At 69.4% G+C, this 56,130-nt stretch carries 57 protein-coding genes and 1 tRNA gene (2 of these 58 only partly in view); 37 read left to right on the top strand and 21 right to left on the bottom strand.

Annotated elements, in window-relative coordinates; genetic code table 11:
• Window positions 1-91: the end of a uroporphyrinogen-III C-methyltransferase gene (cobA, locus tag GVY64_RS04440; RefSeq protein ID WP_159839028.1), read on the top strand. 1,184 nt of this gene lie to the left of the window's left edge; only the last 91 of its 1,275 coding nucleotides appear in the window; its start codon lies beyond the left edge, outside the window; it ends in the stop codon at window positions 89-91.
• A gap of 365 nt (window positions 92-456) precedes the next feature.
• A complete protein-coding gene (locus tag GVY64_RS04445; RefSeq protein ID WP_159839030.1) occupies window positions 457-1,917 on the top strand; it encodes an MFS transporter in 1,461 nt (486 codons plus the stop codon).
• Window positions 1,918-2,061: 144 nt separating this feature from the next.
• Here GVY64_RS04445 and GVY64_RS04450 read toward each other — a convergent pair whose 3' ends face one another.
• Both GVY64_RS04450 and GVY64_RS04455 read right to left on the bottom strand, forming a co-directional pair.
• A complete protein-coding gene (locus GVY64_RS04450; RefSeq protein WP_159839032.1) occupies window positions 2,062-2,475 on the bottom strand; it encodes a PPOX class F420-dependent oxidoreductase in 414 nt (137 codons plus the stop codon).
• A 112-nt stretch (window positions 2,476-2,587) separates the two neighbouring features.
• Window positions 2,588-4,078, bottom strand: coding sequence for a CoA-acylating methylmalonate-semialdehyde dehydrogenase (locus GVY64_RS04455; protein ID WP_159839034.1), 1,491 nt, complete (start codon window positions 4,076-4,078; stop codon window positions 2,588-2,590).
• A gap of 196 nt (window positions 4,079-4,274) precedes the next feature.
• On the opposite strand from GVY64_RS04455, the gene GVY64_RS04460 reads away from it, so the two are divergent.
• On the top strand, window positions 4,275-4,649 hold the full coding sequence (locus GVY64_RS04460) for an HD domain-containing protein (protein ID WP_201297902.1): 375 nt from the start codon (window positions 4,275-4,277) through the stop codon (window positions 4,647-4,649).
• Here GVY64_RS04460 and yaaA read toward each other — a convergent pair.
• Window positions 4,642-5,385, bottom strand: coding sequence for a peroxide stress protein YaaA (gene yaaA / locus GVY64_RS04465; protein ID WP_159839167.1), 744 nt, complete (start codon window positions 5,383-5,385; stop codon window positions 4,642-4,644). The genes GVY64_RS04460 and yaaA overlap by 8 nt on opposite strands.
• 58 nt (window positions 5,386-5,443) lie before the next feature.
• Here yaaA and GVY64_RS04470 point away from each other — a divergent pair, with 58 nt between their 5' ends.
• The gene (locus tag GVY64_RS04470) at window positions 5,444-7,201 is read left to right on the top strand and encodes a proline--tRNA ligase (RefSeq protein ID WP_159839036.1); all 1,758 of its coding nucleotides are present in this window, start codon (window positions 5,444-5,446) and stop codon (window positions 7,199-7,201) included.
• A 169-nt stretch (window positions 7,202-7,370) separates the two neighbouring features.
• On the top strand, window positions 7,371-9,122 hold the full coding sequence (locus GVY64_RS04475) for an acyl-CoA dehydrogenase family protein (RefSeq protein ID WP_159839038.1): 1,752 nt from the start codon (window positions 7,371-7,373) through the stop codon (window positions 9,120-9,122).
• Between the two features lie 96 nt (window positions 9,123-9,218).
• On the opposite strand, the gene GVY64_RS04480 is transcribed toward GVY64_RS04475, so the two are convergent.
• On the bottom strand, window positions 9,219-9,653 hold the full coding sequence (locus GVY64_RS04480; protein ID WP_159839040.1) for a ferritin-like domain-containing protein: 435 nt from the start codon (window positions 9,651-9,653) through the stop codon (window positions 9,219-9,221).
• Entirely contained in the window at window positions 9,650-10,246 is a 597-nt protein-coding gene (locus tag GVY64_RS04485) for a hypothetical protein (RefSeq protein ID WP_328820865.1), read from the bottom strand. The genes GVY64_RS04480 and GVY64_RS04485 overlap by 4 nt, the downstream gene beginning before the upstream one ends.
• Before the next feature lie 161 nt (window positions 10,247-10,407).
• Here GVY64_RS04485 and rimP point away from each other — a divergent pair, with 161 nt between their 5' ends.
• The 11 genes from rimP (at window position 10,408) to truB (ending at window position 22,066) form a co-directional block, all read left to right on the top strand.
• Entirely contained in the window at window positions 10,408-11,073 is a 666-nt protein-coding gene (gene rimP / locus GVY64_RS04490) for a ribosome maturation factor RimP (RefSeq protein WP_159839042.1), read from the top strand.
• Complete coding sequence (gene nusA, locus GVY64_RS04495) at window positions 11,070-12,101, top strand: transcription termination factor NusA (protein WP_159839044.1); 1,032 nt, start codon at window positions 11,070-11,072, stop codon at window positions 12,099-12,101. The genes rimP and nusA overlap by 4 nt, the downstream gene beginning before the upstream one ends.
• A 74-nt stretch (window positions 12,102-12,175) precedes the next feature.
• Window positions 12,176-12,556, top strand: a complete 381-nt coding sequence (locus GVY64_RS04500) for a YlxR family protein (RefSeq protein WP_159839046.1) — start codon at window positions 12,176-12,178, stop codon at window positions 12,554-12,556.
• A gap of 108 nt (window positions 12,557-12,664) precedes the next feature.
• Entirely contained in the window at window positions 12,665-15,688 is a 3,024-nt protein-coding gene (gene infB, locus GVY64_RS04505; RefSeq protein ID WP_159839048.1) for a translation initiation factor IF-2, read from the top strand.
• A gap of 75 nt (window positions 15,689-15,763) precedes the next feature.
• Complete coding sequence (locus GVY64_RS04510; RefSeq protein ID WP_159839050.1) at window positions 15,764-16,054, top strand: DUF503 domain-containing protein; 291 nt, start codon at window positions 15,764-15,766, stop codon at window positions 16,052-16,054.
• An 88-nt stretch (window positions 16,055-16,142) separates the two neighbouring features.
• Window positions 16,143-16,586: a 30S ribosome-binding factor RbfA gene (rbfA, locus tag GVY64_RS04515; RefSeq protein ID WP_159839052.1), complete on the top strand. Its 444-nt coding sequence runs from the start codon at window positions 16,143-16,145 to the stop codon at window positions 16,584-16,586.
• A gap of 13 nt (window positions 16,587-16,599) precedes the next feature.
• A complete protein-coding gene (locus tag GVY64_RS04520) occupies window positions 16,600-17,601 on the top strand; it encodes a DHH family phosphoesterase (RefSeq protein WP_159839054.1) in 1,002 nt (333 codons plus the stop codon).
• 448 nt (window positions 17,602-18,049) lie between these two features.
• On the top strand, window positions 18,050-19,342 hold the full coding sequence (locus GVY64_RS04525; RefSeq protein WP_236566624.1) for an MATE family efflux transporter: 1,293 nt from the start codon (window positions 18,050-18,052) through the stop codon (window positions 19,340-19,342).
• A 58-nt stretch (window positions 19,343-19,400) separates the two neighbouring features.
• The gene (locus GVY64_RS04530) at window positions 19,401-20,360 is read left to right on the top strand and encodes a metallophosphoesterase family protein (RefSeq protein WP_159839057.1); all 960 of its coding nucleotides are present in this window, start codon (window positions 19,401-19,403) and stop codon (window positions 20,358-20,360) included.
• Between the two features lie 138 nt (window positions 20,361-20,498).
• A complete protein-coding gene (gene npt / locus GVY64_RS04535) occupies window positions 20,499-21,167 on the top strand; it encodes a 4'-phosphopantetheinyl transferase Npt (protein WP_159839059.1) in 669 nt (222 codons plus the stop codon).
• Entirely contained in the window at window positions 21,167-22,066 is a 900-nt protein-coding gene (truB, locus tag GVY64_RS04540) for a tRNA pseudouridine(55) synthase TruB (protein ID WP_159839061.1), read from the top strand. Before npt ends, truB begins: the two co-directional genes overlap by 1 nt.
• A gap of 119 nt (window positions 22,067-22,185) precedes the next feature.
• On the opposite strand, the gene GVY64_RS04545 is transcribed toward truB, so the two are convergent.
• Entirely contained in the window at window positions 22,186-22,785 is a 600-nt protein-coding gene (locus GVY64_RS04545; RefSeq protein WP_159839063.1) for a TetR/AcrR family transcriptional regulator, read from the bottom strand.
• A 134-nt stretch (window positions 22,786-22,919) separates the two neighbouring features.
• On the opposite strand from GVY64_RS04545, the gene GVY64_RS04550 reads away from it, so the two are divergent.
• Complete coding sequence (locus GVY64_RS04550) at window positions 22,920-23,330, top strand: DUF4345 domain-containing protein (protein ID WP_159839065.1); 411 nt, start codon at window positions 22,920-22,922, stop codon at window positions 23,328-23,330.
• 136 nt (window positions 23,331-23,466) lie between these two features.
• Here the strand turns inward: GVY64_RS04550 and GVY64_RS04555 are convergent, their stop codons facing one another.
• Window positions 23,467-24,327, bottom strand: a complete 861-nt coding sequence (locus GVY64_RS04555; RefSeq protein WP_159839067.1) for a hypothetical protein — start codon at window positions 24,325-24,327, stop codon at window positions 23,467-23,469.
• Between the two features lie 58 nt (window positions 24,328-24,385).
• Window positions 24,386-24,988, bottom strand: coding sequence for a hypothetical protein (locus GVY64_RS04560; protein ID WP_159839069.1), 603 nt, complete (start codon window positions 24,986-24,988; stop codon window positions 24,386-24,388).
• Window positions 24,989-25,319: 331 nt separating this feature from the next.
• Between GVY64_RS04560 and GVY64_RS04565 the strand changes: the two genes are divergently transcribed.
• Window positions 25,320-25,742 carry an EF-hand domain-containing protein gene (locus GVY64_RS04565; RefSeq protein ID WP_159839071.1) on the top strand — a complete coding sequence of 141 codons (423 nt, stop codon included), beginning with the start codon at window positions 25,320-25,322 and terminating at the stop codon, window positions 25,740-25,742.
• 69 nt (window positions 25,743-25,811) lie between these two features.
• Here the strand turns inward: GVY64_RS04565 and GVY64_RS04570 are convergent, their stop codons facing one another.
• From GVY64_RS04570 to GVY64_RS04580, 3 genes are read right to left on the bottom strand one after another with little or no spacing between them, the layout of a single operon-like run.
• Window positions 25,812-26,483, bottom strand: a complete 672-nt coding sequence (locus GVY64_RS04570) for a GntR family transcriptional regulator (protein ID WP_159839073.1) — start codon at window positions 26,481-26,483, stop codon at window positions 25,812-25,814.
• Window positions 26,470-27,201: a maleate cis-trans isomerase family protein gene (locus GVY64_RS04575; protein ID WP_159839075.1), complete on the bottom strand. Its 732-nt coding sequence runs from the start codon at window positions 27,199-27,201 to the stop codon at window positions 26,470-26,472. The genes GVY64_RS04570 and GVY64_RS04575 overlap by 14 nt, the downstream gene beginning before the upstream one ends.
• Before the next feature lie 14 nt (window positions 27,202-27,215).
• Window positions 27,216-27,956 carry a maleate cis-trans isomerase family protein gene (locus GVY64_RS04580; RefSeq protein WP_159839077.1) on the bottom strand — a complete coding sequence of 247 codons (741 nt, stop codon included), beginning with the start codon at window positions 27,954-27,956 and terminating at the stop codon, window positions 27,216-27,218.
• 86 nt (window positions 27,957-28,042) lie between these two features.
• Between GVY64_RS04580 and GVY64_RS04585 the strand changes: the two genes are divergently transcribed.
• On the top strand, window positions 28,043-29,008 hold the full coding sequence (locus GVY64_RS04585) for a D-2-hydroxyacid dehydrogenase (RefSeq protein WP_159839079.1): 966 nt from the start codon (window positions 28,043-28,045) through the stop codon (window positions 29,006-29,008).
• A gap of 12 nt (window positions 29,009-29,020) precedes the next feature.
• Window positions 29,021-30,421 carry an amidase gene (locus GVY64_RS04590; RefSeq protein WP_159839081.1) on the top strand — a complete coding sequence of 467 codons (1,401 nt, stop codon included), beginning with the start codon at window positions 29,021-29,023 and terminating at the stop codon, window positions 30,419-30,421.
• A gap of 344 nt (window positions 30,422-30,765) precedes the next feature.
• Here GVY64_RS04590 and GVY64_RS04595 read toward each other — a convergent pair whose 3' ends face one another.
• Together GVY64_RS04595 and GVY64_RS04600 are read right to left on the bottom strand one after the other, a co-directional pair.
• Window positions 30,766-31,260: a DUF3830 family protein gene (locus GVY64_RS04595; RefSeq protein WP_159839083.1), complete on the bottom strand. Its 495-nt coding sequence runs from the start codon at window positions 31,258-31,260 to the stop codon at window positions 30,766-30,768.
• A gap of 61 nt (window positions 31,261-31,321) precedes the next feature.
• Window positions 31,322-32,563 carry an aspartate aminotransferase family protein gene (locus GVY64_RS04600; protein ID WP_159839085.1) on the bottom strand — a complete coding sequence of 414 codons (1,242 nt, stop codon included), beginning with the start codon at window positions 32,561-32,563 and terminating at the stop codon, window positions 31,322-31,324.
• Window positions 32,564-32,695: 132 nt separating this feature from the next.
• Here GVY64_RS04600 and GVY64_RS04605 point away from each other — a divergent pair, with 132 nt between their 5' ends.
• The gene (locus GVY64_RS04605; RefSeq protein ID WP_201297903.1) at window positions 32,696-34,168 is read left to right on the top strand and encodes an NAD-dependent succinate-semialdehyde dehydrogenase; all 1,473 of its coding nucleotides are present in this window, start codon (window positions 32,696-32,698) and stop codon (window positions 34,166-34,168) included.
• Between the two features lie 10 nt (window positions 34,169-34,178).
• Window positions 34,179-35,261 carry a tartrate dehydrogenase gene (locus GVY64_RS04610; RefSeq protein WP_159839087.1) on the top strand — a complete coding sequence of 361 codons (1,083 nt, stop codon included), beginning with the start codon at window positions 34,179-34,181 and terminating at the stop codon, window positions 35,259-35,261.
• 190 nt (window positions 35,262-35,451) lie between these two features.
• Here the strand turns inward: GVY64_RS04610 and GVY64_RS04615 are convergent, their stop codons facing one another.
• From GVY64_RS04615 to GVY64_RS04630, 4 genes are all read right to left on the bottom strand, one after another.
• Window positions 35,452-36,156, bottom strand: coding sequence for a metal-dependent transcriptional regulator (locus GVY64_RS04615; RefSeq protein WP_159839173.1), 705 nt, complete (start codon window positions 36,154-36,156; stop codon window positions 35,452-35,454).
• Between the two features lie 166 nt (window positions 36,157-36,322).
• The gene (locus tag GVY64_RS04620) at window positions 36,323-36,742 is read right to left on the bottom strand and encodes a hypothetical protein (protein ID WP_159839089.1); all 420 of its coding nucleotides are present in this window, start codon (window positions 36,740-36,742) and stop codon (window positions 36,323-36,325) included.
• Window positions 36,743-36,812: 70 nt separating this feature from the next.
• A complete protein-coding gene (locus GVY64_RS04625; RefSeq protein WP_236566616.1) occupies window positions 36,813-38,024 on the bottom strand; it encodes an aminotransferase-like domain-containing protein in 1,212 nt (403 codons plus the stop codon).
• A 1-nt stretch (window position 38,025) separates the two neighbouring features.
• Window positions 38,026-38,481, bottom strand: a complete 456-nt coding sequence (locus GVY64_RS04630; RefSeq protein ID WP_159839091.1) for a cupin domain-containing protein — start codon at window positions 38,479-38,481, stop codon at window positions 38,026-38,028.
• Window positions 38,482-38,949: 468 nt separating this feature from the next.
• Here GVY64_RS04630 and GVY64_RS04635 point away from each other — a divergent pair, with 468 nt between their 5' ends.
• Window positions 38,950-39,921: a bifunctional riboflavin kinase/FAD synthetase gene (locus GVY64_RS04635; protein ID WP_159839093.1), complete on the top strand. Its 972-nt coding sequence runs from the start codon at window positions 38,950-38,952 to the stop codon at window positions 39,919-39,921.
• A 3-nt stretch (window positions 39,922-39,924) separates the two neighbouring features.
• Here GVY64_RS04635 and GVY64_RS04640 read toward each other — a convergent pair whose 3' ends face one another.
• The gene (locus GVY64_RS04640; RefSeq protein WP_159839095.1) at window positions 39,925-40,743 is read right to left on the bottom strand and encodes an alpha/beta fold hydrolase; all 819 of its coding nucleotides are present in this window, start codon (window positions 40,741-40,743) and stop codon (window positions 39,925-39,927) included.
• Between the two features lie 259 nt (window positions 40,744-41,002).
• On the opposite strand from GVY64_RS04640, the gene rpsO reads away from it, so the two are divergent.
• The 4 genes from rpsO to GVY64_RS04660 all read left to right on the top strand — a co-directional run bounded on the left by rpsO (window position 41,003) and on the right by GVY64_RS04660 (window position 46,195).
• The gene (gene rpsO / locus GVY64_RS04645; protein ID WP_159839097.1) at window positions 41,003-41,272 is read left to right on the top strand and encodes a 30S ribosomal protein S15; all 270 of its coding nucleotides are present in this window, start codon (window positions 41,003-41,005) and stop codon (window positions 41,270-41,272) included.
• 700 nt (window positions 41,273-41,972) lie between these two features.
• The gene (locus GVY64_RS04650) at window positions 41,973-44,249 is read left to right on the top strand and encodes a polyribonucleotide nucleotidyltransferase (RefSeq protein ID WP_159839099.1); all 2,277 of its coding nucleotides are present in this window, start codon (window positions 41,973-41,975) and stop codon (window positions 44,247-44,249) included.
• A gap of 80 nt (window positions 44,250-44,329) precedes the next feature.
• Window positions 44,330-45,628: a M16 family metallopeptidase gene (locus GVY64_RS04655; protein WP_159839177.1), complete on the top strand. Its 1,299-nt coding sequence runs from the start codon at window positions 44,330-44,332 to the stop codon at window positions 45,626-45,628.
• A 144-nt stretch (window positions 45,629-45,772) separates the two neighbouring features.
• Window positions 45,773-46,195, top strand: coding sequence for a hypothetical protein (locus tag GVY64_RS04660; protein WP_159839101.1), 423 nt, complete (start codon window positions 45,773-45,775; stop codon window positions 46,193-46,195).
• 16 nt (window positions 46,196-46,211) lie between these two features.
• Here the strand turns inward: GVY64_RS04660 and GVY64_RS04665 are convergent, their stop codons facing one another.
• On the bottom strand, window positions 46,212-46,541 hold the full coding sequence (locus tag GVY64_RS04665; RefSeq protein WP_159839103.1) for an ArsR/SmtB family transcription factor: 330 nt from the start codon (window positions 46,539-46,541) through the stop codon (window positions 46,212-46,214).
• Between the two features lie 93 nt (window positions 46,542-46,634).
• On the opposite strand from GVY64_RS04665, the gene GVY64_RS04670 reads away from it, so the two are divergent.
• From GVY64_RS04670 to GVY64_RS04695, 6 genes are all read left to right on the top strand, one after another.
• Complete coding sequence (locus GVY64_RS04670) at window positions 46,635-47,849, top strand: MFS transporter (RefSeq protein ID WP_236566617.1); 1,215 nt, start codon at window positions 46,635-46,637, stop codon at window positions 47,847-47,849.
• Between the two features lie 71 nt (window positions 47,850-47,920).
• Window positions 47,921-47,996, top strand: a tRNA-Gly gene (locus tag GVY64_RS04675).
• 345 nt (window positions 47,997-48,341) lie between these two features.
• Window positions 48,342-48,761, top strand: a complete 420-nt coding sequence (locus tag GVY64_RS04680) for an Hsp20/alpha crystallin family protein (RefSeq protein ID WP_159839105.1) — start codon at window positions 48,342-48,344, stop codon at window positions 48,759-48,761.
• Window positions 48,762-48,804: 43 nt separating this feature from the next.
• Entirely contained in the window at window positions 48,805-49,059 is a 255-nt protein-coding gene (locus tag GVY64_RS04685) for a hypothetical protein (protein WP_159839107.1), read from the top strand.
• Window positions 49,060-49,224: 165 nt separating this feature from the next.
• Window positions 49,225-49,440: a hypothetical protein gene (locus GVY64_RS04690; protein ID WP_159839109.1), complete on the top strand. Its 216-nt coding sequence runs from the start codon at window positions 49,225-49,227 to the stop codon at window positions 49,438-49,440.
• Window positions 49,441-49,469: 29 nt separating this feature from the next.
• On the top strand, window positions 49,470-49,790 hold the full coding sequence (locus GVY64_RS04695; protein WP_159839111.1) for a cold shock domain-containing protein: 321 nt from the start codon (window positions 49,470-49,472) through the stop codon (window positions 49,788-49,790).
• A gap of 114 nt (window positions 49,791-49,904) precedes the next feature.
• Here the strand turns inward: GVY64_RS04695 and GVY64_RS04700 are convergent, their stop codons facing one another.
• The gene (locus GVY64_RS04700) at window positions 49,905-51,008 is read right to left on the bottom strand and encodes a glycosyltransferase family 9 protein (RefSeq protein ID WP_159839113.1); all 1,104 of its coding nucleotides are present in this window, start codon (window positions 51,006-51,008) and stop codon (window positions 49,905-49,907) included.
• Between the two features lie 647 nt (window positions 51,009-51,655).
• Here GVY64_RS04700 and GVY64_RS04705 point away from each other — a divergent pair.
• From GVY64_RS04705 to GVY64_RS04720, 4 genes are all read left to right on the top strand, one after another.
• Entirely contained in the window at window positions 51,656-52,216 is a 561-nt protein-coding gene (locus tag GVY64_RS04705) for an SIS domain-containing protein (RefSeq protein WP_159839181.1), read from the top strand.
• Window positions 52,216-53,217 (top strand): PfkB family carbohydrate kinase, encoded by a 1,002-nt coding sequence (locus GVY64_RS04710; RefSeq protein WP_159839115.1) that lies wholly within the window; start codon window positions 52,216-52,218, stop codon window positions 53,215-53,217. The genes GVY64_RS04705 and GVY64_RS04710 overlap by 1 nt, the downstream gene beginning before the upstream one ends.
• Window positions 53,218-53,676: 459 nt before the next feature.
• Window positions 53,677-54,330: a PAS and ANTAR domain-containing protein gene (locus tag GVY64_RS04715; protein ID WP_236566618.1), complete on the top strand. Its 654-nt coding sequence runs from the start codon at window positions 53,677-53,679 to the stop codon at window positions 54,328-54,330.
• An 819-nt stretch (window positions 54,331-55,149) separates the two neighbouring features.
• Window positions 55,150-55,971 (top strand): RNA polymerase sigma factor SigF, encoded by an 822-nt coding sequence (locus GVY64_RS04720; protein ID WP_159839117.1) that lies wholly within the window; start codon window positions 55,150-55,152, stop codon window positions 55,969-55,971.
• Between the two features lie 60 nt (window positions 55,972-56,031).
• Here the strand turns inward: GVY64_RS04720 and GVY64_RS04725 are convergent, their stop codons facing one another.
• Window positions 56,032-56,130: the end of a helix-turn-helix transcriptional regulator gene (locus tag GVY64_RS04725; protein WP_159839119.1), read on the bottom strand. 855 nt of this gene lie beyond the right edge of the window; the window shows 99 of its 954 coding nt (coding positions 856-954); the start codon falls outside the window, past its right edge — the gene reads right to left on this strand; the stop codon is at window positions 56,032-56,034.

Consider the following 56,130-nt stretch of genomic DNA (forward strand, 5'->3'; position numbering starts at 1 on the left):
CATCCGCCCGCCCGCGATCGTGGTGATCGGCCCGACCGCCGGTTTCTCCGCCGACGCGATCATCCCGCACGCCGACTCCGCGGCGGGCTAGCGTTCACAGCCGTAACGGGGATCAGAAGCCGCGAGACCGCTTCGCAGTGACCGACGCGGTGGCAACACCGCGCATGTCGTACCGGTGTCGGTGCCCGGCTCGATATAGGGGAGCAGGGGTGGGCACGGGTGATTCGGCCGAGATGTCGACCGGCCGGTTCGCTGGACTGCTCGTCGTCAGCCGGAAGGACCAGGGACTATGCCTGATCGCGCCGAGCCGGGACAGCCGGTGGTCCGCGCCGGCCGCGACCGGCCGGATCACCGGGACCGCTCCCCATCGCGCGTGCGGCCGGATCGGTGGGTGGACAAATACGGCAGCGGCATCAATTACAGTGACTCACTGTGCTTCGGAACCCCGCTGCGACGATGCAGTATCCAGTGACGCAGCGGGCCTTCGGGCTCGCGATCCTAGTGCTGAGCGGATTGCAGCTCATGGTCGTGCTCGACGGCACGGTCGTGATCTTCGCGCTGCCGCGGCTGCAAGAGGAGATGGGATTGTCCAGCGCGGGCAGCGCGTGGACGGTGACCTCCTACGGGCTCACCTTCGCGGGCCTGATGCTGCTCGGCGGCCGGCTCGGCGACGCTTTCGGCCGCAAGCGCATGCTCGTCGTCGGCGTCGCGGTGTTCACGCTGGCCTCGCTGCTGTGCGGGCTCGCGCAGAACCAAGCCATGCTGCTGGCGGCGCGGGCCCTCCAGGGCGCGGGCGCGGCGGTCGCGGCGCCCACCGCGTTCGCGCTGGTGGCGACGACCTTCGCGCCGGGCAAGGCACGCAACCAGGCGATCGCGATCGTCGGCTCGATGGTCGGCATCGGCTCCGTCGGCGGGCTCGTGGTCGGCGGCGCGCTGACCCAGCTGTCGTGGCGATGGATCTTCCTGATCAACGTCCCGATCGGCGCGCTGATCATCCTCGGCGCGGCCTACAAGCTCGCCGACACCGAACACCACCGTTCGGCCCTCGACATTCCGGGCGCGGTGCTCGGCACCATCGCCTGCGCGTCGATCGTGTTCGGCGCCACCGAGGGCCCGGAGCTCGGATGGGGGCATCCGGCGATCATCGGCTCGCTGATCGCGGGCGTTGTGCTGCTGATCGTTTTCGTGGCGCTGGAACGGCGGGTGGACGACCCGCTGCTGCCGTGGTCGCTGTTCGACAGCCGCGACCGTGTCGCCACCTTCCTGCTGATCTTCCTGGCCGGCGGAGTGCTCGGCGCGATGACCTTCTTCGTCGCGCAGTTCATGCAGAACGTCATCGGATACGGTCCGCTCAAGGCGGGCGTCGCGGCGATCCCGTTCACCGTCGGCATCGGCATCGGCGGCGCGGTGGCGTCCAAGGCCGCGCTGTACGTCGCGCCGCGCTGGCTGCTCGCGGGCGCGGCCGTGGTGCTCGGCGTGGGACTGCTGTTCGGTTCGACCCTGGACGGCGAGGTGCTGTACTTCGCGACGCTGCTGCCGCTGCTGGTGGTGATCGGTTTCGGCGTCGGCATCGCGATGGTGCTCTCGCCGCTGTGTGTGCTGGTCGGTGTGCCGCCGGCCAATATCGGCCCGCTGGCGGCGGTCGGGCAGATGTTCATGAACCTGGCCACCCCGGTGGCCATCGGCCTGCTCACGCCGATCGCCGCCTCCCGCACCCTGTCGCTCGGTGGCCGCACCGAGAAGGTGGCCGGGATGACATCCGCGGAGATCGCCGCGCTGGGCGACGGCTACACCCTGGTGCTGTTCGTCTGCGCCCTCATCGCGTTCGCGGCCGGACTGGTCGCCTTGACACTGCGCTTCACCCCGCAACAACTGGCCATGGCCCAGCACGCGCAGGAAGAAGCACAGCAAGCGTGAGTGGCTGAATCGGTCCTACAGCGGCGTATGCCTTGGAGCCGCCGTGTGCGCAGCCGCCGCGTGCGTGACGAAGTCGCAAGCGGTGGTCGCGCACACGCGAGCCATAAGGGGGCCGCGGACACCCCGCGCCGAAGGCGCTGGAGATCAGAACCGCCCCGCGACACGGCGGGGTGTGACGCGCACGATGATGCGCGGGCCGTCGTTGACGGAGGCGGGGTTGAAGTCCGCGTACTTCTGTCCGGTGTACTTGGCCGACAACTCGTTGGGCAGGGTCTTCTCCGGGTCGGGCGTGATGGTCGCGCTGCCGCGGATCTCCGCGTAGACATACGGGTTGTCCGGCGGGTTGATCAGCACGGTGATGCGCGGGTCACGCGCGAGGTTCTTGCCTTGCTGACGATCGGTGGTGGTGGAGAAGAGCAGGTCGTCGCCGTCGCGCTTCAGCCAGATCACGGTCAGATGCGGTTGCCCGTTGGGTCCGATCGTGGCCGCGGTGGCGAAGACCTTCTCTTCGTCCAGGTACTTCTTGAGGCCGTCGGAGAGTTCTGCGGTGCTGGTCACGTTCTGAGCGAACAGCGGCGCGCCGCAAGGAATTCCCGTCGACTCGGCGTACACGGTCGTCGAAGACACGGTGGGCCGAACGAGGTGCCGATCCGCCGACATGGAGTCGTCCCTACCGGTTCTGCGGGAAGCCGAGGTTGAGTCCGCCGTGGCTGGGATCGAGCCAGCGGGTGGTGACCGCTTTGGTACGGGTGAAGAAACGCACGCCGTCGGAGCCGTGCGCGTGCGCGTCACCGAACAGCGAGTTCTTCCAGCCGCCGAAGCTGTAATAGGACATCGGAACCGGGATCGGCACGTTGATGCCGACCATCCCGACTTCGACCTCGTTGTGGAAGCGGCGAGCGGCGCCGCCGTCGTTGGTGAACAGCGCGGTGCCGTTGCCGTAGGGATTGGTGTTGACCAGGGCCAGCGCGTCGTCGTAGGTGTCGACGCGCACCACCGACAGCACGGGGCCGAAGATCTCGTCGGTGTAGACGCTCATGTCCGTGCCGACGTTGTCGAGAATCGTCGGCCCGAGCCAGAACCCGTCGGTCGCGCCGTCGGCTCGAACGCCCCGCCCGTCGAGAACCACGGTGGCTCCGGCGGACTCGCCCGCCGCGATGTAATCCGCGACGCGGTCGCGGTGCGCGCGGGTGACCAGCGGCCCCATGTCCGCGCCGCGGGCGCCGTCGCCGGTCTTGATGGTCGCGGCCCGTTCGGCGATCTTCCCGACCAGCTCGTCGGCCGTCCCGCCTACGGCGACCACCACGCTGATCGCCATGCAGCGCTCGCCCGCCGAGCCGAATCCGGCGTTCACCGCGGCGTCGGCTGCCAGGTCCAGGTCCGCGTCCGGTAGCACCACCATGTGGTTCTTCGCGCCGCCGAGCGCCTGCACCCGCTTGCCCGCGGCGGTGCCGCGTTGATAGACGTATCGGGCGATCGGCGTCGAGCCGACGAACGAGACGGCCTTGACGCCCGGGTTGTCCAGCAGTTCGTCGACCGCGACCTTGTCGCCCTGCACCACCGTGAACACGCCCGCGTGCAATTCGGCTTCGGCCCACAGCCGCGCCAGCCACAGCGACGGGGACGGGTCCTTCTCGCTCGGTTTGAGCACCACCGTGTTGCCCGCGGCGATGGCGATCGGGAAGAACCACATCGGCACCATCGCGGGGAAGTTGAACGGCGAGATGATCGCGACCGGGCCGAGCGGCTGGCGGATGGAGAAGATGTCGACCTTGGTCGAGGCGTTCTCGGTGTAGCCGCCCTGGAGCAGATGCGGGATACCGCAGGCGAACTCGACGACTTCCAGGCCGCGGCTCACCTCGCCGATCGCGTCCGCGAGCACCTTGCCGTGTTCGGCGGTGATCAGCCGGGCCAGCTCCTCCTTGCGCTCGTTCAGCAGCTCACGGAAACGGAACAGGATCTGCGTGCGCCGGGTCAGCGAGGTGTCCCGCCACGCAGGAAAGGCCTTCGCGGCGGAATCGATCGCCGCGCGGGTGTCGGCGACGTTCGCCAACACGACCTCCCCGGTCACCACGCCGGTCGCCGGATCGGTCACATGGGCTGTCGTCTCGCCGGTGCCCGGGTAGGCCTTGCCGTCGAGCCAGTGCGCGATGGTCTGCATGTCTCCTCGATTCGCTCGGTGAGCATCGGCGGTGCCGCGGGTTGGCGCCGCTCCCTCCCGATCCTCGAGGCGCGGCCCACTACCACTGTCCGGCATACACCCTTCCCGATGTGCCGGCGATCGGTGGCGAGATCAGCGATGACCATCGATTTCGGTCGACGCTGCTCTGCGTGGCCGATGTGCCGGGTCATCGGTCGTGCCGGTCGACCCAGCCGGTGCGCAAGGTGCACGTGGGCGAAATGGCCTGCTGACGCCCCTGCCGCGCCACCCGACTCACCGCACGGCCGCCGACGATCGCAACGGCAACGTGCTCTGCGACACCGACCTCGCGATCCTCGCCGCCGACGCGACCGGCTACGCCGCCTACACGCGGGCCGTGCGGGCGGAGTACCGGCACGTCCCGGACGCTGTGTTCCGCGCGGGCCGCGCGGCGGTGCTGCGGGAACTGGCCGAGCAGCCGTACCTGTTCCGGACACCCATCGCGCGCCGCCGGTACGAATCGCAAGCACGTGCCGACCTCGAAGCCGAACTCGCCGCGCTCACCGGCGGACCGCCGGACGCACTCAGGTGACGATCAGAAGCTCGGTGGGAGAGGCGATCTCGATTCGCAGCCCCGCCTTCGCCGCCACCCGCGCGACACCCCGCACGTCGGCTGGTTCCGCTCTGGTGAGCACGAGGGCCCGCGCCAGCAGGCCCTTGTGGTGCTTGTTGAAGTGACTCACCACCGTGCGTGAGCCGTCCGGATGCTCGGTGAGCACGTTGGCGGTGATCGCACCGGGCACCCGCCCCAGCTGCTGATAGGTGCCCGAGCGCAGGTCGACCACGAGTTCACCGCCGGCCTCGGCGAGCAGGGCGGTGCCCAGCTCATCGCGCCACACCGCCGAAAGGGTCGGCAGCCCGGGCAGTTTCGAGCCGCCGGACAGGCGATAGGCGGGAATCGGGTCACCGGCGCGAACCGCGCCGAAGAGGGCGGAGCCGATGCCGAGCCGCGCGTACGCCTTGGCTCGCTGCGCCTTGGTGAACGAGCGCGCGTCGAGCGCGTCGTAGAGGACGCCGGTGTAGCGCTCCAGCGCGGGACGGGTCGGTGAGGTGCGCAGTGCCGCGTTGCGCGCGATCTCGCCGTCGGCTCCCTTGCCGAGACCGAGCGCGGCCCGGGAGCCTTCCGGGTCGGCCGCCAACCGCACCACTTCCTCGATCAGCCGGGCGCGCACCGCCGTGAGCTGCGGCATCGCCAGTGAGTCCAGTGCCAGGGGCGCCCCGGCGCCGCCATCGGACTTGGTTTCGGAGGGAGGCAGCAGCACCAGCACGAACGAATACGGTAATGCGCTGGGACCGGCGTCCGGCCAGCGACTACCCTGTGCTTCCGTGATCACCCGCCTCTCCCGCCTGTTCCTGCGAACCCTCCGCGACGATCCCGCCGACGCCGAGGTGCCCAGCCACAAACTCTTGGTCCGTGCCGGCTACGTGCGCCGCATCGCCCCGGGTGTCTACTCGTGGCTGCCGCTGGGCCTGCGCGTGCTGCGCAAGGTGGAGGATGTGGTGCGCGAGGAGATGGACGGGATCGGCGCCCAGGAGATCTCACTACCCGCGCTGCTGCCGCGCGAACCGTACGAGACCACCAACCGGTGGACCGAGTACGGCGACGGCCTGTTCCGGCTGCGCGACCGCAAGGGCGCGGACTACCTGCTCGGCCCCACCCACGAGGAGCTCTTCGCGCTCACCGTGAAGGGCGAGTACAGCTCCTACAAGGACCTGCCGGTCACGCTGTACCAGATCCAGACCAAGTACCGCGACGAGGAGCGCCCCCGCGCGGGCATCCTGCGCGGGCGCGAGTTCGTCATGAAGGATTCCTACTCCTTCGACCTGGACGAGGACGGCCTCGAGGCCAGCTACCACGCACATCGCCAGGCCTACCAGCGCATCTTCGACCGGCTGCGGGTCGAGTACGTGATCGTGGCGGCCACCTCGGGCGCGATGGGCGGCAGCGCGTCGGAGGAATTCCTCGCCGACAGCCCGGTCGGCGAGGACACCTATGTGCGCTGCCCGGAATCCGGCTACGCGGCCAATGTGGAGGCGGTGGTCACGCCCGCTCCCGAACCGCTGCCGATCGAAGGGCAGCCCGAGGCCGTGGTGCACGACACTCCGGACACCCCCACCATCGCGACGTTGGTGGACTGGGCCAACGGCGCCGGTATCGCCGAGCGCTACGGCCGCCCGGTCACCGCGGCCGATACCTTGAAGAACGTCATGGTCAAGCTGCGCCACCCGGACGGGAAGAGCGAGATCGTCGGTATCGGCATCCCCGGTGACCGCGAGGTCGACGACAAGCGCCTCGGAGCCTCGGTCGAACCGGCCGAGGTGGAACTGCTCACCGAAGCGGATTTCGCCGAGAATCCGTTCCTGGTCAAGGGGTACATCGGTCCGAAGGCGCTGCAGGCCAACGGTGTCCGCTACCTGGTCGATCCGCGTGTCGGCACCGGCACCAGCTGGATCACCGGCGCCGACGAACCGGGCAGGCACGTCGTCGGCCTGGTCGCGGGCCGCGACTTCACCCCGGACGGGACCATCGAGGCCGCCGAGGTCCGCGACGGCGACCCCTCGCCCGACGGCCGGGGCACGCTGGTGGCGGCGCGCGGCATCGAGATCGGCCATATCTTCCAGCTCGGCAACAAGTACACCGACGCGTTCGAGGTGGACGTGCTCGGCGAGAACGGCAAGCCGGTGCGGCTGACCATGGGCTCCTACGGCATCGGCGTCTCGCGCATGGTCGCGGTGATCGCCGAGCAGCAGCACGACGACAAGGGATTGCGCTGGCCCGCGGCGGTCGCGCCGTACGACGTGCACGTCGTCATCGCGAACAAGGACGACGCGGCCCGCGTCGGCGCCGAAGAGGTGGTGTCCGGCCTGCACGCCCAGGGCCTGGACGTGCTCTTCGACGACCGCACCGCCTCGCCGGGGGTGAAGTTCAAGGACGCCGAGCTGCTCGGCATGCCCCTGGTGCTGGTGATCGGCCGTGGCTGGGCCGAGGGCAAGGTGGAGCTGCGCGACCGCTTCACCGGCGAGACCGAGCAACTCCCCGCCGCGTCCGCGGTGGACGCGGTCGTGGCCAAAGTGCGGGGCTGATCCGATGTCGAAACGGCCCTCGGCGTGACCGCGCCGGGGGCCGTTTCGCTGTTCGCGCCGAACCCATGGCGCACCGCGCGGCTACCTACGCCACCGTAACCTGAATTCGCTGGTCACAGATCCGCGGACCTCGTCCACGCTGCTGTTACCCGCTGGTAAGTTAACCGGCATGACAAACACCGACGCGCGGTTGTTCAACCCGGCCACCTATGACCCGCAGCAATTCGACGCCGAGACGCGGCGCCTGTTGCGCGCCACGATCGAGTGGTTCGAGGGCCGGGGTAAGCAGCGTCTGCTCGCCGACGACGCGAACGCGGTGTGGACGGCCGACTTCCTCGACTTCGTGAAGAAGGAGAAGCTGTTCGCCACCTTCCTGACGCCCGCCGCGTACGCCGACGGCGATCCCGACCGTCGCTGGGACGCCGCGCGCAACGCAGCGCTGTCGGAGATCTTCGGCTTCTACGGTCTGGCGTACTGGTACGCCGAGCAGGTGACCATCCTCGGCCTCGGCCCGATCTGGCAGAGCGACAACGAGGCGGCCAAGAAGCGCGCGGCCGCCGATCTGGCCGACGGCGAGGTGATGGCGTTCGGTCTGTCCGAGCAGACCCACGGCGCCGACATCTACAACACCGACCTGGTGCTGACCCCGAGCGAGCCGGGTAGCGCGGACGCCGAGGCGGGCATCCTGTTCCGCGCCGACGGGGAGAAGTACTACATCGGCAACGGCAACGTGGCCAGCATGGTATCGGTGTTCTCCCGCCGCGCCGACCTCGAGGGCGCCGACGCCTATGTCTGGTTCGCCGCCGACTCCCGCCACGAGAACTACCGTCTGCTCGGCAACGTCGTGCATCAGCAGATGTACGTGAGCACCTTCCGGCTGGAGAACTACCCGGTGCGCGCCGAGGACATCCTGCACACCGGGCCCGAGGCCTTCTCCGCCGCGCTGAACACCGTGAACGTGGGCAAGTTCAACCTCTGTCACGGCGGCATCGGCATGGTCGAGCATTCGTTCTACGAGGCGATCACCCACGCGAACAACCGGATCCTCTATGGCAATCCGGTCACCGACTTCCCGCACGTGCGGTCGAATTTCGTCGACGCCTACGCGCGCATCGTCGCGATGAAGCTGTTCAGCGACCGCGCGATCGACTACTTCCGCAGCGCGAGCCTGGAGGACCGTCGGTACCTGCTGTTCAACCCGATGACGAAGTCCAAGGTGACCTCCGAGGGCGAGACCGTCATGACGTTGCTGTTGGATGTGCTGGCCGCCAAGGGATTCGAGAAGAACACCTACTTCGCCGAGGTCCAACGGTTGATCAGCACGCTGCCCCGGCTGGAGGGCACGGTGCACGTGAACGTCGGGCAGATCCTGAAGTTCATGCCCAACTACCTGTTCGACCCGCAGGACTACCCGGAGATCGGGACCCGGCAGGACGCGGCCGACGACGAGTTCTTCTGGCGCCAGGGCCCCGCGCGCGGGGCGGGCAAGGTGCGCTTCGCCGACTGGACCCCCGTCTACGACAAGCACGCCGACATCCCCAATGTGGGCCGGTTCTACCAGCAGGCGCAGGCGCTGCGCACGCTGCTGACCACGGCGGCGCCGGACGCGGACCAGCAGAAGGACCTGGACTTCATGCTGACCATCGGCCACCTGTTCTCCCTGGTGGTCTACGGCCAGTTGATCCTGGAGCAGGCCGCGATCACCGGTCTGGATCGGGACCTGATCGACCAGATCTTCGACTTCCAGATCCGCGATTTCAACGCCTACGCCACCGCCCTGTACGGCAAGCCGTCCGCCACCCCCGACCAGCAGGGCTGGGCCGCGTCCGCGCTGCGGCCACCGGTCGCGGACCGTCCGCGCTTCGACCGGGTGTGGGCCGAGGTGGCGTCCTACGACGGCGCCTACGAGATGCGGCCGTAGCGGTCGCGTGTCGAGCGAACGGCGGCCCGAGCTGTCGGCGGCCGCCGTTCGCGTCGTTCCTTTGCCGCGCAGCAGATCTCGTGCCCGGCCGCCGGGTCAGACCTTGCCGGGAAACGCGACAGTGGGCGGATTCGCGCCGAGGATCGACTGCCACGCGGCCAGCCGGACGGCGGCCTCGGTGAGCGCTTCGACACCGGTGCGCCGGATGGCCATGGAGTCGGCGCGCTCGACCACCGACCGCCAGGCGACCGCGGTGTCGGACTCGACCGTCACGGCCAGCCGGGCGGCCGAGATCGGATCGGTCACGGCGAACGGCACCGTGTAGGCCGCGTCCGGCGGTGGCGCCGTCGCGCCGCCCAGTGCGAGGGTGTCCACGGTGGCGTCGCGGCGAGCCCGGTGCGCGGCGGTGTGCTCGGCGACCACTCTGGTGCGCTCGGGCGAAGCGTAGGCGGCGATCACCCCGTAGGCGTATACCGCGCCGTATTCGGCGTTCAGCGCGTCGATGAGCGCTCGGCGTTCGTCCTCGGTCATGCCAGCAACACCCCCGCCTGCACCGCGCAGGCCGCGCTGATCGACGCGAGCAGACCGGCTCGGTAGCCGGTCAGAGCGCGAGCGAGCTCGGCCGACGATTTCTGGGCCGCGGTGAGCTGCGTACGCAGCGAATCCACGCTCGGCGGCGTGGTGGGCGGCACGGCGCTGCCCGAAGCCACGGCCGACGGGCCGGATGCACTGGCGCGCGTGCGGTGCGCCGGTTTGGTGCCGTCGGCGTAGACGCCGATCGCGCGGTCGATCTCGGTGCGCAAGGCGTCGGCGTGGGCGGTGCGCTCGGTCGCGATCGCCGACAACGCGGCGTGCCGATCGGGTGCGATGACGATGGCCGCGGCCGCGGCCGCGGCGTCGGCGCGCGCGGCGATCTCCTGTGCGGCAAGCGGATCCGGCTCGTGAACCACGTCGTCACCGGTGCACCCGGCCAGCGCGCCGAGGGCGAGCACCCCGGCCGTTCCGCCGCCCGCGAGACGGAGCGCGGTGCGGCGATCCACGGCGGTGCGGTGGGACTCGTGCCGGTCGGATGGCATGCCGGTGATGCGCCCGGCACGCGGCGGGGCGGGAAGGCGGATGGGCACGGCACTATCGTGCCAGACTCGCGAGGCTGCGCCGGACCAGCGTCGGTCGTGGCGTGCGCAGTCCTCGACCACTGGTCCTTTACACTCTCGTGGCGCGTTACGCTAGACCTTCGGTAGAGAATTCTCCCGCCGCGTCACAACTGAACCAGGAGCCGCCCCACATGCCGATGCCGACCGAGGAAAGGGTGAGCCAGCTCGTAGCTGGTCTCGTCGAACGCCGAGGATTCGACCTCGAGGGCGTCGAGATCTCGACGGCGGGCGCGCGCGTGGACGCGCAGGCTCGGGTGCAGGTGACCGTGGACCGCGACACCTCCGATCTGGACTCCCTGGCGAATCTGAGCACCGAGTTGTCGGCGCTGCTGGACGACGCGGGGGAGTTCGGCGAGACGCCCTACCTGCTGGAGGTCACGACCCCCGGAATCGACCGCCCGTTGACCGCCGCCCGGCACTGGCGGCGGGCGCAGGGGCGGAAGGTGCGCGTCCGGCTGCGTGCGGGTGCGCAGCCGCCGGAAGGGTCGGCGACCTTCGAGGCCAGGGTCGGCGCGCTCACCGCAGATTCCGTGGCGCTGGTGCTCGGCGGCAAACGGAACCCGCACCGGGTGACCGTTCCGCTGGCCGACATCGCCACGGCCGTCGTCCAAGTCGAGTTCTCGCCCCCGGGCGCGCGGGAACTGGAACTCGCGGGCGGAGTCGTTCCGGGGCGGCCGACTCCGGGTCAGGAAGACGCGGTGGCGGTCGACGACGCCGCGCAGCTTCGAGGAACACCGAATGCACCATCCGAATCCGTAACAGCGTCCGATTCGCCGACCGAAGGGATCGTGGAATGAACATCGAAATCGAAGCCCTGCGCGCGATCGTCGCCGACAAGGGGATCTCGATCGAGACCGTGATCTCCGCGATCGAGTCGGCGCTGCTCACCGCGTACCGCCACACCGAGGGCCACCAGCCCAACGCGCGCATCGACATCAACCAGAAGACCGGCGTGGTCCGGGTGATGGCGCGCGAGGTGGACGCCGACGGCAACGTGATCTCCGAATGGGACGACACCCCGGAGGGTTTCGGCCGGATCGCGGCGACCACCGCCAGGCAGGTCGTGCTGCAGCGGTTGCGCGACGCGGAGAACGAGAAGTCCTTCGGCGAGTTCTCCACGCACGAGGGCGACATCGTCGGCGGCGTCGTGCAGCGTGACGCGCGCGCCAACGCCCGCGGCACCGTCGTGGTGCGCATCGGCAGCGAGCTGCACGGCACGGAGGGATTGATCCCGCCCGCCGAGCAGGTGCCCGGCGAGACCTACGAGCACGGCGACCGGATCAAGTGTTACGTCGTCGGCGTCTCCCGTGGTCCGCGCGGCCCGCAGATCACGCTCTCGCGCACCCACCCCAACCTGGTGCGGCGGCTGTTCGCGCTGGAGGTGCCGGAGATCGCCGACGGCTCGGTGGAGATCGTCGCCGTGGCCAGGGAGGCGGGACACCGATCCAAGATCGCGGTGCGCACCACGGTGCCCGGTGTCAACGCCAAGGGCGCCTGTATCGGGCCCATGGGGCAGCGCGTACGCAACGTGATGAGCGAACTGGCCGGCGAGAAGATCGACATCATCGATTACGCCGAGGATCCGGCGACCTTCGTCGGTAATGCGCTCTCCCCGTCGAAAGTGGTATCGGTCACCATTGTGGACGCCGAGGCCAGGGCGGCCCGCGTCGTGGTGCCCGATTTCCAGCTCTCGCTGGCCATCGGCAAGGAGGGGCAGAACGCCCGTCTGGCCGCCCGGTTGACCGGCTGGCGCATCGATATCCGCAGCGACGCCGCTCCCGGTGACATGGGCGGATCCGTGCGGACGGAGGCGCATCGGAGTTGACCGGAGCCCGCCCGCGGAGTGCTCGGGATGACAGGTTCGTAACTTCCGCGGGGGAGGGGTTCGGCGTTCCGAGCATGGCAGCGGTAGAGTGGTCCAAGGTTCAGTCCGAGCCTTCGGCTTCGACGCCCGATCGCACTACCGAGCAGCACCCGGCGCACCAGCGCCGAGCCGCTCCCGTGCGGACGTGTATCGGATGCCGGAAGCGCGAGCTGGCCGTCGATCTGTTGCGGATCGTGGCTCGGGACCGTGAGACCGGAGACGGCTCCCACGTCCTCGAAATCGTTCCCGATCCGCGGCGCAGACTTCCCGGACGGGGTGCCTGGTTGCACCCCCTTTCGGCTTGTCTGCTCGCGGCAGAGCGGCGCCGAGCGATCGGCAGAGCACTACGAGTGTCCGGACATCTGGATATCTCAGCCCTGGAGCATTACCTCGAGAACAGGCACGAGCACTCATGAGCACACCGTGAAGTACCAACGATGAACGTCCATCGGAGATAACCCGAGGTCGTGCGGGCCGCCGTCCCCAGAACGGTGGGGCTGCTCGACCTCTCAGTGAGGAGAGCAGTGGCAGGCAAGGCCCGCGTGCACGAGTTGGCCAAAGAACTCGGTGTCACGAGCAAGGAACTACTCGCAACGCTCAAGGAGCAGGGCGAGTTCGTGAAGTCGGCGTCCTCGACGGTGGAAGCTCCCGTCGCGCGTCGGCTGCGTGAGTCGTTCGCGGCGAAATCCGCCCCGTCCAACGGCAACAAGTCGGGTGCACGCCCCGGACCGTCCGGCCGTCCGGCCCCCAAACCCGCGGGCGGTGGCCCGCGTCCCGGTCCCCGTCCGTCGGCGCCCACTCCGGCGCCCACCGCGCAGGAGACCGCCGCCCCCGCCGCGCGCACCGGCGAATCCCCGGCCGTGAAGCCGGGCCCCGCCGCGCGTCCGGGACCGTCCCCGGCGTCCAAGCCCGCCACCCGGGAAACGATCACCCCGCAGGCCGCCGCGGCTTCGGGCGCGACCGCGAGTTCCGCGCCCGCGCCGGCCGGTCCGCGGCCGACGCCGGGTGGCCCGCGCCCTGGCCAGCAGCAGCGACCCGGCGCCCCCGCCCCCGGTGGCCAGCGCCCGGGTGGTGCGGGTTCCGGCCCGCGCCCGGGGCCGAAGACCCCGCGCGTCGGTAACAACCCCTACTCGTCCGCTCCCGAACGTCCCGCGCCGCGTCCTGCCCCCGCTCAGGGTGGCCCGCGTCCGGGTCCCGCTCAGGGTGGCCCGCGTCCCGGTCCGGCCCAGGGCGGTCCCCGTCCCGGTCCGGCCCAGGGTGGCCCGCGTCCGGGTCCGGCTCAGGGTGGCCCGCGTCCGGCGCCCGGTCCGGGTGGTCCGCGTCCCGGCGGCCCGCGGCCGAGCCCCGGCTCGATGCCGCCCCGTCCTAATCCCGGCGCGATGCCGTCGCGTGCGGCGCGTCCCGGTGGCGCCGGAGGCCCCGGCGCCGGTCGTCCCGGCCGCCCCGGTGGCGCCGGTGCGGGGCGTCCCGGTGGTGGCGGCGGCGGTGGCTACCGCGGTGGTGGCGGTGCCCCCGGTGCGGGTGCCGGTGCGCCCGGTGCCGGTGGTGGCGCGGCCGGTGGCTTCCGCGGTCGTCCCGGTGGCGGCGGCGGTGGCGGCGGTCGTCCGGGTGGTCCCGGTGGCCGCGGTGGCGCGGCCGGCGCGTTCGGCCGTCCCGGTGGCGCGCCCCGGCGTGGTCGCAAGTCGAAGCGGCAGAAGCGGCAAGAGTACGACTCGATGCAGGCGCCCGCCGTCGGCGGCGTGCGGCTGCCGCGTGGCAACGGCGAGATCATCCGGCTCGCCCGCGGCGCGTCGCTGTCGGACTTCGCGGAGAAGATCGACGCGAACCCGGCCGCGCTGGTGCAGGCTCTGTTCAACCTCGGTGAGATGGTCACCGCGACCCAGTCGGTGAACGACGAGACCCTCGAGCTGCTCGGCAGCGAGATGAACTACGTCGTCCACGTGGTCAGCCCCGAGGACGAGGACCGCGAGCTGCTGGAGTCGTTCGACCTCACCTACGGCGAGGACGAGGGCGGCGAGGAGGACCTCGAACAGCGTCCGCCGGTGGTCACCGTCATGGGCCACGTCGACCACGGTAAGACCCGACTGCTGGACACCATCCGCAAGGCCAACGTCCGCGAGGGCGAGGCAGGCGGCATCACCCAGCACATCGGCGCCTACCAGGTGCTCACCCACCTCGGCGACGAGGACCGGCTGATCACCTTCATCGACACCCCCGGTCACGAGGCGTTCACCGCCATGCGTGCCCGCGGTGCGAAGGCCACCGACATCGCGATCCTGGTGGTCGCCGCCGACGACGGCGTCATGCCGCAGACGGTGGAGGCGATCAACCACGCGCAGGCGGCCGACGTGCCGATCGTCGTGGCGGTCAACAAGATCGACAAGGAAGGCGCGAACCCGCAGAAGGTTCGTCAGCAGCTCACCGAGTACGGCCTGGTCGCCGAGGAATACGGCGGCGAGACCATGTTCGTCGACATCTCCGCCAGGCAGAACCTCAACATCGACGCGCTGCTCGAGGCGGTCCTGCTGACCGCGGACGCGGCGTTGGACCTGCGGGCCAACCCGGACATGGACGCGCAGGGTGTGGCCATCGAGGCGCACCTCGACCGCGGCCGCGGCCCGGTGGCCACCGTGCTCATCCAGCGCGGCACCCTGCGGGTCGGCGACTCGATCGTGGCGGGAGACGCCTACGGCCGCGTGCGCCGGATGGTGGACGAGCACGGCGAGGACGTCGAGGCGGCATTGCCGTCGCGGCCGGTCCAGGTCATCGGCTTCACGTCGGTGCCGGGTGCCGGTGACAACCTGCTCGTGGTGGACGAAGACCGGATCGCGCGGCAGATCGCCGACCGGCGCAACGCGCGCAAGCGCAACGCGCTGGCCGCACGCAGCCGCAAGCGGATCAGCCTGGAAGATCTGGATGCCGCGCTGAAGGAAACCAGCGAGCTGAACCTGATCCTCAAGGGCGACAACTCCGGCACGGTCGAGGCCCTCGAAGAGGCGCTGCTCGGCATCCAGGTGGGCGACGAGGTGCGGCTGCGGGTGATCGACCGCGGCGTCGGTGGCGTCACCGAGACCAACGTCAACCTGGCTTCGGCGTCGAACGCGATCATCATCGGATTCAACGTCCGCGCCGAGGGCAAGGCCACCGAGCTGGCCAACCGCGAGGGCGTCGACATCCGGTACTACTCGGTGATCTACCAGGCCATCGACGAGATCGAGAAGGCCCTCAAGGGCATGCTCAAGCCGATCTACGAAGAGGTCGAGCTGGGTCGCGCCGAGATCAGGGCGATCTTCCGTTCGTCGAAGATCGGCAACATCGCCGGTTGCATGGTCACGTCGGGATCGGTCAAGCGCAACGCCAAGGCGCGCCTGCTCCGGGACAACGTGGTGATCGCCGAGACGATGACGATCTCGTCGCTGCGCCGGGAGAAGGACGACGTCACCGAGGTCCGCGAGGGCTTCGAGTGCGGTATGACGGTCACCTACGCCGACATCAAGGAAGGCGACATCATCGAGGCCTACGAGCTGCGCGAGAAGCCGCGCGACTGATAGACCGAGACGAGACCGGACGCCGCGCGAAGAGCGCGGCGTCCGGCCGGTCTTTCTGAACTGGGGAGGGTAAGGGTGTACCTGGGTGCACTGGAGTTCGATCTGCTGCTCGGCGACGTGCATTCGCTGAAACAGAAGCGCTCGGTGATCCGGCCGATTCTGGCCGAATTGCAGCGTTACGGTGTGAGTGCCGCCGAAGGTGGGGAACACGATCTATACCGTCGTTCGCTGCTGGGCGTGGCCATGGTCAGCGCGGGCATGGACCACCTGACCGAGGTGCTGGACAGATGTGAACGGCACGTCGCGGCCCGTCCGGAGTTACAGTTGCTGGCGGTGCGCCGCCGAATCTTCGGTCCCGAGGACTGACCGCGGCGCAGCGACGGAGCTCGGGTGGCGGCACCGAGCCACGCGACGACCGCCACCGAACAGAGTTGATAGTGAGGAGGAAACGGCCATGGTGGACCAAGCCAGGGCACGCCGACTCGCCAAGCGGATCTCCTCGATCGTCGCGACCGCGATCGAATACGAGGTGAAGGACCCGCGGCTGCGTTTCGTGACCGTTACCGACGCCAAGGTCACCGGCGATCTCCGGGAGGCGACGGTGTACTACACCGTGATGGGCGAAACGCTCGACGCCGAACCGGATTACGACGGCGCGGCGGCCGGACTGGAGAAGGCCAAGGGCGTCCTGCGTTCCAAGGTGGGCGCGGGAACCGGGGTGAAGTTCACCCCCACGCTGGCATTCGTACTGGACACCGTGCCCGACGCGGCACGGCAGATGGAGGAACTGCTCGCCAAGGCGCGGGCCGCGGACGATGCGGTCGCCAAGGTGGCCGCCACCGCCAGGCCCGCGGGCGACGCCGACCCCTACAAGGTCGAACGCGACGCCGACGAGTGACATGCGGTAGTCGATGACGACGATGCGGGAAACGGCCGGTTTGGACGCGGCCGTCGCGGCGCTGGACGCCGCGGGCTCGGTGACCATCGTCTGCCATGTGCAGCCCGATGCGGACACCATTGGAAGTGGTCTCGCGCTGGCGTTGGTCCTGCATCGGCGCGGGATCCCGGTGCAGGTGTCGTTCGCCGAGCCGGCGGAGTTGCCCGTATCGATGCGGTCGCTGCCCGGCGTCCGGCATCTGGTCGCGCCGGCCGACGTGCGTGCCGAGGTCGACCTGCTGGTCACGGTCGACTGCGGCAGCGCGGGCAGGCTCGGCGCGCTGGCCGACCGATTGCCCGGCGCCGCAACGACAATGGTGATCGATCACCACCGCTCGAACACACGTTTCGGAGTGATCAACCTCGTCGACCCCGGCGCGGAATCCACCACGAGCGTCATCGCGCGGTTGCTCGACGCGTGGGGCGTGCCGATCGATGCGGAGGTGGCGCACTGCCTGTATGCCGGTCTGGTCACCGACACCGGTTCTTTCCGGTGGGTGCGGCCGGGTACCCACGAATTGGCGGAGCGGCTGCTGGCCACCGGGATCGACGGCGCGGAGATCGCGCGCACTCTGATGGACACCCACCCGTTCGGGTGGCTGCCCATGCTGTCCCGGGTGCTCGGGACGGCGCAACTCGTTCCCGAGGTCCGCGGCGGTGTGGGGTTGGTGTACGCGTTCGTGCGTCGCGACGACATCGATGACGTGCGGTCGGAGGAGATCGAAAGCGTGATCGATATCGTGCGCACGACCGCCGAGGCCGGAATCGCCGCGGTATTCAAGCAATCTCGGGTCGTGCCGGATCGGTGGACGGTGTCGCTGCGCTCGCGCGACAGCGGATCGTGCGCGGGTGACGGGGTCGACGTCGCGGAGGTGGCGACGGGATTGGGCGGCGGCGGCCACCGTTTCGCCGCCGGATACACCGCTTACGGCTCGCCCGACGATCTGGTCGGTGCGCTGCTGGCCGCGCTCGGGTGACCGTGGGTCTCGAATTCGGCATGGCCGCAGCATGTTCCCATCGCCGGATCGTTCCGTGGCCGGAGCGGTGCACGGACAGCTCGGCTTCGGTGGCATTCGGGCATGACTGTGCCGTCGCGCTCGACCGCCGGGCCGGTGGGGCGATCAGCGTCGGGGCCTGCCGACCTGCCCGCACCGGCGGTCCGCTCTCCGCGCCCGGATGTTTCAGCCTCCGCGCGCTGTTCGGGAGATGTCGCTGCGAGGTCGGCGCGGCCGGTGATGGTAGGGCTCGGGCGTACGCAGCACAGTTCGTCGGTGGGTCGTGCGAACGCGGGACGACGGCGGGCTCTGCTCGGGCCGAGCAGCGGAGGTGCCGGTGAAGGCCGAGAGTCCCAGTGGCGAGGAGGTCAGCGGTCCGGTCGGGCGCCCGGTCGGCGTCGACCGAGCCGCCGCAGCGGGGCCCAAGCGCATCCTCGGGCTCGCGTTGCCGACCCTCGGCGTGCTGGTCGCCGAACCGATCTACCTGCTGTTCGACCTGGCCGTGGTCGGCAGGCTCGGCGCGCTCGCGCTGGCCGGGCTCGCCGTCGGCGGATTGATTCTGGCGCAGACGAGTTCGCAGCTGACCTTCCTGTCCTATGGCACCACCGCGCGCTCCGCGCGTCGCCACGGCGCGGGCGACCACCCTGGGGCCGTCGCCGAAGGCGTGCAGGCCACCTGGATCGCGATCGCCGTCGGCACCGCGATCCTGCTGCTCGTTCAAGTGCTCGCGGTGCCGGTGACCAGCGCCATCGCCGGCGGCGGCGATATCGCCCCGGAAGCGCTGGGCTGGGTGCGGATCGCGTTGTTCGGCGTGCCGCTGATCCTGATCTCCATGGCGGGCAACGGGTGGATGCGCGGCATCCAGGAGACGCGCAGGCCGCTGGTCTACGTGGTCGCGGGCCTGACCGTATCGGGCATGCTGTGCCCGGTGCTGGTGCACGGACTCCTCGGTGCGCCGCACCTCGGCCTGCCCGGTTCGGCGGTGGCGAACGTGGCGGGTCAGATCGTCACCGCGGTCCTGTTCCTGAACGCGCTGATTCGCGAGGGCGTTCCCCTGGCACCGCACTGGTCGGTCGTGCGGGCGCAGCTCGTGCTCGGTCGCGACCTGATCGTCCGCAGCTTCGCCTTCCAGGCGTGTTTCGTCTCGGCAGCCGCGGTCGCCGCGCGGTTCGGCGCCGCGTCGGTGGCGGCCCACCAGCTGGTGCTGCAACTGTGGAACTTCCTGGCGCTGGCCTTGGACGCGCTGGCCATCGCAGCCCAGACGCTCACCGGCGCCGCTCTGGGCGCGGGCGACGGCACCGGCGCCCGCGGGATCGCGCGGCGCGTGACCCGCTGGTCGGAGATCTTCAGCCTCGGGCTCGCCGCCTGCTTCGCGGCGGGGGCGGTGGCGATCCCGGCGCTGTTCACCGACGATCCCGATGTGCTCGAGCGCGCGCACGTGGTGTGGTGGTTCTTCGTCGCGCTCATTCCGGTGGCCGGCATCGTCTTCGCCCTCGACGGCGTGCTGCTCGGCGCGGGCGACGCGGCGTATCTGCGCACCACCACGCTCGGCGCCGCGTTGCTCGGGTTCCTGCCCGCCATCTGGTTGTCGCTGGCCTTCGACTGGGGAGTGGCCGGAATCTGGTCCGGCCTCGCCGCGTTCATGATGTTGCGGCTGATCGCCGTCGCGTGGCGGGCGCTGTCGGGCCGGTGGGCCCTGGTCGGCGTCGAGATGCCGAGGTGACCGACACCCGGCTCGGCCGGTGCGTGCGAATCCGGACGGATGTGCCAAGGTAGGTGTGGTGATACCCAAGTTGATGGCGGTGAGCGACATTCACGTCGGGCACCAGGGGAATCGGCCGGTCGTCGAGCAGATCACGGCGGACTCGCCGGAGGACTGGCTCATCGTGGCCGGCGACGTGGGGGAGAAGACCGAGGACATCCGGTGGGCGCTGGAGCTGCTGCGCGGCCGGTTCGCCAAGGTGATCTGGGTGCCGGGCAACCACGAGTTGTGGACGACGGCGAAGGACCCGGTGCAGATGGCCGGGGTGGCGCGCTACGACTACCTTGTGTCGATCTGCCGTGACCTGGATGTGCTGACACCGGAGGACCCCTTTCCGGTGTGGCAGGGCGCGGGTGCGGAGGAGCACGGCGGAGCGGTGACGCTGGCGCCGATGTTCCTGCTGTACGACTACTCGTTCCTGCCGGAGGGAGCCACCACCAAGGCGGAGGGCCTGGCGATCGCGCGTGAACGCAACGTGGTGGCCACCGACGAGTTCCTGCTGTCGCCGGAGCCGTATCTGACCAGGGACGCGTGGTGCCACGCGCGGGTGCAGGTGACCAAACGCAAGCTCGACGCGCTCGCCCCCGGCACCCCGCTCGTGCTGATCAACCACTTCCCGCTGGTGCGGCAGCCGACCGACGTGTTGTTCTACCCGGAGTTCGCGCTGTGGTGCGGCACCGAGCTGACCGCCGACTGGCACACCCGCTACAACGTGGTCTGCTCGGTCTACGGTCACCTGCACATCCCGCGCACCTCGCATTACGACGGCGTCCGGTTCGAAGAGGTCTCGCTCGGCTACCCGCGCGAATGGCAGCGCCGTGGCCTTCCCGACCGACTGCTGCGTCAGATTCTGCCGACCCCGCAGTACCCGCCGGGCACCCTGAACAAGTGGGGCGGGCACTTCCAGGTGACGCCGGAGATGGAAGCCGCCGCCGCGGAGATGCGCAGTAAAGCGCAGCAGCGGCGCGGGCTGGCATAGTCCGCTCACGGAGGTGCAGTCGATCGACACCAGCCTCCCTCGCACGTGTCCATGGCTACGTCGGAGGTGCGGCCGTGGCCTCGGGCGGCACATGGCGCTGCGATCCCACCTGGTGCGGCTCGACTACGCTCGTCGGTGATGATCGAGAACATTCTGCCCGCGGGTGTGGCCTCGGCCGAGCTGCTGGCGTACCCCGAGGATCTGCGGCCGCATCCCGCCGAGGAACATCTCATCGCCAAGTCGGTGGAGAAGCGGCGCCGCGACTTCATCGGCGCGCGGCATTGCGCCCGGCTGGCGCTGACCCAGCTCGGCGAGCCGCCGGTGGCCATCGGCAAGGGTGAGCGCGGCGCTCCGGTGTGGCCGCGCGGCGTCGTCGGCAGCCTGACCCACTGCGACGGCTATCAGGCCGCCGCGCTGGGACACAAGCTGCGGTTCCGTTCCATCGGCATCGATGCCGAGCCGCACGCCACCCTGCCCGACGGCGTGCTGGACTCGGTCAGCCTGCCGCCGGAGCGGGAGTGGCTGAAGACCACCGATTCCCCGCTGCATCTCGACCGGTTGCTGTTCTGCGCGAAAGAGGCCACCTACAAGGCGTGGTTTCCGCTCACGGTGCGCTGGCTGGGCTTCGAGGACGCGCATATCACGTTCGAGATCGAGGACAGCACCGCCGATTCCGGGCACGGCAGCTTCCATACCGAGCTGCTGGTGCCCGGGCAGACCACGGACGGTGGGACGCCGCTGCTGTCGTTCGAGGGCCGTTGGCTGATCACCGACGGATACATCCTGACCGCGATCGCGCACGTCTGATGGACGGACTCGGCGGGCTGCTCGTCATCGACAAGGCCGGCGGCTGGACCAGCCACGACGTCGTCGCGAAATGCCGCAAGCTGCTGCACACCAAGAAGATCGGCCATGCGGGCACCCTCGACCCGATGGCGACCGGCGTGCTGGTGCTCGGCGTGGAGCGCGCGACCAAACTGCTCGGCCTGCTCACGTTGACGACCAAGGCGTACACCGCGACCATCCGGCTCGGCCAGGCCACCAGCACCGACGACGCCGAGGGCGAGGTGCTCACGACGATCCCGTCCGGTCACCTCGCCGACGACGACATCGCCGCGCGGACCGCGGAATTGACCGGCGACATCGACCAAGTGCCTGCCACCGTGAGCGCGATCAAGGTCGACGGCGAGCGCGCCTACGCCCGCCACCGTGCGGGCGAAGACGTGCAGTTGGCCCCACGGCCGGTCACGGTGTCGCGGTTCGACGTGCTCGCCCGGCGCGACGTCGGCGATTTCGTCGATCTGGACGTGGTGGTCGAGTGCTCCTCGGGCACCTATGTGCGGGCACTGGCCAGGGACCTGGGCGCCGCGCTCGGCGTCGGCGGCCACTTGACCGCGTTGCGCCGTACCAGGGTCGGTCCTTTCACGCTCGAGCACGCCCGCACCCTGGACGAGTTGGCCGCCGCCGCGGAGATGGGCGTGCCGCCGCTGAATCTCGACATGGACGCGGCGGTCCGAACCGCGTTCCCGCTCCGGGACATCGACGAAAAGCAAGCCGACGACCTGCGCAACGGCCGCTGGCTGGATCCCGTCGGGATAGCCGGTGTGTACGCCGCCATCGACCCGGAAGGCCGTGCGATCGCGCTGCTGCGGGAAAGCGGCAAGCGAGCCGCGTCGGTCATGGTGGTGCGCCCGTCCAACCTCTGAGATATCTCGGCGGTTCGATCCCGTCTCGGCGGACGCAACGCGGCAAGATCGGTTCGAGAACGGGAGCAATCCCGTCGCGGCGTCAGTGCCGTTGCGTCGCCGGCCGATCAGCCCGAAGGTTATCCCGAGCTGTCCGCGCCGGTGATGTCGATGACCGGCCGCAAAGCGCCGAGCAGCGCGCCGAGTGAGATCTCCCGCATCTGGGCTCGGGTCGGTGTGCCGTGCTCCAGCCAGTCGACGGTGAGCACCCGCACGAAGGTCAGCCAGCTCGTCAGGATCGCCGAGACGGTGGCGCGCAGCGGTCCCGCCAATCGCAGTGCGTCGAGCACGCGCTCGCGCAGTTCGCCGAGTTCGCCCGCGATGATCGCCTGGATGGTGGGGTCCGCGGCCAGCACGCGGTTGGCCGCGAGCACGCTGTTGGCGTTGGCCTCGAAGTAGTCGAAGTGCGTGTCCAGGCCGGCGGCGAGCTGGTCGGCCACGGGTGCTTCGGCGTCGAATGTGGTCGCGACCAGCAGTTGCTCGGAGGCGAGCTGGTAGACGGCCGCGAACAAGTCGCGCTTGCCAGGGAAGTGGCGGTAGAGCAAGGCGCGGGACACGCCGGCCTCGGCGGCCACGTCCTCCATGAGTACCGCGTCGTAGGGCCGGTCCGCGAACAGCTTCGCGCCTGCGTCGACGAGCACGCGGCGGCGCTCCTCGGGGGACAGTCGGCGGCGGGTCACCTCGTGAGCTTAGTTGACGCGTGTCTACTACAAGCCGTAGGGTCTTAGTAGACAAACGTCTACTAAGCGGTGGTCGGTAGAAGGCGCTGTTCGCCCCGCATGCCGAACACTTCGCGTGCATCCGGGAGGCATGTATGTCCAGCGCACTCAAATGGCTGTCCATGGTGATGGGCGTCGCCTGCGTGGCGATCGGAATCCTGCACATAGCACTCGGTGTCGACTCGGTGCCCGACATGGGTTCGGCCGGAGTGACCGCCGACAGCCAGAGCCGGTTCTTCGGTGCCATCTTCGCCGGGTACGGCCTCGCGTGGATCTGGGCCGCGCGGCAGTCGCCGATACCCGCGGCGGCGGTGCGCCTGCTGGCCGGGATCTTCCTGCTCGGCGGGGTGGCCCGCTTCGTCTCGGTCGCCGTGTACGGCTGGCCACACTGGTTCCAGATCGTTTTGACCCTCATCGAACTCGTGCTTCCCCCGGTCTACTTCTGGCTCGCCGACGCCGACGAGAAGCGGCTCGGCTCGGCGCCTCGCGTGCTCGCCGCGGATTGAGGTCATTGCCGGTGATTTCGCCGGCCGCGGCGGTGGCAGTCACGGCGGCAACGAGATTCGTGTCCCCGGGTGATCCGTGGAGCGCTCAGCGGGGGTCCTGTGCGTCACGGCGCCCGCGGGGCGACGGGTGCGCTGCTCAGCACATCGCCGGCGGTTTCGCGGTGGCCGGCCTGGTGAACTCCAGTCGCATGGCGCCCGATGCACTGCGCGACAGCACCATCGCGGAGCCTTGTGTGCGGGACCAGGTCCGCGGGACCGTGACGAGATTGTCCCCGGCCATCATCACCAGGACCAACCCGTCGTAGCGGTAGCGGTAGACGGAATCGGGAGTGGTGCAGGCCGTCGCCGTGACGCCGGGAGCGCGCAGATCCAGAGCTTTCTCGGCGTAGATGGTCAGTCCGGGAGCTGTGCGCAGAGTCTCCGTTTCGAATCGCTGCGCGCGGCCTACCCCCACGGCCAGGGAGTAGTCGGTTGCGCCCCAGAAGAAGCTGCCCGCGACGAGCAGGAAGACCAGCCCCCATTCCAGCGGTGTGGTCGTCGACGGTGCCGTCATCGATCCGGCGGCGAGTTGGCGGCGGCGGGTGCGCACGACGCCCCACAGGAGCAGCAAGCCGATGATCGAGCAGGACGGCGCCACTCCGATCGTCCAGTTCAGCGGGTTGTCGAACCAGAGTTGCGACAGTCCGTTGAGCAACAGCAGCGCACCGGCGATCACCCCGGCGATCAAGACCCATTTGGGCAGGGCTCCGTGCGCGACCACGGGCGGGATCGCCACCCTGCCCCACGTGAAGGCCAGTGTGACGACCGCGCACACCGCCAACGGGACGAACAACCCATCGGCGCTGCGCATGACGTAATCGGTCGTGCTGAATCCCAGCACTTGAGAGTCGATTCCGAAATATCCGCAGAATCCGCGAGCGTGGAAGAACCCCCAGTAGAACAGCAAACCCGCCAGCAGCGTAGCCGGAGCGACGAACTGGCCGAGAACCTGCGCCATCTGGGAGAGGTCGGCGAAGGTGGACGAACCTTCGCGAGGCCGGTCAGGGGGTGGCGGGTCAGCCGCCATTGCGCGTCGAAGTCGTCGGTGGCGCAGTGGTGACCGGGGGCTTCGTCGTGGTGGTCGTGGTCGGTTGTCCGGTACCGCTACCGCTTCCCGAGGTGTCCTCCGGCACGCAGGTCTTCGTGTAGACGGTGATCACTCCGCCGGAGTCGATGGTGGCGTCGGGGGGTATTCCGGCCGAGGGCAATGGCGGGTCGACTCCGACGAAGGACTCGTAACCCTTGGCCACCGGCGTCCCGTCCTCTGTAAGCGAGCAGGTCGGCGTCGGTGCCGAATTCTTCGCCTTCTTCGTGACGGTCACGCAGTCGACAGGCAATTTCTTCTCGTCGCAGTTTCTGGCCATTTGGGCCCGTATGTCGGTCACGACTGCGTCGGCCGGATCGCCTTGGCTGAAATTGAATTGGGCGAGGTCGACCGGAATCCCCTTCGCGCCACGACCGCCGTTGTCGGAGCCGCCGGGGTTGCCGGAGGCGCCCTCCGTCGCCGCGGCCTCGGGTATGCCCGGCTTTCCCTCGGCAGGTGGCGTGTCACCGTCACCGTCACCGCAGCCGGCGAGGACGGCGAGGACGGCGAGGACGGCGGCTATCGCCACGAACACCAGGACTATCCGTGACCCGACGCGCTTTTCCCGTTCGACGCCCATGAGATGTGCCGATCCACTTGTGCGATATCCGGTCAGGCCGGCGTACCGACCCATTGTCCAACGCCGGAGCCGCTCACGCAGCCCAATGCGGAGACTGTCGGTCGAGTGAATGGGTGGACGCGGCGTGGAACCTCATGGGCCGCAAGTGTCGTGCCGTAGCCGATCGGAATGGCGCGAGGCAGCTTCCGGGATCTGCTCGACAATCGCACCCCGGCAGCGGAATCCGTACAGTGTGGGATGGTCGCGCGGCGGCCGCAGTCGGGTAGTGGTAGCGAAAGTGGCGAGCATGAGTGACGCGCCGGTGGACACGTTCGGGTTGTGGGACCGTGACGGGGACGGGCTGGTGTCGGTGCAGGACATCACCGCGGGCATTCGGGCGCTCGGTCTGGAGGTCGACGAGGCGGCGGTGGAACGGCTGGTCGCGGCCGCCGACACCAATGGCGACTTCCTGGTCTCCCGAGCCGAATTCGACGCCGCCCTGGTGGGCGGGCGTATCGAAGTGACCGACGCCGACGCCGCGTTCAAGGTGTTCGACGTCAACGGCGACGGCCGCATCTCCGTCGAGGAGCTGGAATCGCTCATCCGCCACGTCGGCGCCGGCCGGATCGACGAACCGGCCGACGCGTTGCTGGCCGCCGCCGACACCGATGGCGACGGCTTTCTCTCGCTGCCGGAATTCCGCGCGCTGCTGGATTTCCTGACCCGGTAACGGCACGCACGGCGCAGCCGGGCTCGAACCGTCGAACTGTCCGCGCCGGACCGAGCGAAGTCGGGGCGCTCAGCCGTGGCCGCCGATCTGGTGGCGCAGGCGCTGCACGGCGTCGTCCATGTGCTCGACGAGCAGCGCGCGGGCGCGGGCGGGCTCGGCGGTGGCGATCGCTTCGCGCAGACCGACGTGCTCCTGGGCCTGCTCCCGCAGGTCCGGGTAGGTGGTCTGCAAGGCGCCCAGGCACATCCGCGTCTCGATCAGCAGGGTGCGGGCCGCGCGCACCAGCCGCGGGCTGGCCGCGCTCTCCACCAGCGCCTCGTGGAAAGCCTGGTCGGCCTCCGACACTCCCACCGCGTCACCGCGTTCGGCGCACGCGACCATCTCCTCGACGCTGGGGCCGAGCGCCTCGTAGGCGATCGGGCGGCGACCGTCCAGGATCAGTTCCAGCGCGCCGCCTTCCAACGCGGTCCTGGCGCGGTAGATGTCCACGACGTCGTCGAGACTCAGTTCGATGACGAAGATGCCGCGGTGCCGGATGCTGTGCAGCAGGCCCTCGGACACCAAGCGCTGCATCGCCTCGCGCACCGGCCCCCGGGAGACCGCGAATCGCGCGGCGAGGTCGGCTTCCCCGAGCTGCGACCCGGGCGCGAGACTGCCGCGCATGATCGCCTCGCGGAGCCGATCGGCGATCATCTCCGCGGTCGACTGCCGGTTCACCGGCTCGAAATCAACGACGGACATCGATCTGCCTTTCCGCGAACAAGGTGCCGAGCCCGGCGACGACCGGCTCGGCGCCGGCCAGCCGCAGACCCGCCCAGATCGTGACCTGATTGGCCGTCAGCACCGGTTTGCCCAGCGTAGCCTCCAGGTCCGGCAGCACCGCGAGGGTGTGCATCGCGGTGTCCGGGATGAGCAGCGCCTCCGCACCGGGGTGGTCGTTGTCCACTGCCAGTCGCAGGACCTGGGCCGGGGTGAGGGTGCCGACTTCGGCCGCGGTGTCGATCCCGGCGCTGGACATCGAGACGACGTCGATGCCCGCGTCGGCCAGAAACTCCACGAACAGCCGGGCGACCTCGTCGGGATAGCTGGCGGCGACGGCGACGGTGCGCAGTCCCAGCGCGTGCACGGCGTCGGCGAACGCGATGCTGGTGCTGGTCGCGGGCACGCCCGCGACCTCGGCCAGCGCGCGCGCCTGGTCGCGGGCGCCCGCGGGACCGTAGACGAAACTGCCGGACGTGCAGGCCCAGACGATCGCGTCCGGGCGGTGCCGGTCGAGCAGCGCGGCGCCTAGGCGCAATTTCTCCGGACTGCCCAGTTCCAGCAGTTCAGGGATGGCGTGCAGATCGGTGCCGTAGATGTGGGCTACGGGGAGGTGCGCGCCGAGCGCCGCCGCCGCGAGCGGGTAGTCGTCCTCGGCCGCGTGGTCGGGGTAGATGAAACCGACGGTGGGTGCGTGCATGCGATGTTCTTCCTTCAGAAAACGTTGAGCAGCCACTTGCCGGGGCCCATCATCGGGAGCTTCATCCGGCCGAGGCATGCCCACATGGTCAGCTGGTTGGCGGTGAGCACGGGCTTGCCGAGGGCCTGCTCCAGCGGCTCTATCACGTCGTAGGTCGGCAGGTTGGTGCAGCTGACGAAGACGGCCTGCGCGGCGGAATCGTCGGCGCCGACGATGCGTTCGGCGATTGTGCGGTAGCTGACCTTCCAGATGCCGCCGCCGAGCCCGAGGTGATCGGAGCGCACCACCGAGCATCCGGCTTCGGCGAGGAATTCGTGCAGCCGGTGGGTCAGGATCTCGTCGTAGGGGGTGAGCACCGAGATCCGGGTGAGGTCCAGATGGCGAACCGCTTCCAGCAACGCGCCGGAGGTGGTGACCGCGTCCTGCGCCCCGGCCCGGCAGATGGTGTCGCGCAACGACTTCTCATAGGCGAGGCCCTTGATGAAGCTGCCCGACGTGCACAGATAGGCGACGACTTCGGGCTCCACGTGCATGACGTTCCGGGTGGCCGCGGTGAGATGCGCCGTGTCGGACACCAATTCGGCCATCTCCAGCGACACCGGGACCGGTTCGTAGGGGGTACGGGCCAGGTGCAGGCTCACCTCCAGCGGCGCCCAGCGCCAGAGCTCTCGTTCGAGGGCGAGATCGAACGGTGCGATGATCCCGATACCCCGTTGTGCAACGGGCCCCTCGAGGTCGGGAAAGCTCAGATCCACTACGGCCCCTCTCGCGCTCAGCCGGGACGACCTCCGAACACGATCGGATTGTTGACAATCATACGATGCCCTCTTAGTGTGTCAATGTGGAACAGGGCCCGATTGTCGTCGTCCTGCACAGTGACAGTGTGCCCGACGCCGAACGAATGGACCGAGTAGCAGGCCGCGCCACCCTCCGGTACACCGAGGCACCCGGATTGGCCGACGCCCTGCCCGGAGCGGAGGTCTTGTTCGTCTACGACTTCCGCACGCGGGCGCTGCCCGGCGCCTGGCATGCCGCCGACCGTCTGCGCTGGGTGCACATGGGGTCGACCGGCGTCGACCCGGCGATGTTTCCCGAGCTGCGAGCCAGTGACGTGGTGGTGACCAACACCCGAGGCGTCTTCGACGCGGCGATCGCCGAATACGTGCTCGGACAGATTCTCGGCTTCGCCAAGGACCTGTCCGGCTCGCTTCTGCTGCAGCAGCGGCACGAGTGGCGGCACCGGGAATCCGAACGGGTCGCGGGAGCGACGGCGCTGATCGTCGGCACCGGCTCGATCGGACGCCACATCGCCCGGTTGCTGCGCGCGGTCGGGATGTCCGTGCGCGCCGTTGGCCGACGGGCACGCGCGTCGGATCCGGATTTCGGTGAGGTCGCCACCGACCTGCACGCCGAACTGGCCCGTGCCGACTACGTCGTCGCGATCGCGCCCCTCACCGAGCAGACCAGGAACATGTTCGACGCCGCCGCCTTCGCCGCGATGAAGCCGCACGCCAGGTTTGTCAACGTCGGCCGTGGGGAACTCGTTGTGACCGACGATCTCGTCGCCGCGCTGCGCACCGGATCGATCGCCGCGGCGGCGCTCGATGTGGTGGACCCCGAGCCGCTTCCCGCCGATCACCCCCTGTGGGAACTGCCGAACGTCCGGATCACCCCGCACAACTCCGGTGACTTCATCGGATGGCGCACCGAGATCGTCGACGCGTTCACCGAGAACTTCGACAACTGGATCGCCGGACGTCCGCTGGACAACGTGGTCGACAAAAGGCTGGGGTACGTGCCCGGCTGAAGGAGCCCATCCATGAGCTACCCCGACAAGAACCATCCCACCGACCCGACCGCCATGACCGCGGTCGAGCTGGTCTCGGCCTACGCGGCGGGTGCGTTGTCGCCCGTCGAGGCGACCGAGGCGATCCTGCGCGCGATCGCCGACCGCGACCCCGCGCTCAGCGCCTTCTGTCTCGTCGACCACGACCGCGCCTTGGTGCAGGCGAAGGATTCCGAGGCGCGCTGGCAGTCCGGCCATGCCAGGGGCCTGCTGGACGGCGTGCCCGTCTCGATCAAGGACGTCTTCCTGACCGAGGGCTGGCCCACCCGGCGCGGGTCCACATCGATCGACCCGGCCGGGCCGTGGCCGGTGGACAGCCCGGTGGCGGCGCGGTTGCGCGAGGACGGCATGGTCTTCCTCGGCAAGACCGCCACCCCGGAGATCGCATGGAAGGCGGTCACCGACAGCCCGCTGGCCGGTGTCACCCGCAATCCGGCCGACCCGTCCACCACCGCGGGTGGCTCCTCCGGGGGAAGCGCCGCGGCCGTCGCGGCGGGCCTCGGCCCGGTCTCGGTGGGCACCGACGGCGGTGGCAGCGTGCGCATCCCGGCCGCCTTCTGCGGCATCGTCGGATTCAAGCCCACCTACGGCCGGATTCCGTTGTTCCCGGCCAGTCCGTTCGGTCCGCTGGCGCACGCGGGCCCGATGACGCGCTCCGTCGAGGACGCGGCGCTGCTGATGGACATCCTGTCGCTCCCCGATCCGCGCGATCCCACGGCGCTGGCTCCCACGCTCACCGTGTTTCGCGCCGAAATGCAACGCGACGTGCGGGGATTGCGGGTGGCGTACTCGCCGACGCTCGGCTACGCCACGCTCGACGCCGAGGTCGCCACCATCGTGGACGCGGCGGTGGCCCGCCTGGCCGACGCCGAACTGCGGGTCACCGCCGCCGATCCCGGCTTCGAGGATCCGCGCGAGGCATTCGAACTGCTCTGGGCCGCCGGCGCGGCCGCCATGTTGTCCGGTTTCCCGGAAGGCACGCGCGACCGGGTGGACCCCGGGCTGCGCGCGGTCTGGGAGCGCGGTGAAACTCTCACCGCCGTCGACTATCTCGCCGCGCGCAACGTGGCGGCGCAGATCGGCATCACGATGGGGCGGTTCCACACCGACTACGACGTGCTGATCACTCCGACGGTGCCGATCCCCGCGTTCGAAGCGGGACATGACGTGCCACCGGGCAGCGGCCTGCGCAGCTGGCCCGAATGGACGCCCTTCACCTACCCGTTCAATCTCACCCAGCAGCCCGCGATCAGCATCCCGGCGGGTACCACGAGCGCGGGTCTGCCGGTCGGGCTGCAGATCGTCGGTCCGCGCCACTCGGACGATCTGGTGCTCGCGGTGGCCCGCTACGCCGAATTCGTGCTGGCTTCCTGACTGCGCGCGGCCCGGTGACGTGCTGCCACCGGGCCCCGTGACGTCGGTCAGGGGAGCGGTCCGCGTGGCATGGGTCCGGGCCGGTGTCGCGCCGGGCTGCGGGATCGGAGCTGCGCACAGTGGATCGGAAGCAGCCGTGGGTGGGAGGCGGCGTGCGAAGCCGGTCCGCAGGTGTGGTCGTGGTTGCCTTGACCATCGCCACGACAGTGCTGTTCACGCAGCCCGATCCGACCTCGCCGGATGACGTCGGAAACGTGGCGTATCCGAACGGACCAGCCGGATAGGAGATCGAGCGGCGAGGGCCTGAATTCCGGTATCACACCGCGCGCTCAGGCCCTCGAGCTTCAAGCGCGGGCGAAGGCGAGCGTTTCGCCTTGGACGCCGTGCAACCACAGCGTGTTGCACGCCGCGGCGATCTCGGCGAGCCCTTCCTCGATGGTGGCGAAGACATTGCCCGGCACCCAGCCGAGATCGCCGTTGATCAGCAGATTGTTGCGGCCGTAGAACAGCGCGAGATCGGTGGCGCCGCGCTCGTGCTCGGCCGCGGAGCCGGGCTCGTAGCCGTACGCCGGATTGCCGATCTCCCACGGCTCGAAATCGAACAGGCACACGTCGCCGGGGATCGGCGTGACCGTCGGATTCTCCCGATGCGGGGCCGCGCCGATCCGCGGGAGCAAGGTGTACACCTCGTTGCGGGCGTACTTGGCGTGGAAGGCGTCGCCTTCCAGTGGCAGGGCGTTCCACACCGCGGCGCAGGTCTGCGGCGCTTCCTCGTCCAGCAGACGAGCGCGGCAGGTGACCGCGGCTTTGGTGAGTGCGATGGTGATGTAGCGGGTCATGCGGTGCTGCTTCCTGATCGGTGCCCGCCGGGCGGGCACAGTGGACGGTGCTGGTCGCGAACTACAGCTCGGCGAGCACCTCGGACCAGATCGCCAGGGCGTCCTCGATCTGCGTTTCGGTCACGATCAGCGGCGGGATCATCCGCACTACGTTCATGTGCGCGCCGCAGGTCAGCAGCAGCAGACCCTTGTCCACCGCGGCGCGCTGGGCAGCCGCGGCGGTGGCGGTGTCGGGTTCGCCGGTGGCCGTGGTGAACTCGGCGCCCGCGAGCAGCCCGAGGCCGCGCACGTCACCGATCGCCTTGGTGGCGCTGTCGCGCAGACCACCCAGCAGTTGTGCCCCCCGCGCGGCCGCGTTGGCCACCAACCCTTCGGACTCGATGACATCGAGCGTGGCGATCGCCGCCGCGCACGCCACGGCGTTGCCGCCGTAGGTGCCGCCCTGCGAGCCCGGCCACGCCCGCGCCATCAGCTCTCGTGGGGCCGCGATCCCGGACAGCGGGAAGCCGCTGGCCAGTCCCTTCGCGATGGTGATCACGTCGGGACGGACGTCGAAGTGCTGATGGCCGAAGAACTTCCCGGTGCGGCCGAAGCCGGTCTGGATCTCGTCGAAGACCAGCAGGATGCCGTGCCGGTCGGCGCGTTCGCGCAGCCCGCGGAAGAACTCGGTGTTGCCCGGGACGTACCCGCCTTCACCGAGCACCGGCTCCACGAGGAACGCGGCGGTCTCGGCCGGCGAGGTGAGCGTGGCGAACAGATAGTCCAGTTCCCGCAGCGCGAAGGCGGTGGCTTCCCGCTCGCTCCAGCCGTAGCGATAGGCGGTGGGGAACGGCGCGACGTGCACCCCTGGCATGAGCGGGCTGAATCCGGCCGAGAAGCGGGTGCCGGAGGTCGTCATGGTGGCGGCGGCCACGGTGCGGCCGTGGAAGCCGCCGTGGAAGACGACGACGTTCGGCCGTCCGGTGGCCTGGCGCACCAGCCGCAGCGCGGCCTCGACCGCCTCGCTGCCGGAGTTGGCGAAGAACAGCGCGTCCAACCCTTCGGGCAGCACCGCGCCGAGCCGCTCGGTCAGCTCCAGCAGGGGACGATGCAGCACGGTCGTGTACTGGCCGTGGATCAGCGAAGCCACCTGTGCCTGTGCGGCGGCGACCACCTTCGGGTGGCAGTGGCCTGTGCTCGTCACGCCGATGCCTGCGGTGAAGTCTAGGTAGCGGCGTCCGTCGGTGCCGTAGAGATAACACCCCGCGCCGTGGTCGACGGTCACCGGAGTGGCCTGTTTCAGGATGGGCGAGAGCTCGGTCATGGTGATTCGCCTCCCGGAGCGGGTGGAAGGGAAAGCTTGTCTATTGTCGGATTGTCGACAATATGCATAACATGGCCGCACGGGTCGCAGCAATGGCCGGATGCTGCGCGGTGCCGGAAGGAGCCACCGACCATGCTCACCGAGAGCGCACTGAGCGCAGCCGAACGGGCGGCGATCGACACGGTGCCACGCGGCTTGTTCATCCAGGGGCGGTGGCGGACGACGGCCAGGACACTGCCGGTCTTCGATCCGGCGACCGGCGAGGTGCTGTGCGCGGTGGCCGACGCGGACCCGGCCGACGGTCTCGCCGCGCTGGACGCGGCGTGCGCGGCGCAGCGGGACTGGGCTGCCACGCCACCGCGCGAGCGCAGCGATCTGCTGATGCGCGTGCATCGCGCGTTACTGGCCGAGACCGACCGGCTCGGGCTGATCGCGACGCTGGAGATGGGCAAACCGCTGGCCGAGGCGCGCGGCGAGATCGCCTACGCCGCCGAGTTCTTCCGCTGGTTCGCCGAGGAGGCCGTACGGTTGGACGGCGGGTACATGCCCGCGCCGACCGGCGGTTCGCGTTTTCTCGTGGCCCGGCAGCCGGTCGGGCCCAGCCTGCTCATCACGCCGTGGAACTTCCCGGTGGCCATGGGCGCCCGCAAGATCGCGCCCGCGCTCGCCGCGGGCTGCACGTGCGTGGTGAAACCCGCTGAGCAGACGCCCCTATCGATGCTCGCGCTGGCCGAGGTGCTGGCCGAGGCCGGGCTGCCCGCCGGGGTGGTGAACGTCGTGACGACGGCCGATCCGGCGGCGGTGATGACGCCGCTGATCCTGGACGCCCGCTCGCGCAAGTTGTCGTTCACCGGCTCGACGGCGGTCGGCAAGCAGCTGCTCGCGCAGTGCGCGCGGACGGTGATGCGCACGTCGATGGAACTCGGCGGCAACGCCCCGCTGCTGGTGTTCGACGACGCCGACTTGGACGAGGCGGTCGAGGGCGCGCTCGCGGCGAAGATGCGCAATATCGGTCAGGCGTGCACCGCCGCCAATCGCATCCTCGTGCAGCGCGGCATCGCCGACGTCTTCGCACGCCGACTCGCCGACCGGATGGCGGCTCTGCCGAGCGGGCGGGGCACCGAGCCGGACGTCGTCGTCGGCCCGCTGATCGACGCCGAGGCCGTCGACAAGGTGCAGCGCTTGGTCGACGACGCTCGAGCTCGCGGTGCCACGGCGCTCACCGGCGGGACAGCGCTGCCCGGACCGGGCACCTTCTATCCCGCGACCGTCCTGATCGATGTCCCCGACGACGCCGGGCTGTGCCACACCGAGATCTTCGGCCCGGTCGCCGCGATCGGCGTCTTCGACACCGAGGACGAAGCGGTGACCAGGGCCAACGACACCCCCTACGGGCTGGTGAGTTACGTGTTCACCGAGAACCTCCGGCGCGGCCTGCGCGTGTGCGAGGCGCTGGAGACCGGCATGGTGGGTCTCAACCAGGGCGTGGTGTCGAATCCGGCCGCGCCGTTCGGCGGTGTCAAAGAGTCCGGGCTCGGCCGCGAGGGCGGGCTGACCGGGATCGACGAGTTCCTGGAGACCAAGTACATCGGAGTGCGACTGTGAAGGAGCGTCAGTGAGCGGGTATCGCATCGCCACCATCCCGGGTGACGGAATCGGAGTCGACGTCACCGCGGCGGCGGTGCGCGTGCTCGATGCCGTGCTGCCGGGACTGGAATGGACCGAATTCGACTGGTCGTGTGAGAACTATCTGCGTACGGGGGCGATGATGCCGCCCGACGGCCCGCAGCGGCTGGCCGGCTTCGACGCCATCCTGCTCGGCGCCGTCGGCTTTCCCGGTGTCCCCGACCACGTCTCGCTGTGGGGACTGCTGATCCCGCTGCGCCGCGCCTTCGGTCAGTACGTCAACCTGCGCCCGGTGCGCCTGCTGCCCGGCACGGAGTCGGCGCTGCATGACCGGAACGCCGCCGACCTGGACATCCTCATCGTGCGGGAGAACTCCGAAGGCGAGTACTCGCGGATCGGCGGCATCCACAACGAGGGCCGTCCCGACGAATTCGTGCTGCAGGAGTCGGTGTTCACCCGCACCGGGTGCGAGCGGATCATCCGCTACGCGTTCGAGCGGGCAGCCGAACGGTCCGGACGGTTGTGCTCGGCGACGAAGTCGAACGGGATCATCCACTCGATGCCCTACTGGGACAGCGTCTTCGACCGTATCGCGACCGAATACCCTCAGGTGCGGACGCGGCAGATGCACGTCGACGCGCTGGCCGCCGAACTAGTGCTCCACCCGGACCGGCTGGACGTGATCGTGGGCTCGAACCTGTTCGGCGACATCCTCTCCGATCTGGCCGCCGCCGTGACCGGCGGACTCGGCCTGGCGCCGTCGGGCAACATCAATCCCGAGCGCACCGGCCCCTCCATGTTCGAGGCCGTGCACGGCAGCGCCCCCGACATCGCGGGCCAGGGCATCGCGAACCCGGTGGCGCAGATTCTCGCGGGCGCGATGTTGCTCGAGCATCTCGGCGAGTCCACCGCGGCCGCCGCGATCGATCGAGCGGTCTGCGACGTCCTCGCCACCGGGGAAGTCCGCACCCCGGATCTCGGCGGCACCGCGACCACCACCGACCTCGGCGACGCCGTCGCCATCCGCGCGGCCGAGCTGGCTCGTCACGCCACCACGGCCGACATCGGCTGACCCGTTTCACTCGCCTGCCATCGGCTTCGGTCTCCACTGATCACTCACCTGCGGTCGTGCCGGAAGTGATCATCGACGTCACCCGCTGGGTTCGGCGTCCACATCCTCGACCGGCTGTGCGCGCACGCAGGATGCCGCCTTTCGACCCGCTCGGCCGGTGAACTCGGAGGCTCCCGGTGGAAGTGACCGGTCAGGCGGTAAGCCAGATGGCCTCGGCCGCGGGGCGCCCGAGGTCGGTGGAGGACTCGGTGGCGCCGATGCGGATGGCGATGGTGCCCGCGAAGTCGCGGCGTTCCACGACCGCGATGGTGGTGTCCAGGGCGATGCCGACGGAGTCGAAATAGCGCAGCATGTCCGGATCGGCGTCGGAAATGCGCGCGACCCGGCCGGATTCGCCCGCATGGAAGTCGCTGAGCTGGCGCGCGGGCGGAGTGGGAACCGCGCCGTCCACCGAGGGGATCGGATCACCGTGCGGATCGCGATCGGGGTATCCGAGTTTGGCGTCGATCCGGGCCATCAGCAGCTCCGAGACGGCGTGCTCGAGCACCTCGGCCTCGTCGTGCACCTCATCCCAGCCGTAACCGAGCTCGTTCACCAGGAACGTCTCGAGGAGCCGGTGCCTGCGCACCATCGCGACGGCGGCGCGGCGCCCCTCGGGGGTGAGGGCGATCGCACCGTAGCGGGCGTGCTCCACCAGGCCTTGGTCGGCGAGTTTGCGGACCGCTTCGGACACGGTGGAGGCCGACACGCCGATCCGCTCGGCGAGCAACTTGGTGGTCACTTTCTCCTGCGACCACTCCTGCGCGGTCCAGATGACCTTGAGGTAGTCCTGTGCGACCGACGAGAGCACCGGCGCGATCGTCGCGGTACCGCCCTGCGCCGGGGCGTCGGCCAACTCGCGTCGCGTGGCGATATCTCGTTTACCTGGCACACCCCGAGCTTAGGCACTGGCGTGCCGATCCACACATCGTCGACCCCGTCGTCGCCCGATCGCGAACGAAACGCGATTCGCCGTTCATTCCCGGGTGCGCGCGCCGAGAACGTCGTCCGCGGCGGGCGGGTCACACGGTTCTCGAAAGATCCAGCGCATCGCGATACGCGGCCACGCCGTCGAATCGCGCACCGGTGAGCCGTGCGGTGGCCGGTGCGCCGACCGGTGCGCCGGAGAGGTCGTAGAACGTCGCCGAGGCGGATCCGGAGAACCGGTCACCGGCCACGTCGAACTCGAAGGCGACGATTCCCTTGCGCACGACGGAGGGGTCGGCACGATCCACGGTGAACTCCAGGAACGCGCCGGTGACCCGGGAACCGTCGGCTCGCCAGCTGCCCATGCCGTTGCTGTCGCTGGTGGCGCGATTGCCGTGATCGGGGTTCGACTGCAGCATCGTGCCGCCCGGGTGGAACTGCATCACGTGGTAGCCGAACGGAGCGCCGTCCGCGACCACCTCCCACGTGCCCAGCACCGGATGCCGATCATTCATGCGGTGTCCATTTCGGCATGAGTGGGGCCCTGCGTGGTGACGCTGCGCTGCCGCCTCCGGGCCTGACCACTCATGCGGTGCCTGTCGTCGCGTGCGTGGGGCCCTCCCGCAAGACGGCACCCAGCAGCGCGATGCCACGGTCGATGTCGTCGCGCGCCACGTTCGCGAAGCTCAGCCGCATCGCGTTGCGGTGGCCGGCGACGTCGTCGGCGTAGAAGGCGCTTCCGGGCAGGAACGCGACCCCCTGTCGCAGCGCTTCGGTCAGCGCCGCGTCGGCATCGAAACCCGCCGGGCCCTCGACCCACAGGAACATCCCACCCTCGGGTTCGGTCCACCGGAACCCGGCAGGGAGATGCCGCTCGGCCGCGGCGGTCAAGGCGTCCAATTTGGCCGAGTAGGCCTCGACGACCTGGGCCAGGTGCGCAGCGCCTGCCGAGCTGCCCAGGAATTCGGCGGCAATCGCCTGACAATACGTCGATGTCTGCATATCGATGCCCTGCTTCAACGCGAGCACGGTTTTCAGCAGATCCGGGGGCATGACGGTGATTCCGACACGAATCGCCGGGGCGAGAGTTTTCGACAGGGACGTGATGTAGACCGAGTTGTCCGGCGCGAAAGACCACAGCGCGGGCGGTGCCACGCCGCGATAGCGCAGGTCGGTGTAGACGTCGTCCTCGACGATCAGCGTGCCGTGGCGGACGGCGATCTCCGCGATTCGTTCCCGCCGCCCGGCGGGCATCGTCCGCCCGGTCGGATTCTGGAACGTGGGCAGCAGGTAGACGAATGTCGCGTCGTATCCGGCCAGAGCCTCCTCGAGCGCTTCCGGCACGATGCCGAATTCGTCGGACGGCACCGCGACGACGGTCGCTCCGCGGCTACGGAATTCTTTGACGGCCGGGCCGTAGGTCGGTGTTTCGACGAGCACCACGTCGTGCGGATCGAGCACCGCCAAACACACGTTGTGCAAAGCGCCGGATCCGCCGGTGGAGATATGCAGGCGATCGTGCGTGCATCGAATATGGCGGTCGCGCAGGAGGTTTCGCGCTTCGTCCAGAAGCGGAGCGAATCCCTGGGTCATCCCGTATTGAAGGACGGCGCTGCCGTACCTGTCGATGACGCGCTGCGAGAGCGTCGCGACGAGTTCGCCCGGGAGCAGGGCGGGGTCGGGCGCGCCGACGGCGAACGAGACGACCTCGGGGCGGCGTGCCAGCGTCGCGAACATGTCATCGATGGGTCCGCTGCCGACCCCGGCCGCACGGCGGCTGTGCTGGAGGCGCACCACGTCAGGAACCGATCCGATCGCGGCGCCGGAGGCGCGCGACGACTTCGGGCACCAGGGCGTCGTATTCCGGCGTCAGCACCACGTCGTCGTTGAAAAGAGGATCGGTCCGCATTTCCACCGCGACCAGGTCCTCGGTTTCGTCCAGGTTCACCGCCACGTGCACGACGCCGTCCGGGATGTAGATGAACTCGCCCGGACCGTGGAAATACGGAGTCAGTTCCGGGCCGATCAAGGTCGCCGCCCGCCCGCGCAGGCAGACGACGACGATCTCGCTGTGCGCGTGATAATGCGCTTTGGACATGGCGCCGGGGGTCATGTTGACCATGCCCGCCGAGATGCCGGTAGCGCCACACGTTTCGGTGGTGACGCAAGGGATGAGGCGTTGTCGTTGCCGCCCGATTGTTTCGGCCGCATCGGACGGTTTGATCACGCGCACGTGCTTGACTGCACTTTTCATGGCTACTCCGGGGCACTTCTGTCGCCGACGAATTGGACGCTAGACCATTCCCGCTGATGGCGAGACGAGCTTGGAAGGCCCCGAAAAACCGAGGATGTACCGGCTCTTTCGCGAAAACGTCCGATTCGTTTCCGGCGGGCGAAGTTCCCCGGGAGGTGTCGGCGAACCCGACGTCCCGGCAAGGAGCACACCAGCGTGCGGCGAGCCGGGCCACCTCCCGGCTATGTCGGGGGCGCCACCAGCAGAGCGGCATGCGGCTCCGGCGCGCGGATCATGCCCGGTCGCTCCGTGCGGCTCGAGCAGTCCGACGGCGTCCGCGTCGCATCCGGCCTGGTTGGCGTGTGGCCTACCGCCCCGCGGGCCGCGCGGCGGCCCGAGCCCTGTCACCGGTGCGCGGCACCGGAAGTGTTGTGTGAGATCAGCACGCCCGAATACTGTTCGCTACCTGATTTGCGTAGGCTGCGCACTGTGCAGAGATGGCGAAGTCTCGACGAGGTGCCCGCGGACTGGGGGCGCTGTGTCCTCACGATCGGTGTGTTCGACGGTGTGCACCGCGGCCACGCGCAGCTGATCAGCCGGGCCGTGAAGTCCGCCGCCGCGCGCGGCGTGCCCGCGGTGCTGATGACATTCGATCCGCACCCGATGGAGGTGGTGCGCCCCGGCTCCCACCCCGCCCAGTTGACCACCCTCACCCGCCGCGCCGAACTGGCCGAGGAACTGGGCGTGGACGTGTTCTGCGTGATGCCGTTCACCCACGAGTTCATGAAGCTGACTCCCGCGAGCTATGTCCACGACCTGCTGGTGGAGCGGTTGCACGTGGTCGAGGTGGTGGTCGGCGACAACTTCACCTTCGGCAAGAAGGCCACGGGCACGGTCGAGACGATGCGCGAACTCGGCAAGCGCTTCGGCTTCGAGGTCGACGGCGTGACGCTGCTCGGCGAACACGCCGTGACCTTCTCCTCGACCTATATCCGCTCGTGCGTCGACGCCGGGGACATGGCGGCCGCGGCCGAGGCGCTGGGGCGCCCGCACCGGGTGGAAGGCGTCGTCGTGCACGGTGACGGGCGCGGCAAGCAACTCGGGTTCCCGACCGCGAACGTCGCGCCGCCGATGCACGCCGCGATTCCGGCCGATGGTGTGTACGCCGGTTGGTTCACCGTGCTCGGCCCCGGTCCCACCATCGGCACCGTCACCCCGGGCGAGCGGGCCATGGCCGCCATCTCGGTGGGCACCAATCCCACCTTCTCCGGCCGCGCCCGCACCGTCGAGGCGTACGTGCTCGACGGCGAGGCCGATCTCTACGGTCAGCACGTCGCGGTGGACTTCGTCGAGCACATTCGTGGCCAGCGCAAATTCGAGTCGGTGGACGAGCTCGTCGAATCCATGGGCCGCGACGTGGAGACCGCCCGCAAGATCCTCACCGCCGTCGACGCCGGGTGAGTTTCAGGACTTCATGAACTCGAGCAGGTCGTTGTTGAGCTGCTCGGCATGCGTGACGTACAAGCCGTGCCCGGCGGTCGGGTACTCCTTGTAGACGCAGTCCGGAACGAGTTTCGCCGTGCGCCTGCTGCTGGCGTCGATCGGGATGGACTGATCCGGCACCCCGTGCACGACCAAGGCGGGAATGGGGAGATTCCGCAGAACCTCGCGGTGGTCGGACGGGAAGGTGGACTCCCAGACCGCGATGGTGGCCCACGGCGATGTGGACAGGCAACGGCGCGTCTCGTGCTCGATCAGCGCGGGGGAGACGTCGTTGCCCAGATGCGTGGCGAAGTATCCCTGCGCGCGGTCGGCGAACCACTTCGGCCGGTCGGCGCGCCATTGCGCGATCGACGCCAGGCTCAATTCTTCCGGGAGGCCCTCGGGGTTGTCCTCGGTCTGCCGAAGGAAAGGCAGCGTCGTGGCGAACAGCGCGATGCGCGCCACCCGCGTGGTGCCGTGCCTGGCCAGATAACGGGCGACCTCCGCGCCGCCCGCGGAGTGGGCGACCAGGGTGAGCTCGCGCAGATCCAGCTGTTCGATCAGCTCGGCCACGTCGTCGGCGCGGGTGTCCAAGTCGTATCCGGTCGACGGCCGGTCCGAGCGGCCGTGCCCGCGCCGGTCCAGCAACACACAGCGGTAACCCCGCTCGACGAAGAACGGAACTTGGTACTCCCACATCTCCGCGTTCAGCGCCCACCCGGCCAGGAACACGATCGGTGCGCCGGTTCCGTAGTCCTCGTAGGCCAGGCGGGTGCCGTCGGTCGTCTCCAGGTAGGGCATCGTCGTCTCCTCGTATTCGGTGGTACATGAAGAAGATTCGCAGCCGGAACGCGGCGAGTCGATTACCCGGAAGGTAATGGCCCTGCCGCACTGCGCGGTGCGACCGAAGTCTTGGCCCAGGTCGGCGGGCCCGCGATTTCGGCGGGAAGCTCCCGGTCCGGTAGGGTGGTCGATCGGGTTTGCTGCGGTCCGCGGTGGCGCCCGCACCCGGGTAACCGGACATTCGAGCGCGGAACTGAGAAACAGGAGTGGATGCCCCATGGCGCTGACCACCGAGCAGAAGTCGGCGATTCTCGCCGAGTACGGCCTGCACGAGAAGGACACCGGTTCGCCGGAGGCGCAGATCGCGCTGCTGTCCAAGCGGATCGCCGACATCACCGAGCACCTGAAGAAGCACAAGCACGACCACCACACCCGCCACGGCCTGATGGCGCTGATCGGTCGTCGCAAGCGGCTGTCGAAGTACCTGCAGGACAACGACATCAACCGCTACCGTGCGCTGATCGAGCGGCTCGGGCTGCGGCGGTAATTTTTCGAGGCCGCGTGTTCGCGGCCATCGATGGCTCGCGTCCGAGCGATCGCACGGACGCGAGCCGCGCCCGCCACCGGCGCCGCTCGATCTCGCTCGAATCGGCCCGTCGGGATGTGCCCGCGTGGTCTGACGCATGCCATCCGGGGGAGCCGCGGGTTCGGTGGATCCGCGAGGCGCGGACACATATTTTTTCCGTTCTACCCGGTCGTCGACACCCGCAACATGATCTTGTGGGGGCCTTACCGCAGCAGACTCGATGTGCGGCGGGCTGGGGCTTGTTTCGACGTCGGTGCGTATCTTCGCAGATCCGCCGCGGTGCGGTGGGAGTGATGGGCGGCGGTCCGACACGGGGGTGTTCGAGGCGGTCGCTGGTTCAACTGAGTGTGCGACGTACAATCGCACCGTTGGCATATGTGTAGAGGGGTGGATCGCGCCCCCGTCGCACGACAACATTGCACAGCCGTATGCACCCGCCCGCGTGGCGTCGGTCTTCGGTAGTGGCCTATCGGCAGCGAGCTGGCGCCGTCGGGCTTCGATCGATGACCGCCTCCGCGTCGCCGCGTCCAAGGGGATTCGGCCGGGTGTGCGCGCCGCAGCCAGGAGGGTTGCCGCGCGTCCGTACCCGGTACGGCTGACGACAGCCGGATCGCGCCAGCGAGCGCTCGAGCCGGCGAAGACGAGAGGTTGAGAGAGAAGAATGACCGAGACAACTGAACGCAAGAGCACGGCCGTCGAGGTCGAACCGGGCGTGTTCGAATCCGTCGCCCTGATCGACAACGGCAGCTACGGCACCCGCACCATCCGGTTCGAGACCGGACGCCTCGCCCGGCAGGCCGCCGGTTCGGTCGTCGCCTACCTCGACGACGAGACCATGCTGCTGTCGGCCACCACCGCGGGCAAGCAGCCCAAGGACCAGTTCGACTTCTTCCCGCTGACGGTCGACGTCGAGGAGCGGATGTACGCCGCGGGCCGCATCCCCGGATCGTTCTTCCGCCGGGAGGGCCGTCCCTCCACCGACGCGATCCTGACCTGCCGCCTGATCGACCGGCCGCTGCGCCCGTCGTTCGTCGACGGCCTGCGCAACGAGATCCAGGTCGTGGTCACCGTGCTGAGCCTGGACCCGAAGGACCTCTACGACGTGGTGGCGATCAACGCCGCGTCCGCGTCCACCCAGATCGCGGGCCTGCCGTTCTCCGGCCCGGTCGGCGGCGTGCGCGTCGCGCTGATCGAGGGCCAGTGGGTCGCCTTCCCGACCACCGAGCAGCTCGAGGGCGCCGTCTTCGACATGGTCGTCGCGGGCCGCGTGGTCGACTCCGGTGACGTCGCGATCATGATGGTCGAGGCGGAGGCCACGGAGAACGTCATCAGCCTGGTCGACGGTGGCGCCCAGGCGCCGACCGAGGCGGTCGTCGCCGAGGGGCTCGAGGCCGCCAAGCCGTTCATCGCCCGCCTGTGCCGCGCGCAGCAGGACTTGGCCGAGCTGGCCGCCAAGCCCACCGAGGAGTTCCCGCTCTTCCCGCCCTACGGCCAGGACGTGTACGAGGCCGTCGAGGGCACCGCCAAGCGGGAACTGGGCGAGGCGCTGAGCATCTCCGGCAAGCAGGAGCGCGAGGAGAAGATCGACGAGATCAAGCTCGCCGTCCTGGAGCGCTTGGCCGATGACTTCACCGGGCGTGAGAAGGAACTGGGCGCGGCGTTCCGCTCGGTGACCAAGAAGCTGGTGCGTCAGCGCATCCTGTCCGACGGCTTCCGCATCGACGGCCGTGGCCTGGCCGACATCCGCGCCCTGTCCGCGGAGGTCGCCGTGGTGCCCCGGGCGCACGGCTCGGCGCTGTTCGAGCGCGGCGAGACCCAGATCCTCGGCGTCACCACCTTGGACATGGTGAAGATGGCCCAGCAGGTCGACTCGCTCGGCCCGGAGACCAGCAAGCGCTACATGCACCACTACAACTTCCCGCCGTTCTCCACCGGCGAGACCGGCCGCGTCGGCTCGCCCAAGCGCCGCGAGATCGGTCACGGCGCGCTGGCCGAGCGGGCGCTGATCCCGGTGCTGCCCAGCCAGGAGGAGTTCCCCTACGCCATCCGTCAGGTCTCGGAGGCGCTGAGTTCCAACGGCTCCACCTCGATGGGTTCGGTGTGCGCCTCGACTCTGTCGTTGCTGAACGCGGGTGTGCCGCTGAAGGCGCCGGTCGCCGGTATCGCGATGGGCCTGGTGTCGGACACCATCACCAACGACCAGGGTGAGGACGAAGTCCGCTACGTCGCGCTGACCGACATCCTCGGCGCCGAGGACGCCTTCGGCGACATGGACTTCAAGGTCGCGGGCACCCGCGAGTTCGTCACCGCGTTGCAGCTGGACACCAAGCTGGACGGCATCCCATCGCAGGTGCTGGCCGGCGCGCTGAGCCAGGCCCACGACGCGCGCACCACGATCCTGGACGTGATGGCCGAAGCCATCGCCACCCCGGACGAGATGAGCCCGTACGCGCCGCGCGTCACCGCGATCAAGATCCCGGTCGACAAGATCGGCGAGGTGATCGGCCCGAAGGGCAAGGTGATCAACCAGATCACCGAGGACACCGGCGCCAACATCTCCATCGAGGACGACGGCACCGTGTTCGTCGGCGCGACCGACGGCCCGTCGGCGCAGGCCGCGATCGACGCGATCAACGCCATCGCCAACCCGCAGCTGCCGAAGGTCGGCGAGCGCTTCCTGGGCACGGTCGTCAAGACCACCGCCTTCGGCGCGTTCGTCTCGCTGCTGCCGGGCCGCGACGGTCTGGTGCACATCTCCAAGCTGGGCAACGGCAAGCGCGTGGCCAAGGTCGAGGACGTGGTGAACGTCGGCGACAAGCTGCGGGTGGAGATCGCCGACATCGACAACCGCGGCAAGATCTCGCTCGTGCCGGTCGAGGAGAACGCCGACGAGCCCGGCGACGACACGGCCGATGCGGGCGCGGCCGGGACCGAGTAGTACTTGTCCCTGTGACGAAGAAGAAGACGACAACCCCTCTGCTCAGCACCGGGCAGGGGGGTTCGTCACTCGAGCTGCGGATGGACGCGGACAGCGGAGTGCGCCGCACCGTGCTACCCGGCGGATTACGCGTGGTCACCGAGCATCTGCCCGGGGTGCGCTCGGCGTCCATCGGCGTCTGGGTCGGGGTCGGATCGCGTGACGAAGGCCCGACTGTCGCGGGCGCCGCGCACTTCCTGGAGCACCTGCTGTTCAAGGCCACGCCGACGCGCTCGGCGCTGGACATCGCCGAGGCGATGGACGCGGTCGGCGGCGAACTCAACGCGTTCACCGCGAAGGAGCAGACCTGCTACTACGCGCACGTGCTGGACGACGACCTGCCCCTGGCCGTAGACATGGTCTCCGACGTCGTGCTCAACGGCCTGTGCCGGGCTTCGGACGTGGACGTGGAGCGGCAGGTGGTGCTCGAGGAGATCGCCATGCGCGACGACGACCCCGAGGACCTGGTCGGTGACTCCTTCCTGACCGCGCTGTTCGGCGATCATCCCATCGGGCGCCCGGTGATCGGATCCGTGCAATCCATCGAGGGCATGCGGGCCGCGCAGCTGCGATCGTTCCATCTGCGGCGGTATCGGCCGGACCGGATGGTGGTGGCGGTCGCGGGCAACGTGGAGCACGACCACACCGTGGAATTGGTGCATCGGGCGTTCGAGAACCGGCTCGATCCCGCGGCAACCCCCGCGCGCAGGCGCGAGGGCCGGTTCCGGCCACACGGCACTCCGCAGCTGCACTGGAGCCATCGCGACAGCGAGCAGGCGCACCTGGTCTTCGGTGTGCGCGCCTTCGGGCGGCACGAAGGAGAGCGGCGCTGGCCGCTGTCGGTACTGAACACCGTGGTCGGCGGCGGACTGAGTTCGCGTCTGTTCCAGCGCATCCGAGAAGAGCGGGGGCTGGCGTACTCGGTGTACTCCAGTGTCGACACCTTCGCCGACACCGGGGCGTTCTCGGTCTACATCGGATGTCAGCCGGAGAACCTCGGCCAGGTGGCGGCACTGGCGCTCGGCGTCTTGGAGGAGGTGGCCGCCGACGGCATCACCGATGCCGAGTGCGCACGCGCCAAGGGCTCGTTGCGCGGGGGGCTGGTGCTCGGTCTGGAGGACTCCGCCTCGCGCATGAACCGTCTGGGGCGCAGCGAACTCAGCTACGGCAACCACCGCAGCGTGTCGGAGACCTTGGCGCGCATCGACGCCGTCACCACCGAGGAAGTGTCCGCCGTCGCACGCACACTGCTGGCGCGGCCGTTCGCCGCGTCGGTCGCAGGCCCGTACAAGCGCACCCGGGATCTGCCCGCCGCCGTCCGGCGGCTGGTGCCGAGCTGAGCTTCGCGTGAGCGAGGGACCGCGGCTTGGCGGAGTATCTACTGCCGCGATACTGTTCGGCCGCCCGGCCGTCGATTCCCCGCCGGAGGGCGCTGAATCGATTGTCCGGGTGTCGGATCCGGCGATCTCTGGCAAGGAGTCGAGATGAACCGAACGAGTCGTGCCCTGTGCGTGCTGGGCGCGGTGTCGATGCCCGTCCTCGTGCTGGCCGGGTGCGGCGGAACGGACGCGGATGCGGGCAAGCCGGGGGAGCCGACCGCGGCCGCGCTGCGCGCGGAAGCCACCGAGATGACCGAGGCGCTGGCGAGCCACGACTACGCCGCCGCGTACCGATTCCGCTCCGCGCGGTGCCGACTGACCCTCAACGAAGACGACTACGTCGCGTCCATGGCGCAGCTCTATGACGGCCGGGACCTCGAATCCAAGCCGGCCGAGATCACGGTGACCACGTCCGGGTCGACGGGTGCGGTCACGGTCAAGAATTTCGACGCTCGCGCGGCCGAGGACGACGCCGGGCCGAAGACGTGGACGTTCGTCGACGGGCAGTGGCGCTTCGACAACTGCTGAACGCGCCCGGGCCGGGTTACGCCTGGTGGGCGCGGTTGGCGGCCGCGACGATCGTCGGCACCAGCCCCGGCAGGGCGGACTCCAGGTCGTCGATGCGCAGGCGCTGGCAGGTGTGACCGTCGATGACCAGCCGCTCGATCACGCCCGCGTCGCGCAGGATCCTGAAATGGTGGGTGGCCGTCGATTTGTTGATCACCTCGTAGAGCGCGCCGCAGCGCACCGCCGTTCCCGCGTTGCCGAGCCTGCGCACCATCTCCAGGCGCACCGGGTCCTGCAGCGCGCTGAGCACTACGGGCAGCGCGGCCACCGGGGGTGGCTGTTGCTCCGCGTCTCGGGCCTCGGGCATGATCTGGCTCACTCTCAGGTTTGATGATCGTCGTACCGGATGTATGGTCGATTGCGGTTCGATCATCATCAAACTTACCTGATCGGAGATCCGATGGCAGCGACAATGGCGGTGGCCGTCGAGGAGCAGACCACGCAGCGCTGGGCCTACGCCCTGGTGCTGTCGGCCAGCGGCGTGGCGCTGGGGGTTTCGGGCGTTCCCGCACCGCTCTACGGCATCTATCAGAAGCAGTGGCACCTCTCCCCGCTCACGACGACGATCGTGTTCGCCGTCTACGCGGTGGCCGCCTTGGGCGCCGTGCTGGTGTCCGGACGGATCTCCGACGTGGTCGGCCGCAAGCCGGTGCTGCTCGGCGCGTTCGCCACGATGGTCGCCGGGTTGCTGGTGTTCGTGCTCGCCGACAGCGTTCCGATGCTGCTGCTGGCGCGTGCGTTGCACGGCGTCGCGGTTGGTTCGACGGTGGTCGCGGGCGCCGCCGCGCTGCTGGATCTGCGTCCGCATCGCGGTGCCCGGTCGGGGCAGCTCAGCGGCGTCGCGTTCAACGTGGGCATGGCGGTGGCGATCCTCGGCTCGGCGCTGCTGGCGCAGTACGCGCCGCATCCGCTGCGCACGCCTTATGTCGTCATCACCGTCGTCTGCCTGGCGATCGGCGCCGGCGTGCTCGCGTTGCGCGAACCGCACTCGGCGCGGGCCCCGGGACGCATCCGGATCGCGAAACCCGCCGTGCCGCAGGAGATTCGAGGTGACTTCTGGTTCTCGGCCATCGGCGTGATGGCGGCCTGGTCGGTGCTGGGCGTGCTGCTGTCGCTGTACCCGTCGCTGGCCACGCAGCAGACCGGTATCCACAATCTGGTCTTCGGCGGCGCTGTCGTCGCCTCGACCGCGCTCTCCGGTGCGACCGCGCAGTTGTTCGCGACCGGCGTGCCCGCCCGTCGGGCCGCGATCCTCGGCGACACCGGTATGGCGCTGTCGCTGCTGCTGACGGTGCCCGCGCTGGCCACGCACAACTGGATCGCGGTGCTCGCCGCGGGCATCGCCCTCGGCGCCACCTTCGGCCTCGGGTTCGGCGGTTCGCTGCGACACCTGTCCGAGGTCGTTCCGCAGCACAAGCGCGGCGAGACCATGTCGGCGTACTACCTGCTCGCCTATTCGGCGATGGCCCTGCCGACCATCCTGGCCGGTTGGGCGGCCACCACCTGGGGGCTGAGCACGGTGTTTCCGTGGTTCGTCGGTGTCGTGGCCCTCGCCTGCCTGATCGCGGCCGGTCTCGGCCTGCGTCGCGACCGCGCGGGGGAGCGGCGGGCATGAGCGGCGATTGGCTTTTTGCCACGCGTGTCCGCTAATGTTCTGTGTCGCATCACGGACTCCGCGATGCGCATGCGGATGTAGCGCAGCTGGTAGCGCATCACCTTGCCAAGGTGAGGGTCGCGGGTTCGAATCCCGTCATCCGCTCCACGAAATCATCCGGCCCGTGGGGTCGAGTGTCTTTCCGGCCATCCTCATCACCCCTCGGCGTCATGCTCGTGGTGAGTTCGAGCGCGCAACGTCGTCGGATGTCTTCGCCGGTCTCGTCTCGCGCGGATGAGAGCCGTGCCGACCGACAGTTCCGGTGCAGCCCAGGTTGTTTCGCACGCACATAGCGTGCACGCCGCTGGCCCTAGTCCGCATTCGCCCGTCGCCGAATTGTTGTCTCTCGCCCTCTTGCGTAGATATCTGGATAGTGCTACAAAAAATCTGTCTGAATCGACACAGGTTATCTCGGTAGAGTCCCGCAGATGGAGTGAGTTGGAGGTGGCGACCATGTTGATGCGGACCGACCCGTTCCAGGATCTGGAGCGGTTGACGCACCAGGTGCTCGGCACGGCAGCGCACCCGGCCGTCATGCCGATCGACGCCTGGCGGGAGGGCGAGGAATTCCTGGTCGAGCTCGACCTACCCGGCATCGATACCGGCTCGCTGGATCTGGATCTCGAACGCAACGTGCTGACGGTGCGCGCACAGCGCCCAGAGCTGGAACCGGGGCGCGAGATGGTGGCAGCGGAGCGGACCCGTGGCGTGTTCAGCCGCCAGATTTTCCTCGGTGACGGGCTCGACAGCGATCGCATCAGCGCCGACTACGCCGATGGGGTGCTGCGAGTGCGAATCCCCGTCGCGGAGCGGGCGAAACCGCGCAAGATCGAGGTCGCCCGCGGTGACGGCCACCAGGTGATCGACGCCTGATCGCCCACAGGACCCAGCACGTTCCGGCAGGAGGTGAAGGGTTGTGCGCACCCTCGACAGCTGCGACGTCGCCGGTTTGCCGCTGTTGGACGCCGACCTCGACGGGTTGTTCGCCGAGGTGGACGAGATCCTCTGTGCGGCAATGGCTGTCGCGCAGTGCTCACCGGCGCTGCCGTGCCTGGCGGCGGCCCCCGACGGCGCGACGGGGCCGCGACCGTATGCAGAGGTGGCCACCCTACGCGGCCGCATACCGGCGCACCGGCCGCATCCGCGCGAGCGCGGACCTCCGCGCGGATGACGGCTTCGGCAGATCCACCCGACAGACAGGCGAGATGAAAGGCAGGTGATGCGCGGACCGATCGAACCGTCACGTCACTCTCTTCCGACGCGGGCCCGGCACCCGGTGTCCGGGCCCGCGGCTCCCGTATCCGCGACAGGCCCGAAGCCAGGAGGAAGGACCACCGTGCACACCCCGACATTTCCCACCGGTAGCCCCGCCGACCACCTCGAACAGCAAGCGCCTGCCGACCGGCACGAGCACACCGGAATCGATACGACGGCCCTGAGCCCACTGGCCGAACGCATCCGGGACGCCTTCGACCGCGCCGACGAAGTCGACCGGTTCGAACAAGCCTTCGTCACGCCGCTGCCCGACGACGAATACCCGCTCGCCTACTGACCCGATCCCGCTGCCGGCCACGCCTTGTCATGACGACTACCACGCATGCCCCCAGCCGATTCCGGCACCGCCCGCGTCGCGACACCCTCGTCCCCGCCACCGCCACCGCCACCGAATGGCGCCATGGCACCGTCGCCTGGTTCAACACCGAGAAAGGCTTCGGCTATCTCGAACCCGACGACCGCACCAGCCCCGTGTTCGTCGACTTCCGTGCCATCGACATGCGCGGATACAAGACACTCGCTCCCGGCCAGACCGTCGTCTTCACCACCACCATCACCGATCGGGGGCCAGAAGCGGCGAACGTGCGCCCGTATATCCCGCGCCCCTACACGCCCGGTCGGTGCTGATTTCTCGGTGGTGAGCGGGACGTCGGCGGAACCACGGCACGGCATCCGGATGCGGAATCGCGACTGGCGAGGACGAACCGAACAACGGTGGCCGCGCGAGCGCGTGCGTATCGGTCAAGCGTGTTCGAGCAGCTCATCGATATCGCGGCAGACGTCATCGGTCCGTACGTCGGCGACAAACGACACGTCGTGCGGGCAGCGGGGAAGTTCCTCGTCGGTGCAGTCGCGGTGGCAGACCGGGCAAGTGGTGGTCCATGACATCAGCACCCGGTCACGGGCGCGGCCCAGCGGCCCCGCGTTGATCACGTTGCCGATCCAGAAGATGCCCACGGTCGGCGTACCGAACGCCCTGGCCAGATGACGCGGGCCGCTGTCGTTCCCGACGAAGACGCTACTGCGGGCGAGGACGCCGCACAGCGCGGGCAGCGGCGCGCCGATCAGCGTACGGATCCGGTGGTCCAACGCGCGTGTACCGATACGCGAGCGGAGGCCGTCGACGAGGTCGCGATCGGGCTCGGAGCCCAGCAGGACGACCGCGACGCCTCGGTCGAGACAGTGGGCGGCGACGTCCGCGAAGCGTTCGGTGGGCCAGCGTCGGCGGGGGTCCCTGGCGCCGGGATGGATGGCCGCGATCGGGCCGCCCAGGTCGCGGAGGACGGAGTCGGCGGCGGACCGATCCGCCGCCGCCGGCTCGAGGTGCGCTTCCAGCATCACGGGCGCCGCACCGGCCAGGCCGACGACCTCGAGGGCTCGCAAGGTCTCGTGCTGGTAGTAGCGGAACGGCAGTGTGCGGGTCAGGGCGGCCGCGCCGGCGGCACGCGAACCCACCGTCCAGCGTGGGCGCAGATCGGTCAGGAACGGGTTCGACCATGCGCCGCCGCCGTGTAGTTGCACACCCAGATCGATCGGCCCCAGTTCGTCGCAGACGTCCTGGTCGACGTCGCCCTGTTCATCGACGACCACCACTCGGTCGATGGGCCCCGCCCGGTCGCAGAGCAGTTCGGCGTGCTCGGCCGTACCGAGCAGAACGATGCGAGCTGCGGGATACGTCGCCGCCAGCGCGTGGATCGCGGGGAACGCGAACAGCAGATCGCCGAGACCGCCGCCGCGCAGTACCGCGATGCGCCGCACCCCGGGGAAGACCTCGCCGAGCGGGCCGAGCGCCGGGCGCGACGTAACGCGTCCCGTGCGGGTGATCGCGCCGCCGGCGTGTCCCATGCGACCTCCTGCGTGTCCGACGAGCCAGAACGAATGTCGTCGTTCTACCCGGGGTCCGGGCGCACAAACGGTGCGGGCAGCGCGGCACGGATGTTTCGGCGCGGTCGAGTGGGGCATGTCAGCCCGTGCGGGCTTCGGTGTGCGGCCCGGATCGGTACTGCGCGTGTGATCCAGTCGTCCTCGGCGAACGGAGCTGCAGTGAAGGTCCCCACGGTGTTCGAGCACGCCGGCCCGCCGGCCGAGTCCGGCGCTGTTCACGCCATGCCGGTGGTCACGTCGACGCGTGAACACCGCGTCGCCCATACCCGGCGCTACGGCTTCTGTCCCGATGTGCTGACCGCCTCCGACCTGTCCCGGCCGCGCCATCGTGCGGCGGCTGCCGCCGCGGGTCCCGCCGCTACACATAGCGGGCATCGACTGCGCCGCGATCCTCGACACCGACTGTCCGGTGTCACCGCCGGCGCGACATCAGGTGGACGGCTCGCCGGAGCCGGAGGGACACCCATCGGAGGTCACGGCGGACGGTCAGGTGGTTTCCGAAGTGCACCCGGTATGACCGCCGCATCGGCGACGAGGAAGGACGACCTACCGTGACAGGTTCGGACACCGATCCGGCCCACAGCGGCGCGCCCGGTGCGGAGGCCGCCCTGGCGCGCCAATTCGACGCGCTGACCACCGCGCTCGAACGCAACCGCGCCCTCGTCCTCGCGCGGCTGTGGGCCTGGGGTGCGGACCTCGCCCGCGTCTACGCATCCGGCGGGCGCTTGTTCACCTGCGGCAACGGGGGCAGCGCCGCCGAAGCCCAGCATCTGTCGGCTGAGTTGACCGGTCGTTTCCAGCTGGAGCGGCGCCCGCTTTCGGCGATCGCGTTGCACTGCGACACCTCCAGCACCACCGCGATCGCCAACGATTACGGCATCGAGGAGATGTTCGCACGCCAGTTACGCGCGCACGGCAGGCCCGGTGACGTGCTGATCGCGTTGTCGACCAGCGGATCGAGCCCGAATGTGATCGCCACCGCCAAGACCGCCCACGACATCGGGCTGACCACCTGGGCGATGACCGGACCGCCGCCGAATCCGCTGGCGTTGCTGTGCGACGACGCGATCAGTATCGAGGCCGAAACCGTCGCGACGGTGCAGGAGATGCACTTGTTGCTGGTGCACGGGCTGTGTACGGCGTTGGAAGCCGCGCTGGAGCGGGAGTGATGGCCGCGGGCGATCCGCTCGTCGTGATCGGGGACGCGCTGCTCGACATCGACCTCGACGGTCGCGCCGACCGATGCAGCGCGGAGGCGGCAGCCCCGGTGGTCGACGTCGCGCACCGCACGTTCCGTCCCGGTGGGGCGGGATTGGCGGCCCGGCTCGCGGCGGCGGGCGACCGGGAAGTCGTCCTGATCGCCGGTTTCGCGGCCGATGAAGCGGGCGCCCGGCTGCGCGGGTTGCTGGACGGACATGTGCGGGTCATCGCGCTACCCCTCCACGGATCGACGATCTGCAAGCAGCGGGTGCGCGCGATCGGCCCGTGGGCCCGCTCCAACGGGCACGCTCGCGCCAAGGAACCCCGGCGGCCCGTCTTGATCACCAGAATCGATTCCGGCACCGGAATAGCGAGCGCCGACCCGCTGCCGGACGAGGCGCACGCCGTGCTCGCGGCGGCGCAGGCGGTGCTGGTCTCCGACTACGGTCACGGCACCGCGGCCCACCCACGGATCCGTGCGCTCCTGCGTGCCCAGGCCCGGCACGTTCCGGTCGTCTGGGACCCCCACCCGCACGGACCTGTGCCGATCCCCGGCGCGGCACTGGTCACCCCGAATCGCGCGGAAGCGCTCACCCTGCTGTCCGGGCGGCTCGACGACGGGCCTGATCTGTGGAAACTCGCGAAAGGGTGGGCCGTCGACGCCATCGCGGTGACCCTCGGACCGGAGGGTGCCCTGCTCTGCCTGCGCGCGTCCGGCAAACGTTGGCGCATCCCGCTTCCGGTCGCGGCCAAGGCGGCCGGCGGCAGTGACACCTGCGGAGCAGGCGACAGTTTCGCCGTCGCCGCGACAGCCCACGTGGGCGAGGGCAGCGGACCGGAGCGGGCGGTTCGCCGTGCCGTGCTGGCGGCGGCCGAGTTCGTCGGCCGCGGAGCCGCCGCCGTGTTCGCCGAATCGGAACCGGCCCCGATGTCCGGAGGGACCGCGGAGGCGGACAGCGCGTGGTTGTGATCAGTGCCATGCGCGCTCGAGTCCGAAGCCGCGATACCCTCGCTCCACCGCGGCCCGCCCCGGCAGGTGGGTGGTGTGAGACGCGAGTCGCACTGTGCCCGAGTGGATTCGGAGTGACGGGCCGCACCGTTCCACGTGCCGCTGTCGTCCGCATCGAAACGGTGCTTCGTCAGAAGATCACCGCGTGCATGGAAACCTGCCTGCGCTTCGTTTTTCGGATAGCTGCCGAGCCTCGTCACGCCTGGATCCGGCGCAGATGACATACTGGGTCGTAGGTCACCGGCTGTCGCCACTGATGTGCGCGTGCGCCGGCCGTTGAGTCAACAGCGGATTGTCGGCCGAACGCGCCCGTGCCCGCCTGACCCTGCCGAGGAAGACGCCCGCGGGGTCGCGTTGCGCCGTGTGCCCTTTGTCCCTCGGAGAGGCCTTGCATCCATGACTCAACGTATGCAGCCCTGCATGTCCCCCGTGACCGCTGCCGATTCGGCATCATCCGAGCAACCTACTGTCGGAAGCTTCCGGTTCTGGTTCGCCACCCGCCGTTGGGAATGGTCCGCCGAGGTCTATCGCATGCACGGCTACCAGCCGGGCGAGATCGAGCCGACCACACAGTTGCTGCTCGCGCACAAGCACCCCGACGACCGCACGCACGTCGCCGAGACCATCACACGTGCCATCGATCACGGCGATCCTTTCTCGAGCAGGCACCGGTTCATCGACCTGTCCGGCCAGGAACACACCGTGCTCGTCGTCGCCGATCGAATTCTCGACGACCGGGGCGCCGCGGTCGGCACCGCGGGCTTCTACGTCGACCTGTCCGACACCCTGGCCGAGGCGCACCAGGCCATGCTCGCCGCGACGCTGCCCGGGCTCTACGAGAATCGCGCGGTGATCGAGCAGGCCAAGGGAGTGCTCATGCGCGTCTACCAGATCAGCGCCGAGCAAGCGTTCCAGATCCTGCGCTGGCGATCGCAGGAAACCAACACCAAGTTACGGGCGCTGGCCCAGCAGCTGATCGCGGAACTTCCTCAGGTGCCACCGCCACCGCCGGATCTGGTCGCCGCGTTCGACCACATCCTGCTGACCGTCCACCACCGCATCCCCCGGGAGTGACCGTGCGGGAGGCCGCGGGGTTTCGTTTTTCGGACCGATGCCCCGGCGGACTTCGTCTGTCGCGCTGACACCACCGGAATCGACTGCCAGGCTCGACTATGCGGTCTCGTGCCGATACCCGGCCGCCGGAGGTACGCATGACCTTTCAGAACGGCGTGGACGGCGTCCCGCCCGATGACGGCTTGCTCCTCGTCGCGCACGGTGAGTTGGACGCGGCGACCGCCGACGAGTGCTTCACCGAGATGGCCGAACCAATCGAAAAGTGTTGGCGCACAATGTCGATTCCCGCGTCGGTCGTCATCGGTCCGGGTGCCGTGCGTTTGCTCTCCTGTGCGGGCGTACGCGTGGCGCTGCGGCTGGCGAGGTGCGGCGCGCGCGCAGGTGTCCCGGTCGGCGTGACCGTGCCGGACGACGGACCCGTGCGGCGCGTCATCGATGTGCCGGCAGTGCGGAGCAGCGTGCCGGTGGTCGCGTGCCCTGCGCCCGTGGTGCACGATGCCGGCCATCAGCCGCGGGAGTGCCGGTTCTCCGGCGCTCACGTCACGGATCAGTGGCGGACCAGCGGCGGTCCGGGAGCACATCGGGGGATCTCACCGGAAGCTGCCCACCGCCCGTATGTCTCCGGTGGCGCCACGCGGTTTCGGCAGCCCGGGCAGGCGAGCGATCCCGAGAACGCACCCGGGCACCGGCGCCCGTCCGAAATACGAACAAGACCGCCCACGAACGCTTGACGCAACCGTCGGGCGGTATACGGCGATCGTCGCCGCCCTCTTGTCGGGCGAGCGCGGCGACCGCTGGAGAACGGGAATGAGGAAGTTCATGTCACTCGCGACCGCCAACCGCAGGACCGCCACGCCGCGCCGGACGCGGCGCGGAACGGACAGCTACGACGGCATCGAACCATGGCTCGAGAAATTGGCCGCGATGGACGACAACGATCCCGAACGGCCGCGACTGCGGGAAGCGATCATGCGCCGGTGCCTGCCGCTGGCCGAGCACATCGCGCGCCGCTTCGTGGGCCGCGGGGAGAACTACGACGATCTGTACCAGATCGCCGCCGTGGGGTTGGTGCTCGCGGTGGACCGCTTCGACCCGGCGCGGGGACCGTCGTTCCTGTCGTTCGCGGTGCCCACCATCATGGGCGAGGTACGCCGCCACTTCCGTGATCACAGCTGGGCGGTGCGCGTACCGCGCCGGATCAAGGAGATCCAGTTGACCATCGGACCGGCGGTGGAGCGGCTCTCCCAGCGGTTGGAACGGATGCCCACCGCGCTGGAGATCGCGGTCGAACTCGGCATCGACCTGACCGAAGTCACCCAAGCGTTGCTGGCAGGCAACGCCTACTCCACGAATTCGATCGACGCGGTCATCGAGGACGACGACAGCGGCGCCGCCTCGGTGCGCGTCGCGGAGACGTTCGGCGAGGAGGATCCCTCCTACGACCTGACCGACGAGGCACTCGCGGTCGCCCCGTTGCTCGCCGAACTGCCCGAGCGGGAGCGGCGCGTGCTGCGCATGCGCTTCTTCGAGGGGCGTACACAAGCGCAGATCGCCGCCGTGATGGGCGTCTCGCAGATGCACATCTCGCGCGTCTTGTCGCGAACCCTCGCCGATCTTCGGGAGCGTGCCCTGCGCGATTGATCGCCGCTGTCTCGTGCAGCCCTCTGCCGGATCTCGGTGAGCCCGAGGCCGCCCGGGGAATCACGCGATGAGCGTCGTGTGCGGAGATCGGCCATATGCCTCGCGGTACGCGCTGGCGAATCGTCCGGGATGGGCGAAACCCCACGCCGCGGCGATCGA

It is taken from the genome of Nocardia sp. CY41 (assembly GCF_009829325.1).
Lineage (GTDB): Bacteria > Actinomycetota > Actinomycetes > Mycobacteriales > Mycobacteriaceae > Nocardia.

Coding starts and splice junctions, on each gene's coding strand:
- GVY64_RS04555 (WP_159839067.1), bottom strand. CDS start 24,327: ATGGCGCAGGTTCTCGGCCAGTTCGTCGCTCCGGCTACGCTGCTGGCG.
- GVY64_RS04455 (WP_159839034.1), bottom strand. CDS start 4,078: ATGCAGACCATCGCGCACTGGCTCGACGGCAAGGCCTACCCGGGCACC.
- GVY64_RS04605 (WP_201297903.1), top strand. CDS start 32,696: ATGCTCACCGAGAGCGCACTGAGCGCAGCCGAACGGGCGGCGATCGAC.
- GVY64_RS04680 (WP_159839105.1), top strand. CDS start 48,342: ATGTTGATGCGGACCGACCCGTTCCAGGATCTGGAGCGGTTGACGCAC.
- GVY64_RS04475 (WP_159839038.1), top strand. CDS start 7,371: ATGACAAACACCGACGCGCGGTTGTTCAACCCGGCCACCTATGACCCG.
- GVY64_RS04660 (WP_159839101.1), top strand. CDS start 45,773: ATGAACCGAACGAGTCGTGCCCTGTGCGTGCTGGGCGCGGTGTCGATG.
- npt (WP_159839059.1), top strand. CDS start 20,499: ATGATCGAGAACATTCTGCCCGCGGGTGTGGCCTCGGCCGAGCTGCTG.
- GVY64_RS04480 (WP_159839040.1), bottom strand. CDS start 9,653: ATGACCGAGGACGAACGCCGAGCGCTCATCGACGCGCTGAACGCCGAA.
- rimP (WP_159839042.1), top strand. CDS start 10,408: ATGCCGATGCCGACCGAGGAAAGGGTGAGCCAGCTCGTAGCTGGTCTC.
- GVY64_RS04700 (WP_159839113.1), bottom strand. CDS start 51,008: ATGGGACACGCCGGCGGCGCGATCACCCGCACGGGACGCGTTACGTCG.
- GVY64_RS04650 (WP_159839099.1), top strand. CDS start 41,973: ATGACCGAGACAACTGAACGCAAGAGCACGGCCGTCGAGGTCGAACCG.
- GVY64_RS04710 (WP_159839115.1), top strand. CDS start 52,216: ATGGCCGCGGGCGATCCGCTCGTCGTGATCGGGGACGCGCTGCTCGAC.
- nusA (WP_159839044.1), top strand. CDS start 11,070: ATGAACATCGAAATCGAAGCCCTGCGCGCGATCGTCGCCGACAAGGGG.
- GVY64_RS04570 (WP_159839073.1), bottom strand. CDS start 26,483: ATGTCCGTCGTTGATTTCGAGCCGGTGAACCGGCAGTCGACCGCGGAG.
- GVY64_RS04620 (WP_159839089.1), bottom strand. CDS start 36,742: ATGAATGATCGGCATCCGGTGCTGGGCACGTGGGAGGTGGTCGCGGAC.
- GVY64_RS04655 (WP_159839177.1), top strand. CDS start 44,330: ATGGACGCGGACAGCGGAGTGCGCCGCACCGTGCTACCCGGCGGATTA.
- rpsO (WP_159839097.1), top strand. CDS start 41,003: ATGGCGCTGACCACCGAGCAGAAGTCGGCGATTCTCGCCGAGTACGGC.
- GVY64_RS04575 (WP_159839075.1), bottom strand. CDS start 27,201: ATGCACGCACCCACCGTCGGTTTCATCTACCCCGACCACGCGGCCGAG.
- GVY64_RS04670 (WP_236566617.1), top strand. CDS start 46,635: ATGGCAGCGACAATGGCGGTGGCCGTCGAGGAGCAGACCACGCAGCGC.
- GVY64_RS04565 (WP_159839071.1), top strand. CDS start 25,320: ATGAGTGACGCGCCGGTGGACACGTTCGGGTTGTGGGACCGTGACGGG.
- GVY64_RS04630 (WP_159839091.1), bottom strand. CDS start 38,481: ATGAAAAGTGCAGTCAAGCACGTGCGCGTGATCAAACCGTCCGATGCG.
- GVY64_RS04520 (WP_159839054.1), top strand. CDS start 16,600: ATGACGACGATGCGGGAAACGGCCGGTTTGGACGCGGCCGTCGCGGCG.
- GVY64_RS04695 (WP_159839111.1), top strand. CDS start 49,470: ATGACGACTACCACGCATGCCCCCAGCCGATTCCGGCACCGCCCGCGT.
- GVY64_RS04590 (WP_159839081.1), top strand. CDS start 29,021: ATGAGCTACCCCGACAAGAACCATCCCACCGACCCGACCGCCATGACC.
- truB (WP_159839061.1), top strand. CDS start 21,167: ATGGACGGACTCGGCGGGCTGCTCGTCATCGACAAGGCCGGCGGCTGG.
- rbfA (WP_159839052.1), top strand. CDS start 16,143: ATGGTGGACCAAGCCAGGGCACGCCGACTCGCCAAGCGGATCTCCTCG.
- GVY64_RS04500 (WP_159839046.1), top strand. CDS start 12,176: ATGGCAGCGGTAGAGTGGTCCAAGGTTCAGTCCGAGCCTTCGGCTTCG.
- GVY64_RS04665 (WP_159839103.1), bottom strand. CDS start 46,541: ATGCCCGAGGCCCGAGACGCGGAGCAACAGCCACCCCCGGTGGCCGCG.
- GVY64_RS04640 (WP_159839095.1), bottom strand. CDS start 40,743: ATGCCCTACCTGGAGACGACCGACGGCACCCGCCTGGCCTACGAGGAC.
- GVY64_RS04600 (WP_159839085.1), bottom strand. CDS start 32,563: ATGACCGAGCTCTCGCCCATCCTGAAACAGGCCACTCCGGTGACCGTC.
- GVY64_RS04720 (WP_159839117.1), top strand. CDS start 55,150: ATGTCACTCGCGACCGCCAACCGCAGGACCGCCACGCCGCGCCGGACG.
- GVY64_RS04715 (WP_236566618.1), top strand. CDS start 53,677: ATGTCCCCCGTGACCGCTGCCGATTCGGCATCATCCGAGCAACCTACT.
- GVY64_RS04445 (WP_159839030.1), top strand. CDS start 457: ATGCAGTATCCAGTGACGCAGCGGGCCTTCGGGCTCGCGATCCTAGTG.
- GVY64_RS04550 (WP_159839065.1), top strand. CDS start 22,920: ATGTCCAGCGCACTCAAATGGCTGTCCATGGTGATGGGCGTCGCCTGC.
- GVY64_RS04595 (WP_159839083.1), bottom strand. CDS start 31,260: ATGACCCGCTACATCACCATCGCACTCACCAAAGCCGCGGTCACCTGC.